This is a genomic window from Rhodanobacter sp. FW101-FHT13A11, assembly GCF_058790335.1.
In genome coordinates this window covers 1-46,637 of the sequence record NZ_JBYTCN010000017.1, presented here as the reverse complement: position 1 = coordinate 46,637, position 46,637 = coordinate 1, and the positions used below count along the sequence as shown (strand labels likewise).

Genomic DNA, 46,637 nt, shown 5'->3' with positions numbered 1-46,637 from the left:
CCAGCCTCGGCTATCAACCACCCATCACTCGCATCCCTGCCGTCGTGAACAACCTACTGGGTTTACACAGCTAGCGGGCTCCTACGGTTATCCGACCAGGGGCCGGGCGCCTGCCTGCGGATACGGAAACAGCCTCTCCAGCGGGATCGACAACCCGTCGTCGCCGACCACGCGGCAGTGGCTGCGGTTGAGCTGGCGCGGTTCGCTGACGCCGCAGCTGTGCGCGATGATGCCGACCTCGTGCATCAGGTTCTTCGCGTAGTGGAATACCCGCTCGCTCTTGTCGCTGACCACCAGGCCGCGCTGCAGCTTCGGGTCCTGCGTGGTGATGCCGGTGGGACAGGTGTTGCGGTTGCACTGCAGCGACTGGATGCAGCCCAGCGCCAGCATGAAGCCGCGCGCGGAGTTGACGAAATCCGCGCCGATCGACAGCGCCCACGCCACGTCGTAGGCGGTGATGCACTTGCCCGAGCAGACCACCTTGATGCGCTGGCGCAGGCCCTTGACGATCAGCATGTCGAGCAGCGCCGGCAAGGCCTCGTGCAGCGGCAGGCCGACGCCCTCCATCAGGGTCTGCGGCGCCGCGCCGGTGCCGCCCTCGGAGCCGTCGACGATGATGAAGTCCGGCGCGCTCTCGATGCCGCGCTTCCACACCTCCTCGCACAGCTCGCCGATCCACTCCACGCCGCCCAGCACCGCCTTGAAACCGACCGGCTTGCCGGTCAGTTCGCGGATGTGCGCGATGCTGTCCATCAGCTGCGAAACGTTGCCGATGTCCAGGTGGCGGTTCGGGCTCTGCGAATCCTCGCCGACCGGGATGCCGCGGATCGCCGCGATCTCGGCGGTGACCTTGGCGCCGGGCAGCAGGCCGCCCATGCCGGGCTTGGCGCCCTGCCCGAGCTTGATGCTGACCATCTTCACCTGCGGGTGCGCGCAGACCGCCAGCAGCTTGCCGTCGTCCAGCCTGCCGTCGGGCGTGCGCACGCCGTACTTGGCGGTGCCGATCTCGAAGATGATGTCGCAGCCGCCTTCGAGGTGGTACGGCGCCAGGCCGCCCTCGCCGGTGTCCATCCAGATGCCGGCCTTGGCCGCGCCGCGCGACAGCGCGCGCACCGCCGGCGCCGACAGCGCGCCGAAGCTCATTGCCGAGATGTTGAAGAACGCCGCATGGCTGTACGGCTCGCGCGCATACGGGCCGATCGTCACCGGCACCGGCTCGACGTGGTCCATGCCCAGGTCGGGGAACGGCGCGTTGACGAAGAACGGCACGCCCTCGGCGCGCAGGTCGCGGCTGGAACCGAACGCGTTGGTGTTGTCGACGTTCTTCGCTGCGCGGTACACCCAGGTGCGTTGCGCGCGATTGAACGGCATCTCCTCGCGGTCGCTGGAATACAGGTACTGGCGGAAGAATTCGCCCAGGTGCAGGAACCAGTAGCGGAAGTGGCCGACCACCGGGAAGTTGCGCAGCACCGCGTTGCCGGTCTGGTTGCGGTCGACCACCCAGGTCACCGCCAGCACCACCGCCGCCAATGCCAGCAGCAGCAGGGCGAAAGCCGTGACCAGTTCGACCAGCACGACCAGCCAGTGCGCAAACCCGGTTGACTCCATCCCGCCTCTCCTCTGTCGATCGGTTGCCGTTGCCGACGGCTGATCCGCGCAGGCGGCAACGGCCATCTCCGCCAAGCCTAGCGCATCAGGTTAGCGCCGGTGCCGGACTCACAATTCGATGCGCAGGTGCCCCGCCGCGCGCACCGCCTTGCCCACCGCCGCCTCCAGCGTGCCGGCGCGCGCCAGCGTCACCGCCATGCGCCGGCGCCCCTTCACCTCGGGCTTGCCGAAGATGCGCAGCTGCGTATCCGGCTCGGCCAGCGCCGCGGCCACGCCGTGGTAACGCGGCCCTGTGCCTTCGCCCTCGACCAGCACCGCGCACGAGGCCGACGGCCCGTACTGGTGGATCACCGGGATCGGCAGGCCGAGGATCGCCCGCGCGTGCAGCGCGAACTCGGAGAATTCCTGCGAGATCAGGGTGACCAGGCCGGTATCGTGCGGCCGCGGGCTGACCTCGGAGAAGATCACCCGGTCGCCCTTGACGAAAAACTCCACGCCGAACACGCCCCAGCCGCCCAGCGCCCCGGTGACCGCGGCGGCCTGCCGCTGCGCCTCGGCCAGCGCGGCATCGCTCATCGGCTGCGGCTGCCACGATTCGCGGTAGTCGCCCTCTTCCTGGCGGTGGCCGATCGGCGCGCAAAAGCTCACGCCGTCGACGTGCCGCACGGTGAGCATGGTGATCTCGTAGTCGAAGTCGACGAAGCCCTCGACGATCACCCGGCCCCTACCCGCGCGCCCGCCGGACTGCGCGTAATCCCACGCGCGCTGCAGCGCGTCGGCGCCGCGCACCACGCTCTGGCCCTTGCCGGACGAACTCATCACCGGCTTGATCACGAACGGATAGCCGATCGCGGCCACCGCTTCGCGGTACTGCGCCTCGTCGTCGCAGAAACGGTAGGGCGAGGTCGGCAGCCGCAGTTCCTCGGCAGCCAGCCGGCGGATGCCCTCGCGGTCCATGGTCAGCCACGCCGCGCGCGCAGTGGGAATCACCCGCTGCCCTTCCTTCTCCAGTTCGACCAGGGTCGGCGTGTGGATCGCCTCGATCTCCGGCACCACCAGGTCGGGCTTTTCCTGCTCGATCACCGCGCGCAGCGCCTTGCCGTCCAGCATGTCGACCACGTGGCTGCGGTGGGCGACCTGCATGGCCGGCGCGTTCGCGTAGCGGTCCACCGCGATCACCTCCACCGCATAGCGCTGCAGCTCGATCGCCACCTCCTTGCCCAGTTCGCCGGCGCCGAGCAGCAGGACGCGCATGGCGCGGTCGGAATGGGGGGTGCCGAACGGCTTCATCGGGTTCTCCGGTGGACTCGAGACGGCATTGTATGCGGCCGGACGCAGCGCCATCCGCCGGCCCCGCAGAAGTCGTCGCCACCGGCTTGCATTAGATATCATTTTGATATCTAATTACCTCACCTCAGGGAGATGACACATGAACGAACGCAATGGCTTTTCCGTCGCCGGCATTCCTTTCGTCGGGCTGTGCATCGTGCTGGCCGCGATCGGCATCGCACTGGTCCTGCCCGCCGCGCAGGGGCAGCCGGCGGCCTCGGCGATCGCCGGCGTGATCCTGCTGGCCATCGACGGCTTCATGCTGAAGGGCTTTTTCCAGGTCGCGCCGAACGAAGGCCAGGTGCTGCAGCTGTTCGGCAAGTACGCCGGCACGGTGCGCCACGAGGGCCTGCGCTGGACCAACCCGTTCTGCAGCCGCCGGCGCATCTCGCTGCGCGTGCGCAACTTCGAGAGCGGCAAGCTGAAGGTCAACGACAACGACGGCAACCCGATCGAGATCGGCGCGGTGGTGGTGTGGCAGGTGCTGGACACCGCCGAGGCGGTGTTCTGCGTCGACGACTACGAGAACTTCGTGCACATCCAGAGCGAATCGGCGCTGCGGCAGATGGCGCAAAGCTATCCGTACGACGCCCACGACGACGGCAAGCCGTCGCTGCGCAGCCACGGCGACGTGATCAACTCGCACCTGCGCGACGAGATCCAGACCCGCCTCGGCAAGGCCGGCGTGCAGGTGGTCGAGGCACGCATCAGCCACCTCGCCTACGCCCAGGAGATCGCCCAGGCGATGCTGCAGCGGCAGCAGGCCGGCGCGATCATCGCCGCCCGCACGAAGATCGTCGAGGGCGCGGTGAGCATGGTCGAGATGGCGCTGGACCAGCTCAGCCAGCGCGGCGTGGTGAACCTGGACGAGGAGCGCAAGGCGGCAATGGTCAGCAACCTGCTGGTGGTGCTGTGCGGCGAGCGCGGCAGCCAGCCGGTGCTGAATACCGGCACGCTGTACAACTGACGCTGAGAGCCTGGTCATGGTCTTCAAGCACCCCGCGTTGCCATCGAGTGGTCGTCAGGTGGTAGTGCGCGGCGCTGGCCTGCCTGGCCGGCAGGCCAAGCCACGCGCTGCCGCATGGCGGCCACTCGATGGCAACCCGAAGGGCCGGGTCTGTTTGCCCGCATCCCGGCGTCATCACTCGGTCTTGGACGGACGTCCACTCCTTCGTTCTTCCTTGGCCTGCGCGCAAACAGCTCCCGGCGCGGGGTACTTGAAGACCATGACCAGGCTCTAATCATGGCGGTCGAGAAGAAAGCCTACCCGCTGCGCATCAGCGCCGTCGTGCTGGAGGCGATGCAGCGCTGGTCGGACGACGAGCTGCGCAGTCTCAACGCGCAGATCGAGTACGTGCTGCGCGAGGCGCTGCGCAAGGCCGGCCGCCTGAAGGCCGGCCCGGCCACGCCAGCAGCCGGCGACGACAACGCGGATTGAACCGCCCACGAGGAAGTACGGCCTGGAGCACGCGATGCTGGCGCACTTCGGCGCCGATCCGGTGCTGCACGTGGCGCTGCCGCTGGCCGGCGGCCACTGACCCGCTCAGCGGCCGTCGACGGCGACCGCCCGCAATTCCGGCAACTCGAGCCGACGCACCGCCCGGGGTTGCTCGCCCGTCACGAGCAGCCAGTGCCCTTGCTGCGCGATCGACTGCACGTCCGGCAGGCCGTCGTCCGCACCGAGCCGGTCCAGCGGACGACCGTCGCCGGCATCGTAGACGACCAGCTCGCGGGTCGCCGGATCGACCACCAGCAGCCAGTCATGCCCGGCATCCTGCCAGTGCACCAACTGGTTGGCTGATGCCCCGCCCGCCTCGCTCCGGGCGACTGGCCGCCACGACCACAGCAGGCACGATGCCGACACCGCGAGCAGCGCGATGCCGGAAAGACTCAGGCCACGACCGGACAGTCCCGTTGCATGGCGCCGCTCACGGCGGGCGATCTGCGCGTTCATGGCGGCAGGATCGCCAGCGGGCATGACCACAAGATGACACCGGGAAAATCATCCCCGGCGCGTGCACAGCGTCCAGCCGAGCGCCAGCCAGCCGGCGACGAAGGCCAGGCCGCCGAACGGCGTGACGATCCCGACCCAGCGCGGAGCCCCCAGCGCCAGCGCATACAGGCTGCCGCTGAACAGCACGATGCCCATGACGAGCGCCGCCATCGCCACCCGCCCGCTGCGGCCACGCCCGAGCCCGGCCGCCACGGCCAGCGCCAGCGCATGCCACACCTGGTAGTTCACCGCCGTGTGCCACAGCTCGATGCCACGGGCGTCGAGCACGCCGCGCAGCGCGTGCGCACCGAACGCGCCCAGCAGCACCGCGCTGGCGCCGGCGATGCCGACGAGCAGGCCGATACGTGGGCTGACGGATGGCCGCATGGTGACCGAATTCCCGGCTGGCGAACCCGGCCAGGCGGCCGGTGTCGTATGCTTGAACGAATGAAGACCCCGGATTCTCGCATGAAGCACCGCCGCGCGCGGTACCTCCCCCTGTTGCTGCTGCTCGCCGCCGGCCTGCTGCTCGGCGGTTGCGGCGGCGCGCCGCTGCCGTTCCGGCTGACCAACATCAGCGGGCACATGCCCGACCTCGACTTCAAGCTCACCGACGACAACGGCAAGCCGGTGACCGGCGCCGACTACCGCGGCAAGGTGGTGCTGCTGTACTTCGGCTACACCCACTGCCCCGACGTCTGCCCGCTGACCCTGGCGCAGCTGCACGTGGTGATGCAGCGGTTGGGGCCGCTGGCCGACGGTGCGCGGATCCTGTTCGTCAGCGTCGACCCGGCGCGCGACACGCCGGCGATCATGCATGCCTACGTCAACGCGTTCGACAAGCGGGCCGTGGGCCTGGTCGGCGATGCGCGCAGCGTCGAGGCGCTGAGCAAGCGCTATCGCTCCGCCTTCACCCGCGAGCCCAGTTCGGCCGACGGCGCCTACGAAGTCAGCCACAGCTCGGCGATCTACGTCTTTGACAAGCATGGCCGCGCCCGCGTACTGGCCACCCCCTCCGCCTCGCAGGACGATCTCGTGCACGACCTGCACCTGCTGCTCGACCCCGGAATCAACCCATGAAGCCATCCCGTCTTTCGCTGCTGCTCGCCGGCCTGCTGCTGGCCGGCGGCGCGCATGCCGCAGCCGCCGACCACGTCCGCGCCAGCCATGCCTGGATCCGCGTGCTGCCCGGCGCCCTGCCCGCCGGCGCCTATGTCACGCTGGAGAACGACGGCGACCAGCCGGTCGCGCTCAACGGCGCCGACAGCACCGTGTACGCCGACGTGATGCTGCACCGGAGTTCGACCGCGGGCGGCATGAGCCGCATGAGCATGGTCGACTCGCTGGACGTGCCGGCACACGGCAAGGCGGTGCTGGCGCCGGCCGGCTACCACCTGATGCTGATGCAGCCGAAGGCGCCGGTGAAGGCCGGCGACACGGTCAGGTTGACGCTGAAGTTCACCGACGGCAGCACGCTGGCCACCGATTTCGTCGCGCGGCCGGCGAATGCGATGGACGCGGGCGACGGGCACGCGATGCCGGCGATGGATCACGGCACCATGCCGCACGCCGCCGGCCACTGAGCCGCGGCGAAGTTCAGTCCGGCACGGTCGCGTCGATCGCCGCCGCACGCCGCGGCGAAGGCCGGCGCGGCGGCTTGCGCGGCAGCCGGCCGTTGCGCGACAGCCGCAGCCACAGGCGCAGCGCCATCAGGCCGCCGATCGACTCCACCAGCGCCGACGGCACCCAGATGATCACGCCGCCGATCAGCTGGCCGGTCAGCACGTTGAAGGTGAACGCGCGGCCGCAGATCTCGAAGATCGGATACAGGTCGGACTTGGAGAACGTGACGATCGCCCCGGCGATGATCTGCGGCGTCATGGTGACCGCCGGCGACAGCACGCGCAGCCCCGCGGTCATCCGCCCCGGCGGGTGCGGCCGGTGGTCGAGCACCAGCGACCAGTAGGCGAAGCCGCTGACCAGCATGCTCCAGTTCATGAAACGGTAGATGCGCCAGTCCAGCATCGCCAGCGTCTGCATGGACGGAATCAGCCAGACCAGGATGAAGGCGACGAACAGCAGCGTCGCCACCGTGGGGTTGAGCAGCACGCCGCCGACCGCCCGCCACGGCCACGAACGCTGCAGCGGCAGCAACAGCCGCACCCGCCACGCCAGCGGCAGGCCGGCGCGCAGCACCGTGGCCGGATACGCGGTGACGATCAGCAGCGGCGCGATGTGGTGCAGCAGCAGCTGCTGGATGCGGTGCATGAAGAACTCATGCTCGGCGTAGTAGTCCAGGTAGGTGTGCAGCGACAGGTAGATGATCGCCATGCCGGCCCAGAACGCCAGCTTGCGGCCGAAGGCGACCGGCAACCGGCGGCTGCCGCGCAGGTACAGCACGCAGGTCGTCACGAAGCACGCGAGCAGGACCCACGAGAACTCCCACGGCACGATCCATTTCAGCAAGCTAGCGGTCACTGCAGCGGCACTTCAGTCCGCGCCGGCGACGGCCGGCGACCGCCCAGCATAATGCCGCGCGCCGGCAGAGTCAGCCGCGGGCTTGCGGCAGATTGCCGCCTCAGAGCCTGTCCAAAGCCCCCGGATGCCCCGCGCCGGGAGCTGTTTGCGCGCAGGCCAAGGAAGAACGAGGGCACGCGGGGAGGCGCCATGGATGGCGCCGGCTTTGAGGAGCGAGGAGTGGACGTCCGTCCACGACCGAGTGATGACGCCGGCATGCGGGCAAACAGACCCGGCCCTTCGGGTTGCCATCGAGTGGCCGCCATGCGGCAGCGCGCGGCTTTGACCCCTGCTTTCGCAGGGGCAGGCTCTGACGGCCAGTCAGGCGCTGCGCCACGCACTACCACCTGACGGCCACTCGATGGCAACGCGGGGCATCCGGGGGCTTTGAACAGGCTCTCAACGACGCCGGCGGCTGTAGCGGGTGCGCCGCCAGCCGTACAGCAGGCCGACCAGCACCACCAGCGCCGGCACCAGCACGATATTGATGAACTTGACGCGCAGGCCCAGCGCGTCGATCTCGGCGTTGAGCTGGTGCTGCACGTCGCGCAATTCCTTGTTGATCGCCAGCTGGCGCTGGCGGAACTGCTCGATCTCGCGCCGTTGCTCGGCGGTGGCGGCGCTGCCGTGGCTGCCCTTGGCCGGCTGCAGTTCGTCCAGCCGGCGCCGGGTGTCGGCCAGCTCCTGCTCCAGCTCATGTTCCTTCTGCAGGAATTTCTGGTCGGCCACGTTGCGCAGCGCCTGCACCCGGGTGAACGGCCGCTGCGAGGTGGAACGGCCGCGGATCGACAGCAGCGCCGAGGAGCCGCTGAGGTTGTCCACCAGGTTGGTGGCGAAATCCCCGTTGTTGGCGAAGATCCGCATCATCGTCTGGCCGAGGATGGTCTGCGGCTCCACCCACAGCCGGTCGCTGAGCAGGTCGGTGTCGGCGACCAGGATCACCTCGGCGTCCGGCGCCGACCTGGCCCGATGGCCGGGCGTGGCGGCGCGCTCGGGGAACGCGCTCTCGAACGTGCCGCGCAGGCGCGCCGCCAGCACGTAGTGGGCGTTGTCCGGCTTGTAGCCCTGCAGCAGCGAGCTGGGATCGCTGCTCGCGTCCAGCACCCGCTGGGTCGGCACCACCTCGGCCTCGGCGCTGCTCTGCAGCAGCGGGATCAGCCGCGCGTGCGCATCCGCGACCAGGTCGAAGTAGCCCGCGGTGGACACGTTGATCCGCTGCAGGCTGGCGGTGACCGCGTCGTTGCGATTGAGCTCCTGCGTACCGAGGTCGAGCATGGCCGGGTGGTTGAGGCTGTTGCCGGCCAGTTCGATCTGCAGCGCGCGGGCTCGGTCCAGCACGATCTTGTGCGGGTCGTATGCCACGCCCCATGCCTTGAACAGCCGCGGCAGGTCGGAGGCGTGGTCCGGGAACGTGATGCTGTCGGGCGCGTAGGGCGAGGCGTCGAGTTCCGCGTCGGGATCGACGAACACCGCCAGGTGGCCGCCACGCAGCACGTACTGGTCGATCGCGTACTGCGCATCGGGCGGCAGCCGCTTGGGGTGGATCAGCAGCAGTACCCTGACATTGTCGTCGACGGTGCGCAGTTTCGCCGGGTCCAGCATCTTCACGTCGAACAGCTGGCCCAGTTGCTGCAGCACCGCCCACGGCTGCTCGCCGAGCACCGGGTTGCCGTCGACCGGCAGCGAGCTGATCACGCCGACCACCGGCTTGCTGGCCTGGTTCAGCTCGTACAGCAGCCGGGCGATGTCGTATTCGAGGAAGGCCTCGCGCGCCGGGTCGAAGAACGCGATCGCCAGCGTCTTGTCCGACACGCGCTCGTCGCCGCCTTCGCTGCTGTCGGCGCTGCCCGACATCGCGCTGCCGGCCAGCCCGAAGAACACCCGTTCGCCGTTGCTGCCGCCGTTGGCCGCGGTCAGGCCGCTGCCTTCGGCGCTGGCCTCGTCGTCGGAATACGGCACCGGGTCGATGATCTGCAGGCGGATGCGGCCGTGCGAGCGCGCCACCATCTCCTGCAGCATCTCGCGCACGCGCTGCTCGTAGCTGCGCAGTTGCGGCAGGTCGCGGGTGGCGTGCTCAGAAAAATACAGGGTCAACCGCAGCGGCCGCTGCAGCGTGTCGACGATGTGCAGCGTGCCCGGCGTCAGCGTGTACAGCTTGTCGGTGGTGAGGTCGATCCGCGACCCGTGCAGCCAGCGGCTGCTGGCCAGGACCAGCGGCACGAACACCAGCACCAGCAGCGCCAGCGCGACGTACAGCCGGCCGCGCCGGGTCAGGTGCAGCGGGGTGGCGAACAGCTGGCGCATGCGCGAACGGGGCATCGGGTCAGCGCGCCCGTTTCAGGTCGAGCAGCAGCACGCCGGCAGCCAGCCAGCCGAGCGTGCTGAGCAGGAAGTACAGCAGGTCGCGGATGTCCAGCACGCCGCGCGCGATCGCCTCGAAGTGCCGCAGCATGGACAGGTGCGCCACCGCGTTGATCAGCTTGCGCGGCAAGGTGCCCGAGAAGAAATCCTGCACCTGCGGCTGGCCGACCAGGATCAGCAGCACGCACACCAGCGCGGTAAGGATGAACGCCACCACCTGGCTGCGGGTCAGCGCGGACAGGCAGGCGCCGATCGCGATGAAGCTGCCGGCCATCAGCCAGCTGCCGAGGTAGCCGGCCAGGATCACGCCGTTGTCAGGCGAACCCAGGTAGTTGACCGTGATCCAGATCGGGAACGTCAGCACCAGCGCCAGCCCGATGAACAGCCACGCGGCGAGGAACTTGCCGAGCATCGCCTGCCACAACGCCAGCGGCAGGGTCAGCAGCAGCTCCAGCGTGCCGCCCTTGGCCTCCTCCGCCCACATGCGCATGGTGATCGCCGGCACCAGGATCAGGTACAGCCACGGATGCATCGTGAAGAACGGCTGCAGGTCGGCCTGGCCGCGCTCGTAGAAGTCGCCCGCGTAGAACGTGAGGATGCCGGCCAGCACCAGGAAGATCACCAGGAACACGTACGCCACCGGCGTCACGAAATAGCTGCGCAGCTCGCGCCGCAACACCGCGTTGAGCGGACTCATGCGTGCCCTCCCGCGGCATCGCCGCCGGTGGTGATCTGGCGGAACACCTCGTCAAGCCGGCCGCGCTCGAGCTGGATCTCCGACACCTCCAGGCCCTGCTCGCGCAGCAGCTTCTCGACCGGCTCCAGGATCCGCGCGCCCGGTTTCGGAAACACCGTGATGCGGCCGTCCAGCGGGTCGACCTCGATCGCCGCCACCTGCGGCAGGCGGCCCAGCATCTCCTGCGACATGCCGCTGCCCGGTGCACTGAACGACACCGCGCCGTGATAGCGCGAGCGCGCCTCCAGCTCGGCCGGAGTGGCATCCGCCAGCAGCCTGCCGCGGGCGATGATCACCACCCGGTTGCACAGCGCATGCACCTCCTCCAGCAGGTGCGTGGAGATCAGGATGGTGCGGTCGCGCGCCATCACGTCGATCAGCTGGCGCACCGCGTGCTTCTGGTTCGGGTCGAGGCCGTCGGTGGGCTCGTCCAGCATCAGCACCGGCGGATCGTGCAGGATCGCCTGGGCCAGCCCGACCCGCCGGCGCAGGCCCTTCGACAGCGTGTCGATGCACAGCCCCAGCACTTCCTCCAGCTGCAGCTGCTGCACCACCGCGTCGTAGCGCCGGTAACCGGCCTCGGCCTTGAGCCCGCGCATGCGCACGATGAACTGCAGGAACTCGCGCACCGTCATCTCGCCGTAGCTGGGGGCGCCTTCGGGCAGGTAGCCCAGCGCACGCTTCGCCTGCAGCGGCTCGCGGCTGACATCGTGCCCGCATACCCGCGCGGTGCCCGAGGTGGGCACCAGGAACCCGGCGATCATACGCATCGCGGTGGACTTGCCGGCGCCGTTGGGACCGAGCAGCCCCAGCACCTGGCCCGGCTCGACGCGGATGCTCAGCGCGTCCACCGCGGTCAGGTTGCCATAGCGTCGGGTGAGCTGGTCGGTTTCGATCATGTCCGCTGGTGGGCTGTGACGGGGCGTCGCGTCGAACGCACGGGTCCGGCGGGTGGCGGCGCGGATCGCCCTGCAATGTACCGCAAGACACCGGCAAAGTTCGGTGCCGGGCGCCTCGCCCGAAAAGAAAAGGCCCTTCCTGGACGGAAGGGCCTTTCGTCGTGCGACCGCCGCGCCCGGCTTACTTGCCGGCGCTGGCCGCCTTGGCCGGCGCCGCGGCGCTGCCGGCCGGAGCCGGTGCCGCAGCTGCCGGCGCACCCTCGAGGCTCGGCGGCTGCAGGCCGGCTTCCTGCTCGGGGGTCTTTTCCGGCGCATTGCTGATCGGCAGGTACACCGCGTACTTCGCATAGGTGGTGATGTTGCCGCCGGCGTCCTTCACTTCCGGCGTCAGGACGACGTCGTACGGGCGGTTGACCACGTCGTCGAACTTGTAGCCATGGGTCTGCGCATAGGCCTTGAGCATGTCGCGGGTCTGCGGCACGCCGGCGAAGGTGCCGTTCCAGATGCCCTTCAGCGCAGCGCCGCCGAAGGCCAGCGTGGCGCGCACGTTGCCGTCCACCACCAGGCGACCATAGCGGTCACGGCTGCCGACGGCGACGTTGCTGTCCGCGGCAGCCGTGCTGCCGGCGGTGGCCGGTGCGGCGGCGTCGAGCGACGGCGGAGCGGCCGCGGTCAGCTGCACAGCCTGGCCGTTGACGGTCAGCGTGCTGGAGTCGATCGGATACGCCACGTCGAAACTGAAGGTCTGGTCGCCGTAGTTGGTGGTGATCAGGATCCGCGAGCCGGTGACGTGCACGCCCAGCTTCTTGGCGGCGGCCTGAACCTCGGTGTTCGCCTTGGCGACGGCGTCGTCGACCGCCTCGATGCCGTTCTTGCGCTCGATCGAGGTGGACACCATCAGCACCGGCGTCGGCTGGGTCTGCTCGATGTACGGGACCAGCTGGCTGTAGTCGATGTTCGGCACGCCGGCCAGCACGTTCTGCAGGTTGTTCAGGCTGAACTGGATGAACGCGTCGGGATCGCCGTGGATGTACAGGTTGGCGAAGCGGTTGATCAGGTTCCAGCCGTACGAGACGTCATACGACCAGGTCACCTGGGTCAGCTGTCCACGGCTGCCCTGGCGATCCAGGTCCAGCGTGAAATGCTTGTCCAGGCCGCGCCAGTTGTTGTCCAGGTTCCAGACGATGCTGGCGCTCTTGGTGTTGCCGTCGATCTTGTCGAACTCCGGCGTGGCGCTGGCGATGGTCAGGCCGCCGTTGCCGAGCTTGGCGTCGGAGCTGGTCCAGCTGACCTCGGCGCCGGGGCCGTAGGACTTGCCGGAGAAGCTGAACTGGACGTTCGGGTCGAGCGAGCGCAGCACCGCGTAATCCGGCAGCCGGCGGTAGTTGTCGAGCACGTCATAGACCTGGCGCATGTCCTTGCCGATGACCAACTGGCGCTCCACATGACCGCTGCCGGGCATGACCACAGCTGCCAGGACACCGATCAACGCAACGATGACCAGGGCAACAAGAAATTCAAAGACACGCATCATTCCAGAGTTCTCCGAAGCGTCTTTACGCCATACCTGAAGTGTCGCCCCGGCCGCCACACAGGCCTGCCGGGGGAATGTCCGGGGGGGCGTGGCGGGGGGTCGGCAAACGCCGAAGCAACGGATGTTACTTGCTCGCGGGCTGGAACGCCATCGGCCCGCGTCGACGGCTTCGCAGGGCCCGAAACGGGCCGCGGCAAGCCCGCGGATGGCCGGAACGCGGCCCCCGGCCGGCTCAGACGATGCCCATCTCCAGCGCCTTCAGCACGGCGCGCGTGCGGTCGCGCACGCCCAGCTTGGAGAGGATGTTGGAGACGTGGTTCTTCACCGTACCCTCGGCGACTTTCAGCGAGTTGGCGATTTCCTTGTTGCTGTAGCCGCCGGACAGCAGGCGCAGGATTTCGGTCTCGCGCTCGGTCAGCGGGTCGGGCTGCTCCAGGCTGGTGAACTGGTTCTGCATCCGCGCCACCCCGGCCATCAGGCGCTGGGTGACCATCGGCGCCACCAGCGAGCCGCCGCCGGCCACCGTGCGCACGGCCTCGACCAGCTGCTCCAGCGAGACATCCTTCAGCAGGTAGCCGCGCGCCCCGGCCTTGAGGCCCTGCAGCACCAGCTGGTCGTCGTCGAAGGTGGTCAGGATGATCGTCGGCGGCAGCTCGTTGCGGGCGGACAGCGCCTGCAGCACTTCCAGCCCGCTCATGTTCGGCATGCGCAGATCCAGCAGCACCACATCGGGCTTGATCCGCGGGATGTCGGCCACCGCCTGGGTGCCGTCGGCGCACTCGGCCACCACGCGGATGTCCTCGGCCAGGTCCAGCAGCGAGCGGACGCCCTGGCGCACCAGATTCTGGTCGTCGACGAGACAAACGGAAATCATCGCGGATCCTCGGGCAAACATGACTTAAGGAAGTGATGCTGACAGCCGGCGGGCCGGGCCGCTGCCGACGCCGGCGCATTTTCGCACGCCGCGCGGCCGCCAAGACTACGACACATTCAGCGCCGGCGGCTCAAACCGGGTCGGCGCGTGCGCCAGCGCGGCGTGCTCGCCCAGCGGCAGCCGCACGGTCAGCGCGAAACCCCGGCTCAGGCCGGTGTCCAGCGTCACGCTGCCGCCGAATTCGGCCAGCCGCTCGCGCATGCCGGCCAGCCCGTTGCCCGGCTCGACCTGCTCGGCGCCGCGGCCGTCGTCGCGCGCGTGCAGGCCGATCAGGTCGTCCCCGGCGTAGGCGAAGTTGAGCCACAGGTTGCGCGCGCCGGCGTGCCGGGCGGTATTGGTGATGATTTCCTGCGCGCAGCGCAGCAGCACCTGCGCGCGGCGCGGGTCCTCCACGCTGAAACGCGGCGGCATCACCACGTGCACGCTCAGGCCGGGCACGCCTTCGGCGAGGCTGCGCAATGCCTGGGTCAGGTCGATCGCGTCGTCCTGGCGCAGCTCGCTGACCACCTCGCGCACGTCGGCCAGCAGCAGCTTGGCCGTGCTCTGTGCCTTGCGCACGTGCGCATCGGCCGCCTCGTTGGTGAGGTGGCTGGCCACTTCCAGGTTCAGGCTCAACGCGGTCAGGTGATGGCCGATCAGGTCGTGCAGGTCGCGCGCGATGCGCATGCGCTCGGCGATCCGGCTGGATTCGGCCAGCAGCGCGCGGGTGGCCCGCAACTCGGCATTGAGCCGGCGCTGCACCTCGCGCTGCTCGGCCTGCTGGCTGGCCACGGTCGAGGTGATGAACACCAGCACCGAGATGCCCAGGTAGATGCTGGCCTGCAGGAAACCCAGCGCGACGCTGTGGTCGTACTCGGGGAACGTGGCGAAGACCGCCACCAGGCTCAGGTGCTGCAGCACCAGCCAGGACACCGCCAGCCAGAACGGCAGCAGCCACGGCAGCACCAGCGAGGCGACCACCATCAGCATCGCCGACAGGCCGCTGTGGCTGTACCAGCCCACCGCCACCGCCGCCGCGGTCATCAGGGCCAGCCCCAGCAGCTTCAGCACCGGGTAGCGGCGCGAGCCGAGGTTGCTGGTCAGCAGCCAGTACATCAGGCCGAAGATCAGGTAGCACAGCGTCCACAGCAGCAGCGAGAAGTTCGGCCGCTGCAGCTGGTTCAGTCGTTCGGTGGCCCAGTTGGTGATCAGCGGCGTGCCCACCGACAGGTAGGTGAAGAAGCCCGCGTAGCGGAGCAGGCGGATGTGGTTGAAGAAAGGCCAGCGCATGGCGGCATCATTGGCTTAACGCACATTCCGCGCAATGCGCGGGAAGTCATGGCCGCGGAGCCGCCCGCGGCTTTACGAAGCTTTTACATGTGCCCTTGCGAGATGTAAGGACCCCCGGCCGCATGTCATAATGGGCCATTGCGCGAGGCCGCCGGTCGACCTTGTCCCGATTCCACCATTGCGGAGCAACGAATGGCCCTTGCCATCCGCGACGTGCGCGAGCACGACCTGGATGCCGTACTGGCGCTCAACAACGCCGCCGGTCGCTCCATCCTCGCCCTCGATACCGCCCAGTTGCGCTACTTCTACGAGCACGCCGAGTATTTCCGCGTGGCCGAGATCGACGGCCACCTGGCCGGGTTCCTGATCGCGCTGCGCGAGGGCGGCGATTACGACAGCCCGAACTACCGCTGGTTCGCCGAACACTACCCGCAGTTCGTCTACATCGACCGCATCGCGATCGCGAACGCCTACCGCCGCCACGGCCTGGGCCGCATCTTCTACTGCGACGTGCACAGCTACGCCGAGGTGCGCGTGCCGCTGCTGACCTGCGAGGTATTCCTGGAGCCGCGCGACGACGTGGTGGTGTTGTTCCACGGCACCTATGGCTTCCAGGAAGTCGGCCAGCAGCGGATGGGCGAAGCCGGCCCGCAGGTCAGCCTGCTGGCCCGCGACCTGCCCAGCTACGCCTACGTGCGCGATACCTGGCTCGAGCACGGCGGCCTGCCCGACGTGCCCTGGCTGGCCGAGCGCGAACGCCCTTTCCTGCATGACTCCACCCCGCGCCGCCTCGCCGGAGAGCGGCGCCCATGAATGAGAGCCTGCTTTCATATTCCAAGTACCTCGCGTTGCGTCTGAGCGGCCGCCAGGTGGTAGTGCGCGGCGCAGCGCCTGACTGGCCGTCAGGTCAAGCCGCGCGCTGCCGCATGGCGGCCGCTCAGACGCAACCCGAAGGGCAGGGTCTGTTTGCCCGCATGGCCGCGTCATCACTCAGTCGTGTATCGGCATACACTCCTTCGCTCTTTCTTGCCCTGCGGGCAAACAGCTCACGGCGCGAGGCACTTGGAATATGAAAGCAGGCTCTGCAACAGATGTCGCCGACGCCTGCGACCTGCGCTTCGGCCAGGTCGGCATTGCCTGCGTGCGCGTGCGCCGGGTCGACGCCGCCGCGTTGTGCGACGAACTCGAGCGCCGTGTGCGCGCCGCCCCGCAGATGTTCGCCCGCGCCGCGGTGGTGCTGGACCTGAGCCATCTGCTCAACCTGCCCGACGACGGCGCCGTCGACGCGCTGCTTGAGGCGGTGCGCAGCGCCGGCATGCTGCCGGTGGGCCTGGCCTACGGCACCAGCGAGACCGAGGCGCTGGCCAGGCGCATGGGCCTGCCGCTGATCGCCAAGTTCCGTGCCGCCTATGAGCCGGCCCAGAGCGGCCCGCTCGCCGCCGAACCCGCCCCGCGCGCCGAGCCCGCCCCGGCGGTGCAGCGCGAGCCGATCCTGTCCGCGCCGCCGCCCGGCAGCATGCAGGGCGCCCTGCACCATGCCGGTTCGGTGCGCTCGGGCCAGCAGGTCTATGCGCGCGACCGCGACCTGATCGTCACCGGCGCCGTCGCCAACGGCGCCGAGGTGATCGCCGACGGCAACATCCACATCTACGGCGGCCTGCGCGGCCGCGCCATGGCCGGCGCGCAGGGCGACGGCAAGGCGCGCATCTTCGTCTCCGACTTCCGTGCCGAACTGGTGGCGATCGCCGGGCAATACCGGGTATTCGAACAGATCCCCCGCGACCTCGAGGGCCGGTCCGTGCAATGCTGGCTCGAAGGCGACAAGCTGTTGATCGCCAGGCTGTAACCACCTACAACAAGAACAATCATGCGGAGATGGGCCCTTGACTGCTGAGATTATCGTTGTCACCTCCGGCAAAGGCGGCGTCGGCAAGACGACGACCAGCGCCTCCCTCGCCACCGGTCTGGCCATGGCCGGCAAGAAGGTCGCCGTGATCGACTTCGACGTCGGCCTGCGCAACCTCGACCTGATCATGGGCTGCGAGCGGCGCGTGGTGTACGACTTCGTCAACGTCGTGCACGGCGAAGCCACGCTGAAGCAGGCGCTGATCAAGGACAAGCGCCACGACAACCTGTTCGTGCTGGCCGCCAGCCAGACCCGCGACAAGGACGCGCTGACCCAGGAAGGCGTCGAGAAGGTGCTCGACGGCCTGTCCGAGGACGGCTTCGACTACGTCGTCTGCGACTCCCCGGCCGGCATCGAGAAGGGCGCCCACCTGGCGATGTACTTCGCCGACCACGCGGTGGTGGTGGTCAATCCCGAGGTTTCCTCGGTGCGCGACTCCGACCGCATCCTCGGCCTGCTCGCCAGCAAGACCCGGCGCGCGGAGAAGGATGAGAGCCCGGTCACCCAGCACCTGCTGCTGACCCGCTACAACCCGGCGCGCGTGGCGATCGGCGAGATGCTCAGCGTGAAGGACGTCGAGGAGATCCTCGGCATCGAGGTGGTCGGCGTGATCCCCGAGTCGGAGAACGTGCTGACCGCTTCCAACAACGGCATCCCGGTGATCGTCGATGCCACGTCACAGGCCGGCCAGGCCTACAGCGACACCGTGGCCCGCATCCTCGGCGAAGAGCGCCCCCTGCGCTTCATCGACGTGCCCAAGAAGGGCTTCCTGCAGCGCGTGTTCGGAGGTTGATCGCGATGGGTATCCTTGATTTCCTGAAGCGCAAGCCCGAGGCCACCGCCACGGTGGCACGGGAACGCCTGCGCATCATCGTGGCCCAGGAGCGCTCCACTCGCGGCGCGCCGGACTACCTGCCGATGATGCGCAACGAACTGCTCGAAGTGATCAAGAAATACGTTCACGTCGACCTCGACGCGATCAGCATCAACTTCGAGCGCGATAGCGGCCACGAAATCCTCGAGCTATCGGTCACCCTGCCGGAAGGCAAGCAGCCCGCCAAGAGCGAAACCAAGGGCGAAGCCAAGACCGGCTGAGCCCCGCGCTTCCGGTCGTTTTCGGGCGGGCGGCCTGGCGTCGCCCGGCCTCCTTTACCACTGAAACCACCTGCGCCCGCCGCGCACGCCCATGCACCCCGACATCCCTCCTGCCTCCGGCGACCCGGCCAGCACCGTGCTGCGCGTGGGCCAGATCGGATTCGAGGCACCCGCCGCCCTGCTCGCCCGCTTCGGCCTGCAGCTCCGGCGCGTGCCCGCCGGCGAGCCGATTCCCGGCAGCTTCTGGGGCGATCAGGAAGCCGGCATCATCGGCACCACCGTCTACGCCCGCGACGACACCCCGGTGCACTCGCTGCTGCACGAGGCCGGCCACCTGATCGTGCTGCCGCCGGAAAGACGTCCAGACGTCCATACCGACGCCACCGACTCGATCGAGGAAGAGGACGCCACCTGCTGCCTGCAGATCGTGCTGGCCGACGAACTGCCCGGTGTCGGCAGCGCACGGCTGATGGCCGACATGGATGCCTGGGGCTACACGTTCCGGCTCGGCTCGGCCCGCGCGTGGTTCGAGCAGGACGCGGAGAACGCCCGGGCTTTCCTCAAGGCGCGCGGCCTACCTCACGCTGCGTCCTGACGGCTCCCGATTCCGGCTGCTTCGCGCGCCAGTCGCCGTCTCCGCCCTTGCTGTACTTCTTCCTCACCGCCGCCCAGGCCACCTTGTGCGCAACCTCCTCGTGCGACTCCTCGCCGCGGCGCTGGTGGCGGTCGGCGTACTCCTTCCAGGCGTTGTTGAACGCTTCCTTGTAGATCTCCTGCGCATGCTGCGGCAGGTGGCCTGCGGACGCTGTCGGGCAGTTCGCTGATGGTGCGGTATGGCATGGCGACTCTCCGGCGGAAACGAGGCCCCACCTTGGCAACCACGTGGTCCAGCCATCGCCAAGGCCGCATCGCCGCCGCGTGAACGCGCCGCCGGCATTCAGCTCCAGCGGCGCGAAGTCCCGCGCCGGCACTCAGCCCGCGGATTTCGGCCGGTAGCTGCCCACGTCCGCGCGGAAACCGATCGCCAGGCGATTCCAGCCGTTGATCGTGATGATGGCCAGGGTGAGGTCGACCATCGCCTTGTCGTCGAAATGCGCGCGCACCTCGTCGTACAGCGCATCGGGCAACTCGTTCGCGGACACCAGGGTGACCGCCTCGGCCCAGGCCAGCGCGGCACGCTCGCGCGCCGAGTAGAACGGCGCCTCGCGCCACGCCGCCAATACGTGCAGGCGCTGCTCGGTCTCGCCGGCGGCGCGCGCGTCCTTGCTGTGCATGTCCAGGCAGTACGCGCAACCGTTGATCTGCGACACGCGCATCTTCACCAGCTCGATCAGCGAATGCTCCAGGCCCGAGCCGTGCACGTACGTTTCCAGGCCCAGCATGGCCTTCAGGCCATTGGGTGCCGCCTTGCGATAATCGATACGCTTGCTCATTGCAGACTCCTCGGTGACAAACTGCATGCATCGCTCAGGCCGGCTCGAACAGCCGCTGCGCGTCCGCGTAGGCGAAACCCGCTGCCAGGCCGTCGAAGCGGCCGCTTTCCTGCATGGCGACCGCCGCCCGGTCGACCGCCGCCAGCGCCAGCGTGGCGAAACGCGTGGCCGTGCTGACGCGGGCGACGCCGAGCCGCGCAAGCTCGGCCAGGCCCGGCACGCCGGGGCCGGCGGCCACGTTGACCGGCGCGTCGATCGCCTGCACCAGCGCCGCCAGCGTGGCGCCATCGGCAAGTCCGATCGGGTAGATGCAATCCGCGCCCGCGGCCAGGTACGCCTTTGCGCGCTGCACCGCGTCGGCCAGGCGCGGCGCGGCGGCGCCTTCCTCGTGCTGCATCCAGTTGTCCACCCGCGCGTTGATCACGATCGGCACGCCGGCGGCATCCGCCGCCTCGCGTGCCGCCCGCACCCGCGCGGCAGCGACGGCCGGGGGCCGCAACGCGCCGTGGCCCGGCGCGCCGTCCTCGATATTGACGCCGACGGCGCCGGCCGCGATCACCGCACGCACGGTGGCGGCCACCTGCGCCGGCGTCTCGCCATAGCCGGTCTCGATGTCCGCCGTCACCGGCAGGTCGACCACCCGCGTCATCCGCGCGATCGCCGCCAGCACCTCGGCCAGCGGCGCCCGTTCGCCATCGGCATAACCGAGCGACCAGGCCATGCCGGCGCTGGTGGTGGCGATCGCGGCAAACCCGCGGCGCGCGAACAGCCGCGCACTGCCTGCATCCCAGGCGTTCGGCAACAGCAGGATCGTCGAGCGATCGTGCATCCTGCGCAGCGCCTGCGCCCGGTCGACCTGCACCTGCTTGTCCATCCTTCCGGCCCTGGCCCGCCGACGGCGGCGAAACACGAAGCGTACGCCGCTTGCGCTCCATGTGAAAACCACAGAAGAATGACCGCCTCCAACGCCGGCGCCGCCGGGCCCGCGACACATCCCCGACAGAGAACAATCATGGCCAGAACCGCGCGTATCCTGATCGGCCTCGTCGCCGCACTGACGCTGGGCAGCGCCACGGCGGCCGCCGCCGACAGCGCCGCCGCGGACCAGGCCTTCATGCACCTGGCCGACGGCTACTTCGACAGCTACTACTTCCCGGCCAACCCCTCCACTGCCACCATCGACGGCATCCACGCCTACGACGACAAGCTCGAGGGCTACTCGCGCGCTGACATCGAGGCCAACGTCAAGGCGCTCAGGCAATGGGAGCGGCGCGTGGCGGCAGTCGATCCCGCGCCGCTGGGCGAACGCACGCGCGGGGACCGCGAGCTGCTGCTGAACAACATCCGCAGCACCCTGCTGACGCTGGAGACGATCCGTCCGTGGCAGAAAAACCCGGACATCTATTCCAGCGGCATCACCAGCAGCGCGTTCACCCTAATGGAGCGCAAGTTCGCCCCGCCGGGAACCCGCCTGCGCGCACTGATCGCGCGCGAGCGGCTGATGCCGGCGGCGCTCGACGCGGCGCGCCGGAATCTCGACAACCCGCCGAAGGTCTACGTGCAGATCGCGCTGGAGCAGCTGCCCGGACTGGTGCAGTTCTTCCGGAGCGACGTGCCGGCGGCCTTCGCCACGGTCACCGACGCCGAGCTGAAGCGGCAGCTCGCCGCCAGCAACGCCGCCGTGATCAAGGCGCTCGAGGATTACCAGGCATGGCTGAAGAGCGACGTGCTGCCGGGCGCGCACGGCGACTTCCGCATCGGCGCCGCCGCGTTCCGCGACAAGCTGAAGTACGACGAGATGGTCAGCCTGCCGCTGGACCGGCTGCTCGCCATCGACATGGCCGACCTACGCCGGAACCAGCGCCGCTTCGCCGAGGTGGCCCACCAGCTCGACCCGGCCAAGACTCCGCGCCAGGTGCTCGCCGAACTCGGCTCCGACTACCCGCCCCCGGACAAGCTCCTCGACAGCTTCCGAGCCACCTTCGACCACCTGACCGCCTTCATCCGGCAGAAGCGGATCATCACGATTCCCTCGGACGTGCGGCCGATCGTGGAGGAAACCCCGCCGTTCATGCGTGCCACCACGTTCGCCTCGATGGACACGCCCGGGCCGTACGAGACCGTCGCCAAGGAGGCCTACTTCAACGTCACCCTGCCCGAGCCCGGCTGGAGCAGCCAGCGCACGCAGGAGTTCATGGCGCAGTTCAACTACCCGGTGATCAGCTCCGTCGCCACCCACGAGGCCTATCCCGGCCACTACATCCAGTTCCTGTGGATGCAGCGCCTCGATGACCGCGTGCGCAAGCTGCTCGGCGCCAACACCAACGTCGAGGGCTGGGCGCACTACTGCGAGCAGATGATGCTGGACGAGGGGCTGGCGCAATTCGAGTTCCCGCACGACCGGCGCCAGCAGCTGCTGCTGCGGCTCGGCCAGCTGCAGGATGCCCTGCTGCGCAACGCGCGCTTCGTGGTCGGCATCAAGCTGCACACCGGCCAGATGACGATGGACCAGGCGATCGACTTCTTCGTCAACGAGGGTTACCAGTCGCGCGCGGTCGGCGAGGTCGAGACCAGGCGCGGCACGGCCGACCCCACCTACCTGTACTACACGCTGGGCAAGCTGCAGATCCTGAAGCTGCGCGCCGACCTCGAGGCGCGGCAGGGCAAGGACTTCAACCTGACGGCGTTCCACGACGGCTTCATGCAGCAGGGTTTCGCGCCGATCAGCATCGTGCGCCGGGCGATGCTGCACGACGACTCGCCCACCCTGTAGGGATACCGCCGCTCCGGTCACGGTTGCCGCCGATGCCGTTCGCGCGGCACTGGCCGTGCGCGGCCGCACGGCCTAGAGTCGGTGCGGACGAACGGACGACGGAGGGCGCCATGGCCACGCGCAGGCTCGTGCTGCTGTTCGACGGCACCTGGAACAAGCCCGAATCGAACACCAACGTGGAACGCCTGCGCCGGCTGGTGGCGCCGCGCGACGACGACGGCAACGCGCAGCTGGTCAACTACATCCCCGGCGTGGGCGTGAAGCCCGGCCTGGCCCACCTGCTCGGCGGCGCGTTCGGCTACGGCCTGTCCGGCAACGTGCTCGATGGCTACCGCTGGCTGTGCGAGACCTGGCAGCCCGGCGACCTGCTCTACCAGTTCGGCTTCAGCCGCGGCGCCTATACCGCGCGCAGCCTGGGCGGGCTGATCCGCAAGTGCGGCCTGCTCCGCTGCAGCGCCCGCGGCAACGTGGCCAAGGCCGACGTCGCCGCCGCCTACGATTTCTACCGCGATACCGGCAGCAAGCCCGACGACCCGGCCGCGGCGGCATTCCGCGCCAGCCATTCGGTCGTGATCGACATCCACTTCATCGGCGTGTGGGATACCGTCGGCTCGCTCGGCATCCCCGGCACCGCCTCGTGGTTTCCCTATGCACGCAAGCGCTACCAGTTCCACGACACCGAACTCAGCAAGATCGTGAAATACGCCTACCAGGCGCTGGCGCTGGACGAGCACCGCGCCGACTTCGCGCCCACGGTGTGGACGCGCAACCCGTACACGGTGAAGCCCGGCGAGACGCTGACCTCGAAGAAGATCGAGCAGATCGAGATCGAGCAGCGCTGGTTCATCGGCTCGCACTCCGACGTCGGCGGCGGCAACGAGCGCGACGGCGCCGGCCGCCGGCCCGACCCGCTGCCCGACCTGCCGCTGGCGTGGCTGCAGCACAAGGCGATCGGCGCCGGCCTGGGCTGCAGCGAACTGCTGCTGCCCGCGGCCGACGCCGACAGCGGCGTGCCGCGCAATTCGTACAGGGAGTTCATGGACGGCATCTACAAGGAGTTCAAGCCGCCGTTCGACCGCCTGCTGGGCACCGGCGTCAACGAGAAGATCGACGCCTCGGTGTGGCAGCGCTGGCTCGCCGACGGCAGCTACCGTTCGCCGCCGCTGGTCCGGGCGCTGGCCGATGCCTCCGTGCTGATATCGGCGGACTCGGGGCTGCCCGTCGCGGCGCCCGCGCCGCCCTCGCCTGCCTGACCCGGCCCGCCCCTTTCAGCGCGGTTCGGCGATCTCCGCCTGCATCGCCGCCGTCCCGGTGTCGGCCAGCGGCCGCTCCAGCGGCCGGCGCGTGACGCAGTGATACCACCACCACGCCAGCACGCCGGCCAGGGTCAACGCCGACGCGCCCAGCGCCAGGTGCAGCATGCTTGCCGACAGCAGCGGCGACATCACCCCGGCCACGAAACTGCACAGCATCAGGCTGGCGAACGCCTGTACCGAGGAAATCCCGCCGCGATGGTGCGGGAAGCGATCCAGCAGCAGCAGCGTGAGGGTTGGGAACGCCAGCTGCACGCCGATGCCGTGCAGGATCAGCGGCAGCATCGACCACGGCAGCCGCGGCGCGGGGAGCAGGAGCGCGAGCAGCAGGTGCGCCGCGCACGCCAGCAGCATCACCGCGTAGCCCAGGCTCACCGTGAACTTCGCGCTGTGCCGCTCCGCCATCCGCCCCGACAGCCAGGCGCCGCCGATCAGGCCGCTGACCACCGGCAGGAACAGCCACGGAAAGCCCTGCGCCGACAGCTGCAGCAGCTCGCGCACGATGCGCGGCGCCGAGGCGATGTACAGGAACAGCCCGGCGAAATTGACCGAGCTGGAAACCAGCAGCGGCCAGAACGGCCGGTCGCGGCCGAACGAGAGGTAGCCGGCCAGCAGCGGCCGCGGCGCAAATTGCGTACGACGCGCCGGCGGATGGGTCTCGTCCAGGAACAGCTGCAGGGCCAGCGCTAGCAGCACGGTGAACCCGGCCAGCAGCCAGAAGATGCCGTGCCAGCCGCCCAGCGACAGCAGCAAGGCGCCGACCATCGGCGCGATCACCGGCGCCACCCCGAAGATCATCATCACCTGCGACATCAGCCGTTGTGCGGCCGGCCCTTCGAGGCTGTCGCGGATCACCGCCCGCCCCACCACCAGCCCGGCGCCGGCGCACATGCCCTGCAGGCCGCGGCAGGCCAGCAGCATCGCGAACGAGGTGGACAGCGCCGCGCCCACCGACGCCAGCGCATACACCAGCATGCCGGCGACGATCACCGGCTTGCGCCCGACCGCATCGGAGATCGCGCCGTGGAACAGGCTCATCGCGGCATAGGTGACCAGGTACACGCTGATCAGCTGCTGCAGCGCTGCGGCGTCCACGCCGAAGCGCGCGCCGACCAGCGGGAACGCCGGGAACACCGCATCGATCGAGAACGGCCCGATCATCGACAGCGCGGCCAGCAGCCACGGCAGGCTGCGGCGCACGGGACGATGGGCTGGGTTCATGGCGGCACGGTTGCTGCGAGGGGACCGCGCAGTATAGGGCCGCCACGCATGGCCGCGCTTGACGATCGACCAGGCCGATCCATTAGGATGGCCGCTCGGAGATGGCATGCCTCCCGTTCCGGTACCTTCGGATGCGCCGGGACAAACCGCTACTCGTGATCCCGCGTTGAAGCTGATGATGCCTGCACCTCCGGTTCCCGGCGGCGCAGGCATGCCTGCCGCCGCGGCAGCCGGACACTTTCACTGTCGGGAGGCACGCACGTGGGCTTGAACGGATTTGTGGCAATCGGCATCGGCGGCGCCCTGGGCTGCTGGCTACGCTGGGGACTGGGCGTGCTGCTCAACCCCGTATTCCCCACCCTGCCGCTGGGCACGCTGGCGGCGAACCTCGTCGGCGGCCTGCTGATGGGCTGCGTGATGGGCCTGTTCGACCACTTCCAGGCGCTGTCGCCGGCGCTGCGGCTGTTCGTGTTCACCGGCTTCCTCGGCGGGCTGACCACGTTCTCCACCTTCTCGGCCGAGTCGGCCACCTTGCTGCTGCGCCAGCAATACCTGTGGTTCAGCGGCCACGTGGCCGTGCACGTGGCCGGCTCGCTGGCGATGACCGTGCTCGGCATCGCCCTCACCCGCAGTCTCTTGCGCCACTGAACGGGGAGCACCGCATGAACCAGGAAATCCTGCAGCACGGCGTGCACCTGTACTTCTACTGCCACTCGCGCGCGAAGCACGACGGCATGCTGCTGTCCGAATGGCTGCTGGAACAGGCCAGGGCGCATGGCCTGGGCGGCGGCTCGGTGTTCCGCGCGATCGCCGGCTTCGGCCGGCACGGCGTGCTGCACGAGGAGCAATTCTTCGAGCTGGCCGACGACCTGCCGGTCAGGGTCGAGTTCCTGCTGCGCGAGGAACAGGCCGACGTGCTGCTGCAGCTGGTGCGCAGCGCCGGCGTCGACGCGACGTATGCATACTCGCCGGCAAGCTTTGCGGTACTGGGCGGACACTGACCACGGATCAATCCATGACGAGGCGCGCATGAGCCAGGACGACCTGAAGAACCGTGCCAGCGAACTGCTCGAACAAGCCGGCATCCGCATCGACGGCGATGCCCCGACCGACCTGCGCGTGCACGACGAGCGCCTGTATGCGCGCGTGTTCGCGCACGGCTCGCTGGGCCTGGGCGAGGCCTACATGGACGGCTGGTGGGACGCCGACGACCTGCCCGCGATGTGCACCCGCCTGCTCACGGCCGGGCTGGACCAGGAACTGAAGACGCTCGACACCCTGCTCGCCCACCTCAAGGCGCGCTTCATCAACCTGCAGCGCGGCGAGCGCGCGTTCGAGATCGGCAAGGCCCACTACGACCTCGGCAACGACCTGTTCCACGCCATGCTGGGCAAGCGCCTGGTGTATTCCTGCGGCTACTGGGCCAAGGCCAGCAACCTCGACGACGCGCAGGCGGCCAAGCTCGACCTGATCTGCCGCAAGCTGCAGCTGAAGACCGGCCAGCGCGTGCTGGACATCGGCTGCGGCTGGGGCGAGGCGCTGAAGTACGCGGCCGAACGCTACGGCGTCGAGGGCGTCGGCATCACCGTGTCGCAGCAGCAGGCCGATTACGCGCGCGAGCTGTGCGCCGGCCTGCCGATCGAGATCCGCCTGCAGGACTACCGCGAGGTCGACGAACGGTTCGACGCGGTGTATTCGATCGGCATGTTCGAGCACGTCGGCGGCAAGAACTACCGCACCTACTTCGAGACCGTGCGCCGCTGCCTGAAGGACAACGGCCTCTCGCTGCTGCACTGCATCGGCAGCAACGGCGCACCGGCGCAGCCCGATCCGTGGATCGAGAAGTACATCTTCCCGAACTCGATGATCCCCGCCGCCAGCCAGGTCGCCGCCGCGCTGGAGGACCTTTTCGTGGTCGAGGACTGGCACAACTTCGGCACCGACTACGACCGCACCCTGACCGCCTGGCGCGCCAACGTCGAAGCGGCATGGCCCAGCCTGCCGGCCAGCTACGACGAACGCTTCCGCCGCATGTGGCGCTACTACCTCGCCGTCTCCGCCGCGGTGTTCCGCAGCCGCCGCGACCAGTTGTGGCAGCTCACCCTGAGCCCGCGCGGCGTGCCCGGCGGCTACCGCGCGCCGCGCTGAAACCGCTGCTCGCTGGAGCCCGGTTTTTGCGGCAGCGTATCCGCCAACACGACGCAAATCCAACGGAAGCGAACCATGAATCAGAAAGAAAACCCACTTTCCGAATACCTCATCCTCTCCCGCGGCCAATGGGACAAGGACGCCTCGCGCGAAGATATCCAGCACGCGATCGACCGGTTCTACGCATGGTACGACCGGCTGGTGGGCGAGGGCAGGATCGGGCCCGGGCATCGGCTGGCGCGCGAGGGCAAGGTGGTATCGCGGCAAGCGACCACGGACGGCCCGTTTGCGGAAACCAAGGAAGTGGTCGGCGGCTACTGGTTCATCCGCGCGAACAGCCTGGAGGAAGCGGCGCGCATCGCGGCGGAAAACCCATGCCTGGCCCATGGCCTGGCCTGCGAGGTGCGGCCGCTCGATCCGACGCGCGCCACCGCGTTCGCGCTGGCCAACGAAACCCCGACATAAACCCTGCGGACAGCACGGCGCCGGCAGCGGGCCCTTTCCACCCTCCGGGGCAAAGGGCCGGCTCCGTTCGAACCAAGCGGATTGCACTGCCACGCGCTTGCCGCAACACTCGCCGGCATGAGACGCCTGCTCGCCCGCATCGCCACCTGCCTGTTCCTGCTGCTGCCGCCGGCGGCCGTCGCCCATCCCGCGTTGTGGGTGGTGAAGGACGCCGACACCACGATCTACCTGTTCGGCACCGTGCACCTGCTGCCGAACGACGCCAGCTGGCATTACCCGGCGCTGGACCGCGCGCTCTCGGACAGCCAGACGCTGTACATCGAGCTGGTCGACGACGATGCGGCGAACATGGCCGCGCTGGTGCTGCGCCACGGCATGGACCCGGCGCACCCGCTGTCGACCCAGCTCGGCGAGGCGGATGCGCAGCGGCTGCGCATCCTCGCGAACAAGGCCGGCGTACCCGGCGGCATGCAGACGCTGGACATGATGCGTCCGTGGCTGGCCGCGCTGACGCTCACCGTATCGCCGCTGCTGAAGGCCGGACTCGATCCGGCGCATGGCGTGGACAAGCAGCTGAAGGCGCAGGTGTCCGCCGTCGGCAAGCCGGTGCTGGGGCTGGAAACCGCCGAGCAGCAGATTCGCCTGCTCGCCGACATGCCGCGCGCCGTGGAGCTGGACTTCCTGCGCTCGACCATGCGCGAGGCTGCGGACGACTCGGCCAAACTCACCGAACTGATCGACGCCTGGAAGGCCGGCGACGTGAACGCCATCGCCCGCATCGGCAACGATGACATGCGCCAGCGCGAGCCGAAGCTCTACCAACGGCTGCTGGTGCAGCGCAATCAGGTCTGGGCGGCCAAGATCGCCGCGATGCTGCAACAACCTGGTACTGTCTTCATCGCCGTCGGCGCGGCGCATCTGGCAGGGCCGGACAGCGTGCAGGCGCGACTGGAATCGCTGGGCGTACCGGTCGAACGCCTGCCCTGATCAGTCGATGCCCGCGACGGCATGCGGTACGTATGGCGCCTCGAGCGCGGCGATTTCCGCCGGCGGCAAACTGACCGACAACGCCGCCACCGCTTCTTCCAAATGGTGGGGCTTGGTCGCGCCAACGATCGGCGCGGTGACCGCGGACTGGTGTAGCAACCACGCCAACGCCACCTGCGCGCGCGGTACGCCGAGCCGCGCGGCGACCTCGCCGACGCGATCCACCACGGCCTTATCCGCCGCCTTGCTCGCGGCATACACACCATCACCCCACGGATCGGAGCCGCCGCGCGCGGTGCTCGGCGCGTCCTCCCACGCCCGTGCCAGCCGACCGCGCGCCAGCGGGCTCCACGGCACCACGCCGATGCCCTGGTCAGCGCACAGCGCCAGCATCTCGCGCTCTTCCTCGCGGTACAGCAGGTTGCAGTGCGGCTGCATCGAGACGAAACGCGTCCAGCCGTGCAGGTCGGCGGTGTACAGCGCCTTGGCGAACTGCCACGCCATCATTGACGAGGCGCCGAGGTAGCGCGCCTTGCCAGCCTTCACCACGTCATGCAGCGCCTCCAGCGTCTCCTCGATCGGCGTGACGTCGTCCCAGCGATGGATCTGGTATAGGTCGACGTAATCGGTACCGAGCCGGCGCAGGCTGGCGTCGATCTCGGTCATGATCGCCTTGCGCGACAGGCCGCCGCCATTCGCGTCACCGCGCATCGGATAGAACACCTTGGTGGCGATGACCACCTCCTCGCGTCGGGCGAAATCGCGCAGCGCGCGCCCCAGCACCAGCTCGCTGTCGCCCTTGGAGTACATGTTTGCCGTATCGAAATAATTGATGCCTAGCTCGAGCGCACGCCGGATAAACGGCCGGCCGTGCTCCTCGTCCAGAGTCCATGGCCTCTCTTTGGTGGGTGTTACCGAATAGCTCATGCATCCGAGGCAGATGCGCGAGACCTTGAGGCCCGACTTGCCCAGATTGATGTAGTCCATCGCGAATCCTCCTGGTGGTTTCTCAGTTATGTACGGTACTCACCGACGGCTGACCCGGTGCAGGTTGACCCCGACGATGACCAACGCGATGCCGGTCATCTCGATCGGGCTCGGCATCTGATGCAGCACCACGATACCGATCACGCTGGCCGTGGCGGGCAACAGCGCAAGCAGCAACGCGAAGGTGGCGCGCGGCAGTCGCGCCATCGCGAGCTGGTCGCAGACATAGGGAATCACCGACGATGAAATGCCGATGCCGATACCCGCCGCAAGCAGCGCAGGACTGACCAGTGCCACCACCGCATCGTGCAGGCCGAACGGCATCACCAGCAGCAAGGCCACCAGCATCGCCGCGGCGAGGCGATCGATACCTTCGCCGCCACCATCCTTCGCGGCACGATGTCCGAGCACGATGTACAGCATGAACAGTGCGCAGTTGGCGAAGGCGTAGACAAAACCCATCGCCTCACCGACGATGCGCACGTGGGTCAGCATCCACACACCAGCGACCGCGACGGCCAGCGCCACTACGTTGCGCTGGGTGCGCGTACCGGCCAGCGCCAGCGCGATCGGACCAAGGAATTCAATCGCGCCCACCGTGCCGAGCGGCAAGCGATCAATCGCCAGATAGAAACAGATGTTCATACAGCCGAGCACCACGCCCAGTCCCACGATGTTCCATCGCGCTGCGGCTCCCTGCTGCAGGAAATAACGCCACGGCCTTCGCCACACGGCGAAGATCAACGCGGCGCTGGCGATCCGCAACCAAGCGACGCCGAGTGGCTCGACGCGAGCAAACAGCAACACGGCGAAAGCCGGGCCGAGGTAATGAAAGACCGCGCTGACGATGAAGTACAGGTGCGGCGGCAGCCGGTCGCCAAGCGCGGCTCGGGTCGGCACCAGCCGGCGGAAAGTCGGGGTATTGTGCTCGTCATTCATGGCTCCACTTTTACAAAGTATCGGCGCATGATCCATGCTGAAAGAAAGGATTCAACGGTCAATATTTCGCTTATTGCAGGTTGAATAACCAAGATGCCTCAGATTTCAAATCTCATATCCGACCCCCGCAATGTCGCCCTGCTGCAGGCGCTGCAGGAGGACCCTCGCCAGCCCGTCACCAAGCTGGCCGCCAGCATCGGCATGTCCGCGCCGGCGGTGAAGGAACGCCTGAGCCGACTGGAGGAAACCGGGGTGATCCGCGGCTATCGGCTCGACCTGGATCCGAAAGCGCTCGGCTGGCCGATCACGGCATACGTGCGCGTGCGACCCACACCCGGACAGCTGCCGAAGGTCGCCGAGCTCGCGCAGAAGATGCCGCAGGTCGTCGAGTGCCACCGCGTCACCGGCGAGGACTGCTTCATCATGAAAGTGCACCTGGATGCGCTGGAGAACCTGGATCTGATTCTCGACCGCTTCCTACGCTACGGCCAGACCACCACCTCGATCGTGCAATCCACGCCGGTACCGCTGCGCGCCCCGCCGCTACCCGTCGCCAACAGCAACAGCCGATGAGCCGCCGCCGGCGTGGCGGCACAACGGCGGCGTGCCCGCAAGCTGTCCCGCGCCGGCACGTTCTGGCACCATCGACCGGCTATCCGCGCTCTGCGCGCAACTCATCAGACGTCTCCCCATGAACCTGCAAGCCAATTACGAACAGATCCCGCTGAAGGAATACGCCGAGCGGGCCTATCTCGACTACTCGATGTATGTGGTGCTGGACCGCGCGCTGCCGTTCGTGGGCGACGGCCTGAAGCCGGTGCAGCGGCGCATCATCTACGCGATGAGCGAGCTGGGGTTGGCCGCCACCGCGAAGCCGAAGAAGTCGGCGCGCACCATCGGCGACGTGATCGGCAAGTTCCATCCGCACGGCGATTCGTCGTGCTACGAGGCGATGGTGCTGATGGCGCAGCCGTTCTCGTACCGCTACCCGCTGGTCGACGGCCAGGGCAACTTCGGCTCGCCCGACGACCCGAAGAGCTTCGCCGCGATGCGCTACACCGAATCCAAGCTCAGCCCGATCGCCGAGGCGCTGCTGGGCGAGCTGGCCCAGGGCACGGTGGACTGGGTGCCGAACTTCGACGGCACCATGGACGAGCCGAGCTGGCTGCCTTCGCGCGTGCCGCACGTGCTGCTGAACGGCTCGATGGGCATCGCCGTGGGCATGGCCACCGACATCCCGCCGCACAACCTGCGCGAGCTGGTCACCGCGTGCATCCGTCTGCTGGATGACCCGGACGCCACCGTCGCCGACCTGTGCGAGCACGTGCGCGGACCGGATTACCCGACCGCGGCGGAGATCATCACCCCGCGCGCCGACCTGCTGGCGATGTACCAGACCGGCGGCGGTTCGGTGCGCGCCCGCGCGGTGTACCAGCGCGAGGAAGGCAACATCGTGATCACCGCGCTGCCGCACCAGGTCAGCCCGTCGAAGATCCTCGAGCAGATCGCCGCGCAGATGCGCGCGAAGAAGCTGCCGATGATCGAGGACCTGCGCGACGAGTCCGACCACGAGAATCCAATCCGGCTGGTGATCGTGCCGCGCTCGAACCGCGTCGACGCGGACGAGACCATGCAGCACCTGTTCGCCACCACCGACCTGGAAAAGAGCTTCCGCGTCAACCTCAACATGATCGGCCTCGACGGCCGGCCGCAGGTGAAGGATCTCAAGAAGATCCTCGCCGAGTGGCTGAGCTTCCGCACCAGCACGGTCACCCGCCGGCTCGACCATCGCCTGGCCAAGGTCGAGCGCCGCCTGCACCTGCTGGAAGGCCTGCGCATCGCCTACCTCAACCTCGACGAAGTGATCCGCATCGTGCGCAGCGAGGACGAGCCCAAGCCGGTGCTGATGGCGCGCTTCCGCCTCAGCGAGGAGCAGACCGACTACATTCTGGAGACCCGCCTGCGCCAGCTGGCCCGCCTCGAGGAGATGAAGATCAACGCCGAGCGCGACCAGCTGGAGGAGGAGCGCGCGCGCATCAACGTGCTGCTGAAGTCGCCGGCCAAGCTGAAGGGCCTGATCAAGGACGAACTGCGCGCCGATGCCGAAAAATTCGGCGACGCGCGCCGCTCGCCGCTGGTCGAGCGCCAGGCTGCGCAGGCGCTGGACGAGAGCGCGCTGGTGAGCAGCGAGCCGGTTACCGTGGTGCTCTCGCAGAAGGGCTGGGCGCGCGCGGCGAAGGGCCACGACATCGACGCCGACGCGCTCAACTACCGCGAGGGCGACGGCCTGCTCGCCGCGGTGAAGGCACGCACCACCCAGCAGGTGGCCTTCATCGACTCCACCGGCCGCGCCTATTCCACGCCGGCACACACCCTGCCCTCGGCGCGTGGCAACGGCGAGCCGCTGACCGGTCGCTTCAGCCCGGCCGCAGGCGCCAGCTTCGACGCGGTGGTCGCCGGCGACAACGACACCCGGCTGATCCTCGCCACCGACTTCGGCTACGGCTTCGTCACCCGCTTCGAGGCGCTCACCGGGCGCAACAAGGCTGGCAAGCAGGTCATCACGCTGGGCGACGGCGCCCGCGTGCTGGCGCCGCAGGTCAGCGCCGACCCGGCGCGCGACCGCATCGTGGTGGTCAGCAGCGAGGGCCACCTGCTGATGTTCTCGGTGGCCGAGCTGCCCGAGCTGGACAAGGGCAAGGGCAACAAGCTGATCGAGATCCCCAAGGCGAAACTCGCCAGCGGCGAGGAGCGCGTGGCCGGCGTGGCGGTAGTCGCCGAGGGCAAGGGCGAGGTCACCCTGTACGCCGGCCAGCGCAAGCTGACCCTGAAGTGGGCCGACCTGGTCGAGTACGGCGGCAACCGCGCCACCCGCGGCGGCCTGCTGCCGCGCGGCCTGCGCCGGGTCGAGCGGATCGAGACCACCGGCTGAACAAACTAACCGTAGGAGCGCACCCTGTGCGCGATGCTCTTCATCACGGAACGAAGAGCATCGCGCACAGGGTGCGCTCCTACAGGACACGGTACGCAGGAGGGTTTGCGGCGCGGGCAGGAACTTGTCGCCGCCCGGCCTTTCCAAAGGAGATGTGCACGCCGACGCGGCATCGCGCGTTGAACGTGCACGACCACCTGGAGCACGCATGAACATCCCACGCTTCCTCCCTGCCCTGTTGGCGGCCCTGCTGGCCACCTCGGCGTGGGCGCAGACCGCCGGCAAGCCGCTGAACCTGAAGCTGCCGCCCGGCGACCTCCCCGCCGCCGGCAGCACCGCCGCCGCGCCGGCCCGTGACGCGCCCGGCGTGTACTACGGCGACACCAGCGGGCGCATGGGCAACACCGCAGCCGCCGCCGAAAGCCGACCCGACTGCGACGACTCCACCTACAACCAGCCGCAGCTGCACGGCAGCGTCGGCATGGGCGTGGTCGGCGGCAACCATGTCGGCGGCAACTACCAGACCGGCACAGTCAACCTCAGCCAGCGCTTCGGCGACTGCGACCACCCTGGCGGTGGGGTCAGCATCTCGGTCGGCGCCGGCAGCGGCCACTTCCACGGCCGCGGCCACTGAGCGAAAACCGCGTTGATGGCATCGCCCGGGAGTGACCGGCATCATCGCCAGCCGCGCCGGAACCGGGCAGCATGACGATCCTTACTGCGGAGCGACGGCCCATGCACGGCGAATACAAGATGCCCGGCGGCAAGCTGGTGGTGATCGACCTGGAGGTGCGCGACGGCCGCCTCGCCCACGTGCAGCTCAGCGGCGACTTCTTCCTCGAGCCGGACAGCGCGCTGGCCACCATCAACCGCACGCTGGAGGGCCAGCCGGAGCACGCCGACGAAGCCGCGCTTGCCGTCGTCGTGCGCGACGCACTCGCGGCCGACGTGATGATGTACGGCATTTCGCCGGAGGCGATCGCGGTGGCCGTGCACCGTGCCCTGCAACAGGAGTCCGCCGCATGATCCGCACCGACTGGCGCGACCACGACTGGCGGCTGATCCATACCGCGCCGCAGTCGCCCACCCTGCACATGGCGCTGGACGACGTGCTCACCCACGAGGTCGGCGCCGGCCGCCGCGCACCGACCCTGCGCATCTGGGAATGGGCGTCGCCGGCGGTGGTGATCGGCCGCTTCCAGTCGCTGCGCAATGAAGTGGACGGCGAAGCGGCGAGGCGCCACGGCATCGAGGTGGTGCGGCGGGTCTCCGGCGGCGGCGCGATGTTCATCGAGCCGGGCAACACCATCACCTACTCGATCTACGCGCCGCAGACGCTGGTCAAGGGGCTGTCGTTCCAGGAGGCCTACGCCTTCCTCGACGCCTGGGTGCTGGAAGCGCTGGCCGAGCTGGGCATCAAGGCGTGGTACCAGCCGCTCAACGACATCACCTCCGAGGGCGGCAAGATCGCCGGCGCCGCCCAGGTGCACCGCGGCGGCGCGGTGCTGCACCACGTCACCATGGCCTACGACATCGACGCGGCGAAGATGCTGGAAGTGCTGCGCATCGGCCGCGAGAAGCTGTCCGACAAGGGCACGCAGAGCGCCGCCAAGCGGGTCGACCCGCTGCGCAGCCAGACCGGCCTGCCGCGCGAGGCGGTGATCGGGCGCATGGTCGCCACCTTCCGCCGACTGCACGGCCTCAGCGACGACAGCCTGCGCGCCGACGAACTGGCCCAGGCCGAAGCACTCGCGCAGACCAAGTTCGGCAGCCCGGCCTGGCTCGGCGACGTGGCCTAACGCCCCGCTCCCACCACCCCGCGCCGGGGCAGGAGCCCGCTAGCGGGCGATGCTTCTTGTTACGGGATTCGGGATTCGGGATTCGGGATTCGGGATTCGGGATTCGGGATTCGGGAGAGCATCGCCCGCTAGCGGGCTCCTACGGGCACGGAGCAAGGTCAGTCTTCACAGCCGGCTGTACGACCACGACTGCATGCGGCCGTCCTTGTACGGCATCACGCCGTGGAACGGGCGCGGGTCGGCATCGAACACCAGCGGCAGGAAGTGGCGGTCGCCCTCCCACATCGGCAGCTCCATCAGCCGCCCGCGCGGCACCCATTCCAGGGTGCCCTCGTGGTTGGCCGTCAACGGCGCGCCGCTGTAGCGGTCGATCACGAAGATGAAACCCAGCCAGTCCTCGCCGTGCTTGCCGAAGCCGGGCCAGTTCAGCGTGCCGCGCAGTTGCATCGATTCGCACCCGATGCCGGCCTCCTCGCGGATCTCGCGGCGCATGCAGGCGGCGATGTCCTCGCCCGGTTCCATCTTGCCGCCGAGGCCGTTGTACTTGCCCAGGTGCAGGTCGTCCGGACGGGCGTTGCGGTGGATCATCAGCACTTCGCCGCGGTCGGGCGACAGCACGTAACCGAGGGTCGCCACGATCGGGGTATAGGGCATGGTCGGACACCGGGGAAAACGCCAAGTTTAACGGCTGCCGGTGCGACCGTGCCGGCAGGCTTGCGCCGGCGCGGCCGGCCGGCGACCATCGGCGGATGCGCCCACCCGCTCCGCCCCTGCTCCACCTCTTTTCCATGCGCCGGCTGCTGCACGTGCTGTGGCCGTGGCTGCTGCTCGTTGGCGTGTCCGGCTGCACGCCGGATGCGCGGGCACTGGACAGCGCCGAGCTGGCGTTCGAGGGCCAGACCTACCGCGTCGTTCACCTGAATCTCAGGCACGAGCAACTGAGCCTGCACTGGCGCGAGCCGCAGAGCGGGCAGCCGTTCGGCAGCATCGAGACGCTGCGCCAGTGGGGCGAGCGGCGCGGCCAGCGGCTGCTGTTCGCCGCCAACGCGGGCATCTACGACCACAAGTTCGCGCCGCTGGGCCTGTACGTGGAAGACGGCAAGACGGTGGTGCCGCTGAACCTGGCGCACGGCAACCCGGCCTCGGGCAACTTCTCGCTGCTGCCGAACGGCGTGTTCGTGGTGTATCCGGACGGCCGCGCCGCGGTGCGCACCAGCACCGCGTTCAAGGCCGACGGCAAGGCCGCGCGATGGGCGACCCAGTCGGGCCCGATGCTGCTGATCGACGGCAAGCTCAACGAGCAGTTCATCGACGACTCCGCCAGCATGAAGTGGCGCAGCGGCGTGTGCGCACGCACGCCGACCGAGGTGGTCTTCGCCGTGAGCGAAACCCCGGTGAACTTCCATGCGTTCGGACGGCTGTTCCGCGACAAGCTCGGTTGCCGCGACGCGCTGTACCTGGACGGCAGCATCTCGCAGCTGTACGTCGACGGCGAAGGCTACGCCGGGGCACCGGCCTTCATGGTCAAGCCGTACGCCGGCATCTTCGCGGTGTTCGCCGAGCCATGACGGCCCGCCGCCGGCGCGTCCTGCGCGTCCTGCCGTGGGCACTGCTGGCGCTATTGGCGGCTGCCTTGCTCGCGCTCGGCTGGCTGCTCGCCGGCAGCCGCGCGCAGCTCGACGGCACGCGCCGGGCCGCGGGCCTGACGGCGCCGGTCAGCATCGGCCGCGACGCGCTGGGCACGGTCACCCTCGAGGGCAAAAGCCGCACCGACATCAGCTACGCGCTGGGCTACGTGCATGCGCAGGAGCGCTTCTTCGCGATGGACCTGATGCGCCGCGCGAGTGCCGGCGAGCTGGCCGCGCTGGTCGGGCCGGTCGCGCTGAAGGTCGACCTCGGACACCGCCGCCACCGCCTGCGCGCCGTGGCCGAGGCCGCCTACGCGCAACTGCCGCCGGAGCAGCGGCGCGAACTCGACCGCTACCGCGACGGCGTCAACGCCGGCCTCGCCGGCCTGCGCGTGCGGCCGTGGGAATACCTGCTGCTGGACAGCCGGCCGCTGCCGTGGCGTTCGGAAGACAGCCTCCTGTTGATCGCCGCGATGTACCTGGACCTCGACGGCGACGGCCGCAACGAACGCGAACTGCGCATGGCGCAGATGCGCGCGGTGCTGCCCGGCGCGCTGGTGGACTTCCTGCTGGCGCCCGACCCCGACTGGGAAGCGCCGCTGAGCGGACAGCTGTCGCACCCGCCGATGGTCCCTGCTGCCGACGTGTACGACCTGCGCCGGCCCGCGCCGACCACCGTCCCGACGACGGCCATCTCCGCGGCGGCGCTGGCCGCCGCGCTGGCGCCGGCGCTGGACGCGCCGCGCCCCGGCAGCAACAGCTTCGCGGTGGCCGGCACGCTCACCGGCAACGGCGCCGCGCTGCTGGCGAACGACATGCACCTGGGACTGCGCGTGCCGAACATCTGGTTCCGCACCCGCCTGCGCTATCCCGACCCCACCGCGCCAGGCGGCCGGCGCGACGTCAACGGGGTCAGCCTGCCCGGCACGCCGGCAATCATCGTCGGCTCCAACGGCCAGATCGCCTGGGGTTTCACCAACAGCTACGGCGACTGGCAGGACTGGGTGCGCGTGCGGCGCGATCCCGCCGACGCTTCCCGCTACAAGGTGCCGGGCGGCTGGGCCACGATCGACGCCCACGAAGAGCACATCCAGGTCAAGGGCCGCCCCGACGCCGTCCTCAAGGTCGAGGACACCCGCTGGGGCCCGATCATGGGGGAAGATACCGACGGCACGCCGCTGGCGCTGGCCTGGATCGGCGGCCGGCCGCACGGCTACAACGTCGAGCTGATGCAGCTGGAACATGCCACCGACGTGGCCGGCGCGCTGGACCTGGCGCCACGGCTCGGCATGCCGCCGCAGAACCTGCTGGTCGCCGACCGCACCGGGCACATCGGCTGGACCATCGCCGGCAACAGCATCCCGCTGCGTGCCGGCATCGACCCGCTGCTGCCCTCGGACTGGTCCGCGCCCGGCAGCGGCTGGCAGGGCTGGGCCGCGCCCGCACAGTACCCGCGCCTCGAGAATCCCGCCGATGGCCGGCTGTGGACGGCGAACAACCGCACTGTCGACGGCGATGCGCTGGCCTTGCTCGGCAATGGCGGCCACGATCTCGGCGCCCGCGCGCAGCAGATCCGCGACGACCTGCGTACCCGCGCCAGCTTCACGCCAGGCAGCCTGCTCGACATCCAGCTCGACGACCGCGCCGTGTTCCTCACTCCCTGGCAGCGCCTGCTGCAGGACACCCTGGCCGACAGCACCGACCCGTCGCTGCGGCAGTTGCGCCAGCTCACCGCGCACTGGCGCGAACGCGCCGCCGTCGACAGCGTGGACTACCGGCTGGTGCGCGCGTTCCGCGACCGGGTCGGCGAAGCCGTGCTGACCCCGTTCGCGGCACGGGTGCAGCAACGCTACCCCGACTTCAGCTGGCCCGGCGAGAACAGCGCCGAGGCGGCCGTGTGGGCGCTGGTGCGTGCCCAGCCCGCGCACCTGCTCGACCCGAAATACCCCGACTGGCACGCCCTGCTCGTCGACGCTGCCCGCCATGTGGCAAACGAACTCGGGCGGCAACCCGGCGGCCTCGCCGCGCGCAGCTGGGGCGAGCGCAACCGCGCCGGCATCCGCCACCCGCTGTCCGCGGCCCTGCCGTCCTGGCTGGGCCGCTTCATCGACATGCCCGATCAGCCGATCCCCGGCGACAACAACATGCCGCACGTCGCCGCGCCCGGCTTCGGCGCCTCCGAGCACCTGGACGTGGCGCCCGGCCACGAGGCCGACGGCATCCTCAACATGCCCGGCGGCCAGAGCAACCACCCGTTGTCGCCGTACTTCGGCGCGGGCCATGACGACTGGGTCAAAGGGCGGCCAACGCCGCTGCTGCCGGGACCGGACCAGCACACCCTGGTCCTCGAACCGCGGCATTGATTCGCTGCCGCACAGCACGTAAACGTAATGCACATCGCACTTTGCATGGCATCGCCATGAAATCGCCGGTGCCTACCGGGATGCTGCAACTGTCCTGCGCCTGAGCTGCGGCCGGGTGAATGGGGACTTCCCGGCAAGGGAATGCGCAGTTCCGTGCGGGGGTGCGATGCATCATGACGCAGGCCTCCGTGATGCCGGCCTTCCGGTATCGCGCCTTCATCAGCCACAGCCACCAGGACAAGTCCCGGGCCGGCTGGCTGCACAAGCCCCTGGAAGCCTGCGCGATCCCGAAACGGCCGGTCGGCCAGACCACCACCGCCGGCGTCATCCCCGGCCGTCTCGCACCGATCTTCCGCGACCGCGACGAACTGGCCAGCGCGACCGATCTCGGCCGCAAGGTCGATGGAGCGCTGGCGCAGTCGGCGAACCTGATCGTGATCTGCTCGCCGCGCTCGGCAACCTCGCCATGGGTCAAGGCGGAAGTGCTGGCGTTCAAGCGGATGGGGCACGCCGATCGCATCTTCTGCCTGGTCGTCGACGGCGAGCCCGACGCCAGCGACCTGCCCGGCCGCGCCGCCGAAGAACGCTTCGCGCCGGCATTGTCTTTCCGACTGGATGCGGACGGCCAGCCCACCACCGGGCGCACCGAACCGATCGCCGCCGACGCACGCGCCGGCACCGGGAATCACGCGGTTCGCGCCGGTGCCCGCGTTGAAGCCGGAAACCTGGAACGAGACGGCGGGAAATCGCCGCTGCCTTCGTCCCCGCACTCGGCCGCCAGCTCAGCTGACGCAGGGACGAAGGCACGGCTCGGGTTCAACCCCTTTCCCGGACAGGTCACGCGTCCCTGCACGCCACGCAAGGCAAGCGCGCCGGGCAGCGATTCGTTGCGGTATACGCGGGTCGGGGCGCCTGGCCGCCTATGCGGCATTCGACCGCACGAATCCCGCGGGCATGTCTGACCGAAGTCAAAAGCACCGCCTTCGTGCGCGCGCATGATCCGCACCGTCCACACGGCGGATTCATTCCATGATCAGCTGCGATACCGTCATCATCGGCGCGGGCCCGGTCGGCCTGTTCCAGGTTTTCGAGCTGGGCCTGCTGGGACTGGATGCGCACGTGGTCGATGCCGTGCCGCATGCCGGCGGGCAATGCGTGGAGCTGTACCCGGACAAGCCGATCTACGACATCCCGGCCGTGCCGGTATGCAGCGGGCGCGAGCTGATCGAGCGCCTGCAGCAGCAGATCCGCCCGTTCGCGCCGCAATTCCACCTGGGCCACACCGTCACCTCGCTGGAGCGCCTGGCGAACGGCCGCTTCAGCCTGCGCACCAGCGGGGGGCTGGTGTTCAACGCCGGCGCGGTGGTCATCGCCGGCGGCCTGGGCGCGTTCGCGCCGCGCACGCTCGACCTGCCGGAAGCCGCAGCGCTGGTGGACCGCACGCTGCACTACAAGGTGGCGCAGCCGGCGCTGCTCGACGGCGAGGACATCGTGATCGCCGGCGGTGGCGACGCGGCGCTGGACTGGGCGCTGGCCCTGGTCGACCGGGCGCGCAGCCTGGTGCTGGTGCACCGCTCGTCCAGCTTCCGCGCGGCGCCGGCCAGCGTGGCGCGCATGCAGGCGCTGTGCGACGAAGGCCGCATGCAGCTGTGCGAAGGCGACATCGTGGGCCTGGAGACGGCCGATGGGGCGCTTGCGCAGGTGCGCGTGCGCACGCGCAGCGGCATGGTCCAGCGCATCGGGGCTGCGCACCTGCTGGTGTTCTGGGGCCTGCATCCCGCGCTGGGGCCGATCGCCGACTGGGGGCTGGCGCTGGAACGCCAGCAGCTGGTGGTGGACCCGTCGACGTTCCAGACCTCCGTGCCCGGCGTCTTCGCCGTGGGCGACATCAATACCTACCCGGGCAAGAAGAAGCTGATTCTCTCCGGCTTCCACGAGACGGCGCTGTGCGCGTTCGCCGCGCATGCGCACCTGCATCCCGGCGACAAGGCGAGCCTGCAGTACACGACCACCAGCCCGGCGCTGCAGCGGCGCCTGGGCGTGCGCGACGCCGCCGCGCATCCGCCGCCACGGGTGGCCGTTGCCGCGGCCTGAACCCACGCCTCGCCTTCGTCACGCCCACACGCCCACCGCCACGGGAGGCATCCCATGCATCGCTCCTCCGATCCCGGCGACCTGCGCTCACCCGAGCGCCGCCGCTGGCTGCAGCAGACCGGCCGGCTGGCCGTGGCCGGCGGCCTGCTGGCCAGCGGCGGCTGGGCGGTGCTCAAGCGCAGACAGAACCTGTGGCAGGTGCGGCGCGAACGCACGCTGATGCAGACCTCGGTGGCGGTCACCTGCCTGTGCGACGACGTGCAGGCAGCGGGCGCGGCGATCGAGGCGGCCTTCGCGCGCATGGCCGCGACGGCCGCCGAGCTGACCCGCTTCGACCCCGCCGGTCCGCTGTCGCGGCTGAACCGCGACGGCCGGCTGGCGCTGGTGCCGTCGAACCTGCAGGCGGTGCTGCGCGAGGCGCTGTCGCTGTCGGCGCTCACCGGGGGCGCGTTCGACGTCACCGTGCTGCCGGTGCTGCGCTACTTCGAGACGCTGCGCGGGACGTCCGGCATCGACACGCCCGAACGCCGCGCGATCGAGCACCGCGAACAACTCGTGGGCTGGCGCGACCTCGCGCTGGACGCGCGCGGCGCGCGGCTGCTGCGGCCGGGCATGGCGGTCACCCTGGACGGCATCGCCAAGGGCCACGTGGTCGACCAGGGCATCGCGGCGCTGCGCGCGGCGGGCATCGAGTACGGCCTGATCGACGCCGGCGGCGACATCCAGGCGATCTGCGGCAACGATCCCGAGCGGCACTGGAACGTCGGCATCGTCGACCCGCGCGACCCGGGCCGGGTGGCGGCGGTGGTGCAGGTGCGCAACGCGGCGCTGTCGACCTCCGGCAACTACCGCGTGTTCTTCTCCACCGACCGGCGCCTGTTCCACATCGTCAACCCACGTACCGGCTGGTCGCCGCAAGGTTATTCCAGCATGACCGTGGTGGCGCGGCGCTCGGTGCTGGCCGACGGCATGAGCACGGCGGCGTTCTCGCTGGAGCTGCCGCAGCTGTCCGCGCTGATGGCGGCGCAGGACCACCAGTGGCTGGCGTTCTCGCGCGACGGCGAGCAACGCTGGCGCTCGCGCGAACTGCCGCTGGTCGCAGGCACGGCGGAGCTGGCCTGATGCGCGGCGCACGCCCCCGCTCCCTCCTCGCAAGGCTGCTGCTCGCGCTGCTGTTGCTGGCGCCCGCTTCGGCGGCGCTGGCCGGCATCGACGCCCGCTTCCCGCAGCTGCACCAGGTGTTCCCCGACGCCGACCGCTTCGGCGACGTCGAGGGCACCCCGCCTGCGGCGGCCGTGTACCACGGCGACAAGGTGGTCGGCTACGTGTTCGAGACGGTGATGGTGGCGCCGGTGCCGGCCTACTCCGGCGCGCCGATCAACATGCTGGTATCGATCGGCACCGACGGCACCATCCGCGACGCCCGCGTGCTGGAGCAGCACGAGCCGATCCTGCTGGTCGGCATCCCGGTGCAGAAGCTGTACGACTTCGTGGCCCGCTACGTCGGCCATCGCGTGGACGACCGCATCGTGGTCGGCGGCGGCGGCAGCGGCAGCGTGCGCATCGACGCCATCAGCAGCGCCACGGTGACCTCGATGGTGGCCAACGAGACGATCATGAACTCGGCGCTGAAGGTGGCCGCCTCGCGCCGGCTGATCGCCGGCGCAGCCGACGCCGGCGCGGCCGCCGCGCAGGTCCGCAGCGACTACTTCGTGCCGGCCGACTGGCAGGCGCTGACCGGCAACGGCGCGATCGGCCACCTGCAGTTGGCGCGGCAGGCGATCACCGACGCCTTCAAGGGCCAGCCGGAAAGCGGCCTGGTCGACGACCCCACCGCGCCGGCGCCCGGCCACGGCGCGGACAGCTTCATCGACCTGTACTTCGCCGACGTCACCCCGCCCACGGTGGGCCGCAACCTGCTCGGCGACGTGGCCCACGCCGACCTGATGAAGCAGCTCAAGCCCGGCGATGCGGCGGTCGCGGTGATGGCCAACGGCATCTACTCGTTCAAGGGCGTGGGCTACGTGCGCGGCGGCATCTTCGACCGCGTGCACCTACTGCAGGACGGCAAGCTGGTGCTGTTCAAGGACACCGACCTGGTGTCGATGAACGACACCCCGCTGCGCGGCAAGCCGGCCTTCGCCGAGCAGGCGATCTTCATCGTGCGCCATGGCGTCAGCGGCTTCGACGCGACCCGGCCGTGGACGCTGCAGCTGATGGTGAACCGCCAGGTCGGCCCGCTGCAGAGCATCTACCACACCTTCACCCGCGACTACCGCATGCCGGCGGCCTATACCACGCGGCCTGACGCCACCGCCGAGGCGCCGGCCGACGCGTTGCCGGCCAACGCGCCGCTGTGGCAGAAGATCTGGTACGGCCGCCGCATCGACATCGCGCTGCTGCTGGCCGGGCTCACCGTGCTCACGCTGATCCTGATGTTCCAGGACTGGATCGTGCAGCGCCCGCACCTGCTCGAACGCCTGCGCGTGGGCTTCCTCGTCTACACGTTGGTGTTCATCGGCTGGTACGGGCTGGCGCAGCTGTCGGTGGTGAACATCCTCACCTTCATCCAGGCGGTGCTGCACGGCTTCCGCTGGTCCACGTTCCTGATGGACCCGCTGGTGTTCATCCTGTGGGTGTTCGTGGCCGCCACCCTGCTGCTGCTCGGGCGCGGCATCTACTGCGGCTGGCTGTGCCCGTTCGGCGCGCTGCAGGTGCTGGTGAACAAGCTGGCGCGCCGGCTGCGCGTGCCGCAGTTCGAGGTGCCCCAGTACCTGCACGAGCGGCTGTGGGCGATCAAGTACATCATCCTGCTGGTGCTGTTCGGGATGTCGCTGCAGTCGCTCAACATGGCCGAGCACTACGCCGAGGTCGAGCCGTTCAAGACCGCGATCAACCTGCACTTCGCCCGCTCCTGGAGCTACGTGCTCTACGCGGTGGCGCTGGTGGCGGTGTCGGCGTTCAACAACAAGTTCTACTGCCGCTACGTGTGCCCGCTGGGCGCCGGGCTGGCGGTGTCCGGCCGCTTCCACCTGTTCGAGTGGCTGCGCCGGCGCAAGGAATGCGGCCGCCCCTGCCAGATCTGCGCCAACGAGTGCGAGGTGAAGGCGATCAACGCCATCGGCCAGATCAACTTCAACGAATGCCACTACTGCCTGGATTGCCAGGTCACCTACGCCAACGACCAGAAATGCCCGCCGCTGGTGGAGCGCCGCAAGAAGCGCGAGCGCGCCGCGCGGCCGCTGCCCACCCCGGTACTGACGATTACCCCGGCGACGCCGGCAACCCACGAGCCGGCGAAGGTCGCCGACTGACCCACCACGATCCGAACGGATGGAATGCCATGCACGACGAATCGAGCAACAAACCCGGCCAGTCCGGCCAGTCCGCGGAACCGGGCAACCCCGCGCGCCGCAACTTCATGAAGACCAGCGCGCTGGCCGGCCTCGCCGGTGCCGGCGGGCTGGTCGGCGGGCTGGCGCTGGGCCGCCTCGGCCATGGCGCCGCCGGTGGCCATGGGCATGACGCCGAAAGCGAGCACGCGAAAGGCGAGCACGAGGCAGCCTCCGACCACGTGCCGCCCGGCCAGCTCGACGAGTACTACGGCTTCTGGAGCGGCGGCCAGTCCGGCGAGGTGCGCATCGTCGGCGTGCCCTCGATGCGCGAGCTGATGCGCATCCCGGTGTTCAACCCCGACTTCACCATCGGCTGGGGCGTCACCAACGAGAGCAAGCGCGTGCTCGGGCCGAACTTCCCGCCCGGCGGCGACTGCCACCACCCGCACATGAGCCAGACCGACGGCCACTACGACGGCCGCTACATCTTCATCAACGACAAGGCGCACACCCGCGTGGCGCGCATCCGCTGCGACGTGATGCGCACCGACCGCATCACCGACGTGCCCAACGTGCAGGCGATCCACGGCCTGCGCGTGCAGCGCGCGCCGCGCACCGGCTATGTGTTCGCCAACGGCGAATTCCTGATCCCGGCGCCGAACGACGGCCGCGGCCTGGAAGACCCCAAGAAGTACCAGACCATGTTCAGCGCCATCGACGGCGACACCATGGAGGTCGCCTGGCAGGTGCTGGTGGACGGCAACCTCGACAACACCGAGGCCGACTACGCCGGCAAGTACGCCATCTCCACCTGCTACAACAGCGAGGGCGGCGTCGACCTGCCCAGCACGATGCAGGCCGAGCGCGACTGGGTGGTGGTGTTCAACATCGCGCGCATCGAGGCGGCAGTGAAGAAGGGCGACTTCAAGACCATCGGCAGCTCGAAGGTGCCGGTGCTGGACGGCCGCCACGGCTCGTCGTTCACCCTCTACATCCCGATCCCGAAGAACCCGCACGGCATCAACGCCAGCCCCGACGGCAAGTACGTGGTGGCCAACGGCAAGCTCTCGCCCACCGTCACCGTGATGGAGTGGAGCCGCATCGACGACTGGTTCGCCGGCAAGCTCAAGGATCCGCGCGACACCGTGGTGGCCGAGCCCGAACTGGGCCTGGGCCCCTTGCACACCGCCTACGACGGCCGCGGCAACGGCTACACCACGCTGTTCATCGACAGCCAGATCGCCAAGTGGAACATCGAGGACGCGATCGCCGCCCACGGCGGCAAGAAGGTCAACTACCTGCGCCAGAAGATCGACGTGGCCTACCAGCCCGGCCACTGCCACAGTTCGATGGGCGAGACGCGCGACGCCGACGGCAAGTGGCTGGTGTCGCTGAACAAGTTCTCCAAGGACCGCTTCCTGCCCACCGGCCCGCTGCACCCGGACAACGACCAGCTGATCGACATCTCCGACGAGACCATGAAGCTGGTCGCCGACGGCCCGGTCTACGCCGAGCCGCACGACGTGATCCTGCTGCACCGCCGGCTGCTGATCGACAAGGTCAAGAAGAGCTGGGAGCGCGACGACCCGTTCTTCGCCGAGACGGTGGCCATGGCCAAGCGCCACGGCATCAACGTGCTGGCCGACAGCAAGGTCATCCGCGAGGGCCGCAAGGTGTTCGTGTACATGACCTCGGCCGCGCCGATCTTCGGCCTGGGCAGCTTCAAGGTGAAGAAGGGCGACGAGGTGACCGTGGTGGTGACCAACATCGACGCGGTGGAGGACGTCGGCCACGGCTTCTGCATCACCAACTACGGCATCAACATGGAGATCAGCCCCGGCGCCACCGCCTCGGCCACCTTCACCGCCGACAAGGCGGGGGTGTTCTGGTACTACTGCACGTTCTTCTGCCATGCGATGCACATGGAGATGAGCGGGCGGATGCTGGTCGAGGCCTGAGCCGCGGGGGGGGGGGGGGGGGGGGGGGGGGGGGGGGGGGGGGGGGGGGGGGGGGGGGGGGGGGGGGGGGGGGGGGGGGGG

At 69.2% G+C, this 46,637-nt stretch carries 47 protein-coding genes and 1 riboswitch; of the genes, 29 read left to right on the top strand and 18 right to left on the bottom strand.

The genetic code is table 11. The features are described from left to right. Positions 1 to 87: 87 nt before the first annotated feature. Together AC3WRN_RS15590 and purT are read right to left on the bottom strand one after the other, a co-directional pair. Complete coding sequence (locus tag AC3WRN_RS15590; RefSeq protein WP_492623653.1) at positions 88 to 1,608, bottom strand: FMN-binding glutamate synthase family protein; 1,521 nt, start codon at positions 1,606 to 1,608, stop codon at positions 88 to 90. Between the two features lie 108 nt (positions 1,609 to 1,716). Next, positions 1,717 to 2,898 (bottom strand): formate-dependent phosphoribosylglycinamide formyltransferase, encoded by a 1,182-nt coding sequence (gene purT / locus AC3WRN_RS15585; RefSeq protein WP_492623652.1) that lies wholly within the window; start codon positions 2,896 to 2,898, stop codon positions 1,717 to 1,719. Positions 2,899 to 3,037: 139 nt separating this feature from the next. Between purT and AC3WRN_RS15580 the strand changes: the two genes are divergently transcribed. Both AC3WRN_RS15580 and AC3WRN_RS15575 read left to right on the top strand, forming a co-directional pair. After that, positions 3,038 to 3,904, top strand: a complete 867-nt coding sequence (locus AC3WRN_RS15580; RefSeq protein WP_068096973.1) for an SPFH domain-containing protein — start codon at positions 3,038 to 3,040, stop codon at positions 3,902 to 3,904. Positions 3,905 to 4,180: 276 nt separating this feature from the next. Then, the gene (locus AC3WRN_RS15575) at positions 4,181 to 4,375 is read left to right on the top strand and encodes a type II toxin-antitoxin system antitoxin (RefSeq protein ID WP_068096976.1); all 195 of its coding nucleotides are present in this window, start codon (positions 4,181 to 4,183) and stop codon (positions 4,373 to 4,375) included. A gap of 105 nt (positions 4,376 to 4,480) precedes the next feature. Here AC3WRN_RS15575 and AC3WRN_RS15570 read toward each other — a convergent pair whose 3' ends face one another. Both AC3WRN_RS15570 and AC3WRN_RS15565 read right to left on the bottom strand, forming a co-directional pair. Next, positions 4,481 to 4,891 carry a hypothetical protein gene (locus AC3WRN_RS15570; protein ID WP_492623651.1) on the bottom strand — a complete coding sequence of 137 codons (411 nt, stop codon included), beginning with the start codon at positions 4,889 to 4,891 and terminating at the stop codon, positions 4,481 to 4,483. A gap of 48 nt (positions 4,892 to 4,939) precedes the next feature. Next, a complete protein-coding gene (locus tag AC3WRN_RS15565) occupies positions 4,940 to 5,317 on the bottom strand; it encodes a DUF423 domain-containing protein (protein ID WP_492623650.1) in 378 nt (125 codons plus the stop codon). An 81-nt stretch (positions 5,318 to 5,398) separates the two neighbouring features. Between AC3WRN_RS15565 and AC3WRN_RS15560 the strand changes: the two genes are divergently transcribed. Both AC3WRN_RS15560 and AC3WRN_RS15555 read left to right on the top strand, forming a co-directional pair. Continuing rightward, a complete protein-coding gene (locus tag AC3WRN_RS15560) occupies positions 5,399 to 6,010 on the top strand; it encodes an SCO family protein (RefSeq protein WP_492623649.1) in 612 nt (203 codons plus the stop codon). Continuing rightward, positions 6,007 to 6,513, top strand: coding sequence for a copper chaperone PCu(A)C (locus AC3WRN_RS15555; RefSeq protein ID WP_492623648.1), 507 nt, complete (start codon positions 6,007 to 6,009; stop codon positions 6,511 to 6,513). Before AC3WRN_RS15560 ends, AC3WRN_RS15555 begins: the two co-directional genes overlap by 4 nt. Before the next feature lie 13 nt (positions 6,514 to 6,526). On the opposite strand, the gene AC3WRN_RS15550 is transcribed toward AC3WRN_RS15555, so the two are convergent. From AC3WRN_RS15550 to AC3WRN_RS15520, 7 genes are all read right to left on the bottom strand, one after another. Beyond that, positions 6,527 to 7,408, bottom strand: a complete 882-nt coding sequence (locus AC3WRN_RS15550; protein ID WP_068096988.1) for a cytochrome c oxidase assembly protein — start codon at positions 7,406 to 7,408, stop codon at positions 6,527 to 6,529. A gap of 438 nt (positions 7,409 to 7,846) precedes the next feature. Beyond that, positions 7,847 to 9,766, bottom strand: coding sequence for a GldG family protein (locus tag AC3WRN_RS15545; RefSeq protein ID WP_492623647.1), 1,920 nt, complete (start codon positions 9,764 to 9,766; stop codon positions 7,847 to 7,849). Between the two features lie 4 nt (positions 9,767 to 9,770). After that, on the bottom strand, positions 9,771 to 10,505 hold the full coding sequence (locus AC3WRN_RS15540; protein ID WP_068096994.1) for an ABC transporter permease subunit: 735 nt from the start codon (positions 10,503 to 10,505) through the stop codon (positions 9,771 to 9,773). Beyond that, positions 10,502 to 11,443 (bottom strand): ABC transporter ATP-binding protein, encoded by a 942-nt coding sequence (locus AC3WRN_RS15535; protein WP_492623646.1) that lies wholly within the window; start codon positions 11,441 to 11,443, stop codon positions 10,502 to 10,504. The genes AC3WRN_RS15540 and AC3WRN_RS15535 overlap by 4 nt, the downstream gene beginning before the upstream one ends. A gap of 181 nt (positions 11,444 to 11,624) precedes the next feature. Next, the gene (locus AC3WRN_RS15530; protein ID WP_492623645.1) at positions 11,625 to 12,977 is read right to left on the bottom strand and encodes an SRPBCC family protein; all 1,353 of its coding nucleotides are present in this window, start codon (positions 12,975 to 12,977) and stop codon (positions 11,625 to 11,627) included. A gap of 232 nt (positions 12,978 to 13,209) precedes the next feature. Next, positions 13,210 to 13,851 carry a response regulator gene (locus AC3WRN_RS15525; RefSeq protein ID WP_068097004.1) on the bottom strand — a complete coding sequence of 214 codons (642 nt, stop codon included), beginning with the start codon at positions 13,849 to 13,851 and terminating at the stop codon, positions 13,210 to 13,212. Positions 13,852 to 13,956: 105 nt separating this feature from the next. Continuing rightward, entirely contained in the window at positions 13,957 to 15,180 is a 1,224-nt protein-coding gene (locus AC3WRN_RS15520; protein ID WP_068097007.1) for a sensor histidine kinase, read from the bottom strand. Between the two features lie 192 nt (positions 15,181 to 15,372). On the opposite strand from AC3WRN_RS15520, the gene AC3WRN_RS15515 reads away from it, so the two are divergent. The 6 genes from AC3WRN_RS15515 (at position 15,373) to AC3WRN_RS15490 (ending at position 18,776) form a co-directional block, all read left to right on the top strand. After that, a complete protein-coding gene (locus AC3WRN_RS15515) occupies positions 15,373 to 15,993 on the top strand; it encodes a GNAT family N-acetyltransferase (RefSeq protein ID WP_068097010.1) in 621 nt (206 codons plus the stop codon). After that, positions 15,990 to 16,253 carry a hypothetical protein gene (locus tag AC3WRN_RS15510; RefSeq protein WP_492623644.1) on the top strand — a complete coding sequence of 88 codons (264 nt, stop codon included), beginning with the start codon at positions 15,990 to 15,992 and terminating at the stop codon, positions 16,251 to 16,253. The genes AC3WRN_RS15515 and AC3WRN_RS15510 overlap by 4 nt, the downstream gene beginning before the upstream one ends. Beyond that, complete coding sequence (gene minC, locus AC3WRN_RS15505; protein WP_068097013.1) at positions 16,250 to 17,026, top strand: septum site-determining protein MinC; 777 nt, start codon at positions 16,250 to 16,252, stop codon at positions 17,024 to 17,026. The genes AC3WRN_RS15510 and minC overlap by 4 nt, the downstream gene beginning before the upstream one ends. 37 nt (positions 17,027 to 17,063) lie before the next feature. Continuing rightward, on the top strand, positions 17,064 to 17,879 hold the full coding sequence (gene minD, locus AC3WRN_RS15500; RefSeq protein WP_068097016.1) for a septum site-determining protein MinD: 816 nt from the start codon (positions 17,064 to 17,066) through the stop codon (positions 17,877 to 17,879). 5 nt (positions 17,880 to 17,884) lie between these two features. After that, positions 17,885 to 18,181 (top strand): cell division topological specificity factor MinE, encoded by a 297-nt coding sequence (gene minE / locus AC3WRN_RS15495; RefSeq protein WP_492623643.1) that lies wholly within the window; start codon positions 17,885 to 17,887, stop codon positions 18,179 to 18,181. A 91-nt stretch (positions 18,182 to 18,272) separates the two neighbouring features. Next, positions 18,273 to 18,776 (top strand): hypothetical protein, encoded by a 504-nt coding sequence (locus AC3WRN_RS15490; protein WP_492623642.1) that lies wholly within the window; start codon positions 18,273 to 18,275, stop codon positions 18,774 to 18,776. On the opposite strand, the gene AC3WRN_RS15485 is transcribed toward AC3WRN_RS15490, so the two are convergent. The 3 genes from AC3WRN_RS15485 to AC3WRN_RS15475 are packed head-to-tail and all read right to left on the bottom strand — an operon-like array spanning position 18,742 to position 20,488. Then, on the bottom strand, positions 18,742 to 19,152 hold the full coding sequence (locus AC3WRN_RS15485; RefSeq protein ID WP_492623641.1) for a ChaB family protein: 411 nt from the start codon (positions 19,150 to 19,152) through the stop codon (positions 18,742 to 18,744). The two genes, AC3WRN_RS15490 and AC3WRN_RS15485, sit on opposite strands and share 35 nt — an antisense overlap. Next, positions 19,153 to 19,614 carry a carboxymuconolactone decarboxylase family protein gene (locus AC3WRN_RS15480; RefSeq protein WP_068097027.1) on the bottom strand — a complete coding sequence of 154 codons (462 nt, stop codon included), beginning with the start codon at positions 19,612 to 19,614 and terminating at the stop codon, positions 19,153 to 19,155. A 34-nt stretch (positions 19,615 to 19,648) separates the two neighbouring features. Further along, positions 19,649 to 20,488 carry an isocitrate lyase/PEP mutase family protein gene (locus tag AC3WRN_RS15475; protein ID WP_492623640.1) on the bottom strand — a complete coding sequence of 280 codons (840 nt, stop codon included), beginning with the start codon at positions 20,486 to 20,488 and terminating at the stop codon, positions 19,649 to 19,651. Between the two features lie 138 nt (positions 20,489 to 20,626). Between AC3WRN_RS15475 and AC3WRN_RS15470 the strand changes: the two genes are divergently transcribed. Together AC3WRN_RS15470 and AC3WRN_RS15465 are read left to right on the top strand one after the other, a co-directional pair. Further along, entirely contained in the window at positions 20,627 to 22,387 is a 1,761-nt protein-coding gene (locus tag AC3WRN_RS15470; RefSeq protein WP_492623639.1) for a DUF885 domain-containing protein, read from the top strand. A gap of 110 nt (positions 22,388 to 22,497) precedes the next feature. Further along, positions 22,498 to 23,640 carry a T6SS phospholipase effector Tle1-like catalytic domain-containing protein gene (locus AC3WRN_RS15465; RefSeq protein WP_492623638.1) on the top strand — a complete coding sequence of 381 codons (1,143 nt, stop codon included), beginning with the start codon at positions 22,498 to 22,500 and terminating at the stop codon, positions 23,638 to 23,640. 15 nt (positions 23,641 to 23,655) lie between these two features. Here AC3WRN_RS15465 and AC3WRN_RS15460 read toward each other — a convergent pair whose 3' ends face one another. Continuing rightward, a complete protein-coding gene (locus AC3WRN_RS15460) occupies positions 23,656 to 24,921 on the bottom strand; it encodes a multidrug effflux MFS transporter (protein ID WP_492623637.1) in 1,266 nt (421 codons plus the stop codon). Positions 24,922 to 25,009: 88 nt separating this feature from the next. After that, a riboswitch (Fluoride riboswitch) is annotated at positions 25,010 to 25,113 on the top strand. A 69-nt stretch (positions 25,114 to 25,182) separates the two neighbouring features. On the opposite strand from AC3WRN_RS15460, the gene crcB reads away from it, so the two are divergent. The 5 genes from crcB (at position 25,183) to AC3WRN_RS15435 (ending at position 28,521) form a co-directional block, all read left to right on the top strand. After that, a complete protein-coding gene (crcB, locus tag AC3WRN_RS15455; RefSeq protein WP_007507721.1) occupies positions 25,183 to 25,569 on the top strand; it encodes a fluoride efflux transporter CrcB in 387 nt (128 codons plus the stop codon). Positions 25,570 to 25,583: 14 nt separating this feature from the next. Continuing rightward, a complete protein-coding gene (locus AC3WRN_RS15450) occupies positions 25,584 to 25,922 on the top strand; it encodes a DUF190 domain-containing protein (protein ID WP_492623636.1) in 339 nt (112 codons plus the stop codon). Then, a complete protein-coding gene (cfa, locus tag AC3WRN_RS15445) occupies positions 25,879 to 27,069 on the top strand; it encodes a cyclopropane fatty acyl phospholipid synthase (protein ID WP_492623635.1) in 1,191 nt (396 codons plus the stop codon). Before AC3WRN_RS15450 ends, cfa begins: the two co-directional genes overlap by 44 nt. Before the next feature lie 75 nt (positions 27,070 to 27,144). Then, positions 27,145 to 27,534 carry a YciI family protein gene (locus AC3WRN_RS15440; RefSeq protein ID WP_492623634.1) on the top strand — a complete coding sequence of 130 codons (390 nt, stop codon included), beginning with the start codon at positions 27,145 to 27,147 and terminating at the stop codon, positions 27,532 to 27,534. Between the two features lie 117 nt (positions 27,535 to 27,651). Beyond that, positions 27,652 to 28,521 (top strand): TraB/GumN family protein, encoded by an 870-nt coding sequence (locus AC3WRN_RS15435; protein ID WP_492623633.1) that lies wholly within the window; start codon positions 27,652 to 27,654, stop codon positions 28,519 to 28,521. Here AC3WRN_RS15435 and AC3WRN_RS15430 read toward each other — a convergent pair whose 3' ends face one another. Next, positions 28,522 to 29,508, bottom strand: coding sequence for an aldo/keto reductase (locus AC3WRN_RS15430; RefSeq protein WP_492623632.1), 987 nt, complete (start codon positions 29,506 to 29,508; stop codon positions 28,522 to 28,524). 39 nt (positions 29,509 to 29,547) lie between these two features. Next, on the bottom strand, positions 29,548 to 30,483 hold the full coding sequence (locus AC3WRN_RS15425) for an EamA family transporter (protein WP_492623631.1): 936 nt from the start codon (positions 30,481 to 30,483) through the stop codon (positions 29,548 to 29,550). 57 nt (positions 30,484 to 30,540) lie between these two features. Here AC3WRN_RS15425 and AC3WRN_RS15420 point away from each other — a divergent pair, with 57 nt between their 5' ends. The 5 genes from AC3WRN_RS15420 (at position 30,541) to AC3WRN_RS15400 (ending at position 35,178) form a co-directional block, all read left to right on the top strand. After that, positions 30,541 to 31,020, top strand: coding sequence for an Lrp/AsnC family transcriptional regulator (locus AC3WRN_RS15420; RefSeq protein WP_492623630.1), 480 nt, complete (start codon positions 30,541 to 30,543; stop codon positions 31,018 to 31,020). Positions 31,021 to 31,138: 118 nt separating this feature from the next. Further along, the gene (gene parC / locus AC3WRN_RS15415) at positions 31,139 to 33,379 is read left to right on the top strand and encodes a DNA topoisomerase IV subunit A (RefSeq protein WP_492623629.1); all 2,241 of its coding nucleotides are present in this window, start codon (positions 31,139 to 31,141) and stop codon (positions 33,377 to 33,379) included. A gap of 208 nt (positions 33,380 to 33,587) precedes the next feature. Continuing rightward, positions 33,588 to 34,013, top strand: coding sequence for a hypothetical protein (locus AC3WRN_RS15410; RefSeq protein ID WP_492623628.1), 426 nt, complete (start codon positions 33,588 to 33,590; stop codon positions 34,011 to 34,013). A 71-nt stretch (positions 34,014 to 34,084) separates the two neighbouring features. Beyond that, a complete protein-coding gene (gene lplB, locus AC3WRN_RS15405) occupies positions 34,085 to 34,405 on the top strand; it encodes a lipoate-protein ligase small subunit (protein WP_492623627.1) in 321 nt (106 codons plus the stop codon). Next, complete coding sequence (locus AC3WRN_RS15400; protein ID WP_492623626.1) at positions 34,402 to 35,178, top strand: lipoate--protein ligase family protein; 777 nt, start codon at positions 34,402 to 34,404, stop codon at positions 35,176 to 35,178. Before lplB ends, AC3WRN_RS15400 begins: the two co-directional genes overlap by 4 nt. Before the next feature lie 165 nt (positions 35,179 to 35,343). On the opposite strand, the gene AC3WRN_RS15395 is transcribed toward AC3WRN_RS15400, so the two are convergent. After that, positions 35,344 to 35,832 carry an NUDIX hydrolase gene (locus AC3WRN_RS15395; RefSeq protein ID WP_492623625.1) on the bottom strand — a complete coding sequence of 163 codons (489 nt, stop codon included), beginning with the start codon at positions 35,830 to 35,832 and terminating at the stop codon, positions 35,344 to 35,346. Positions 35,833 to 35,966: 134 nt separating this feature from the next. Between AC3WRN_RS15395 and AC3WRN_RS15390 the strand changes: the two genes are divergently transcribed. The 7 genes from AC3WRN_RS15390 (at position 35,967) to nosZ (ending at position 46,556) form a co-directional block, all read left to right on the top strand. Further along, entirely contained in the window at positions 35,967 to 36,746 is a 780-nt protein-coding gene (locus AC3WRN_RS15390) for a phosphodiester glycosidase family protein (protein ID WP_492623624.1), read from the top strand. Then, entirely contained in the window at positions 36,743 to 39,169 is a 2,427-nt protein-coding gene (locus AC3WRN_RS15385) for a penicillin acylase family protein (RefSeq protein WP_492623623.1), read from the top strand. Before AC3WRN_RS15390 ends, AC3WRN_RS15385 begins: the two co-directional genes overlap by 4 nt. 173 nt (positions 39,170 to 39,342) lie before the next feature. Further along, a complete protein-coding gene (locus AC3WRN_RS15380; protein ID WP_492623622.1) occupies positions 39,343 to 40,131 on the top strand; it encodes a toll/interleukin-1 receptor domain-containing protein in 789 nt (262 codons plus the stop codon). Positions 40,132 to 40,198: 67 nt separating this feature from the next. Then, positions 40,199 to 41,263, top strand: a complete 1,065-nt coding sequence (locus tag AC3WRN_RS15375; protein ID WP_492623621.1) for an NAD(P)/FAD-dependent oxidoreductase — start codon at positions 40,199 to 40,201, stop codon at positions 41,261 to 41,263. Positions 41,264 to 41,317: 54 nt separating this feature from the next. After that, on the top strand, positions 41,318 to 42,385 hold the full coding sequence (locus AC3WRN_RS15370; RefSeq protein ID WP_492623620.1) for an FAD:protein FMN transferase: 1,068 nt from the start codon (positions 41,318 to 41,320) through the stop codon (positions 42,383 to 42,385). Further along, on the top strand, positions 42,385 to 44,577 hold the full coding sequence (locus AC3WRN_RS15365) for a 4Fe-4S binding protein (RefSeq protein WP_492623619.1): 2,193 nt from the start codon (positions 42,385 to 42,387) through the stop codon (positions 44,575 to 44,577). Before AC3WRN_RS15370 ends, AC3WRN_RS15365 begins: the two co-directional genes overlap by 1 nt. A gap of 29 nt (positions 44,578 to 44,606) precedes the next feature. Next, a complete protein-coding gene (gene nosZ, locus AC3WRN_RS15360; RefSeq protein ID WP_492623618.1) occupies positions 44,607 to 46,556 on the top strand; it encodes a TAT-dependent nitrous-oxide reductase in 1,950 nt (649 codons plus the stop codon). The last annotated feature ends 81 nt before the right edge of the window (positions 46,557 to 46,637 follow it).

Bases quoted from the DNA above. Each gene is read 5' to 3' on its own strand.
- AC3WRN_RS15590 (WP_492623653.1), bottom strand. From the start codon at position 1,608: ATGGAGTCAACCGGGTTTGCGCACTGGCTGGTCGTGCTGGTCGAACTG.
- purT (WP_492623652.1), bottom strand. From the start codon at position 2,898: ATGAAGCCGTTCGGCACCCCCCATTCCGACCGCGCCATGCGCGTCCTG.
- AC3WRN_RS15580 (WP_068096973.1), top strand. From the start codon at position 3,038: ATGAACGAACGCAATGGCTTTTCCGTCGCCGGCATTCCTTTCGTCGGG.
- AC3WRN_RS15575 (WP_068096976.1), top strand. From the start codon at position 4,181: ATGGCGGTCGAGAAGAAAGCCTACCCGCTGCGCATCAGCGCCGTCGTG.
- AC3WRN_RS15570 (WP_492623651.1), bottom strand. From the start codon at position 4,891: ATGAACGCGCAGATCGCCCGCCGTGAGCGGCGCCATGCAACGGGACTG.
- AC3WRN_RS15565 (WP_492623650.1), bottom strand. From the start codon at position 5,317: ATGCGGCCATCCGTCAGCCCACGTATCGGCCTGCTCGTCGGCATCGCC.
- AC3WRN_RS15560 (WP_492623649.1), top strand. From the start codon at position 5,399: ATGAAGCACCGCCGCGCGCGGTACCTCCCCCTGTTGCTGCTGCTCGCC.
- AC3WRN_RS15555 (WP_492623648.1), top strand. From the start codon at position 6,007: ATGAAGCCATCCCGTCTTTCGCTGCTGCTCGCCGGCCTGCTGCTGGCC.
- AC3WRN_RS15545 (WP_492623647.1), bottom strand. From the start codon at position 9,766: ATGCCCCGTTCGCGCATGCGCCAGCTGTTCGCCACCCCGCTGCACCTG.
- AC3WRN_RS15540 (WP_068096994.1), bottom strand. From the start codon at position 10,505: ATGAGTCCGCTCAACGCGGTGTTGCGGCGCGAGCTGCGCAGCTATTTC.
- AC3WRN_RS15535 (WP_492623646.1), bottom strand. From the start codon at position 11,443: ATGATCGAAACCGACCAGCTCACCCGACGCTATGGCAACCTGACCGCG.
- AC3WRN_RS15530 (WP_492623645.1), bottom strand. From the start codon at position 12,977: ATGATGCGTGTCTTTGAATTTCTTGTTGCCCTGGTCATCGTTGCGTTG.
- AC3WRN_RS15525 (WP_068097004.1), bottom strand. From the start codon at position 13,851: ATGATTTCCGTTTGTCTCGTCGACGACCAGAATCTGGTGCGCCAGGGC.
- AC3WRN_RS15520 (WP_068097007.1), bottom strand. From the start codon at position 15,180: ATGCGCTGGCCTTTCTTCAACCACATCCGCCTGCTCCGCTACGCGGGC.
- AC3WRN_RS15515 (WP_068097010.1), top strand. From the start codon at position 15,373: ATGGCCCTTGCCATCCGCGACGTGCGCGAGCACGACCTGGATGCCGTA.
- AC3WRN_RS15510 (WP_492623644.1), top strand. From the start codon at position 15,990: ATGAATGAGAGCCTGCTTTCATATTCCAAGTACCTCGCGTTGCGTCTG.
- minC (WP_068097013.1), top strand. From the start codon at position 16,250: ATGAAAGCAGGCTCTGCAACAGATGTCGCCGACGCCTGCGACCTGCGC.
- minE (WP_492623643.1), top strand. From the start codon at position 17,885: ATGGGTATCCTTGATTTCCTGAAGCGCAAGCCCGAGGCCACCGCCACG.
- AC3WRN_RS15490 (WP_492623642.1), top strand. From the start codon at position 18,273: ATGCACCCCGACATCCCTCCTGCCTCCGGCGACCCGGCCAGCACCGTG.
- AC3WRN_RS15480 (WP_068097027.1), bottom strand. From the start codon at position 19,614: ATGAGCAAGCGTATCGATTATCGCAAGGCGGCACCCAATGGCCTGAAG.
- AC3WRN_RS15475 (WP_492623640.1), bottom strand. From the start codon at position 20,488: ATGGACAAGCAGGTGCAGGTCGACCGGGCGCAGGCGCTGCGCAGGATG.
- AC3WRN_RS15470 (WP_492623639.1), top strand. From the start codon at position 20,627: ATGGCCAGAACCGCGCGTATCCTGATCGGCCTCGTCGCCGCACTGACG.
- AC3WRN_RS15465 (WP_492623638.1), top strand. From the start codon at position 22,498: ATGGCCACGCGCAGGCTCGTGCTGCTGTTCGACGGCACCTGGAACAAG.
- AC3WRN_RS15460 (WP_492623637.1), bottom strand. From the start codon at position 24,921: ATGAACCCAGCCCATCGTCCCGTGCGCCGCAGCCTGCCGTGGCTGCTG.
- AC3WRN_RS15450 (WP_492623636.1), top strand. From the start codon at position 25,584: ATGAACCAGGAAATCCTGCAGCACGGCGTGCACCTGTACTTCTACTGC.
- cfa (WP_492623635.1), top strand. From the start codon at position 25,879: ATGCATACTCGCCGGCAAGCTTTGCGGTACTGGGCGGACACTGACCAC.
- AC3WRN_RS15440 (WP_492623634.1), top strand. From the start codon at position 27,145: ATGAATCAGAAAGAAAACCCACTTTCCGAATACCTCATCCTCTCCCGC.
- AC3WRN_RS15435 (WP_492623633.1), top strand. From the start codon at position 27,652: ATGAGACGCCTGCTCGCCCGCATCGCCACCTGCCTGTTCCTGCTGCTG.
- AC3WRN_RS15430 (WP_492623632.1), bottom strand. From the start codon at position 29,508: ATGGACTACATCAATCTGGGCAAGTCGGGCCTCAAGGTCTCGCGCATC.
- AC3WRN_RS15425 (WP_492623631.1), bottom strand. From the start codon at position 30,483: ATGGATCATGCGCCGATACTTTGTAAAAGTGGAGCCATGAATGACGAG.
- AC3WRN_RS15420 (WP_492623630.1), top strand. From the start codon at position 30,541: ATGCCTCAGATTTCAAATCTCATATCCGACCCCCGCAATGTCGCCCTG.
- parC (WP_492623629.1), top strand. From the start codon at position 31,139: ATGAACCTGCAAGCCAATTACGAACAGATCCCGCTGAAGGAATACGCC.
- AC3WRN_RS15410 (WP_492623628.1), top strand. From the start codon at position 33,588: ATGAACATCCCACGCTTCCTCCCTGCCCTGTTGGCGGCCCTGCTGGCC.
- lplB (WP_492623627.1), top strand. From the start codon at position 34,085: ATGACGATCCTTACTGCGGAGCGACGGCCCATGCACGGCGAATACAAG.
- AC3WRN_RS15400 (WP_492623626.1), top strand. From the start codon at position 34,402: ATGATCCGCACCGACTGGCGCGACCACGACTGGCGGCTGATCCATACC.
- AC3WRN_RS15395 (WP_492623625.1), bottom strand. From the start codon at position 35,832: ATGCCCTATACCCCGATCGTGGCGACCCTCGGTTACGTGCTGTCGCCC.
- AC3WRN_RS15390 (WP_492623624.1), top strand. From the start codon at position 35,967: ATGCGCCGGCTGCTGCACGTGCTGTGGCCGTGGCTGCTGCTCGTTGGC.
- AC3WRN_RS15385 (WP_492623623.1), top strand. From the start codon at position 36,743: ATGACGGCCCGCCGCCGGCGCGTCCTGCGCGTCCTGCCGTGGGCACTG.
- AC3WRN_RS15380 (WP_492623622.1), top strand. From the start codon at position 39,343: ATGACGCAGGCCTCCGTGATGCCGGCCTTCCGGTATCGCGCCTTCATC.
- AC3WRN_RS15375 (WP_492623621.1), top strand. From the start codon at position 40,199: ATGATCAGCTGCGATACCGTCATCATCGGCGCGGGCCCGGTCGGCCTG.
- AC3WRN_RS15370 (WP_492623620.1), top strand. From the start codon at position 41,318: ATGCATCGCTCCTCCGATCCCGGCGACCTGCGCTCACCCGAGCGCCGC.
- AC3WRN_RS15365 (WP_492623619.1), top strand. From the start codon at position 42,385: ATGCGCGGCGCACGCCCCCGCTCCCTCCTCGCAAGGCTGCTGCTCGCG.
- nosZ (WP_492623618.1), top strand. From the start codon at position 44,607: ATGCACGACGAATCGAGCAACAAACCCGGCCAGTCCGGCCAGTCCGCG.